We start from the raw sequence: 45,248 nt of genomic DNA on the forward strand, positions 1-45,248 counted from the left end.
CTTTGAGCGCCTCCAAAACGACCTGCGCTTTGAAGGTGGCGGAATAGTGTTTTCGGGTGTTGGGCATGGTGGTGTATCCACCTTAATTGTGCCCGATTTGCTGTCCTAATTTATAGGACCATTATAATCTTCCATCCATCTTCGTCCGATTCCAGGCGCTCCAATACTCGGTCTCGAATGGCAATTATCTGTGGTTCACTGTCATAGACTACTCTGCGGATTGTAGCGCTCGCGCGTGTTCCTGCAACAGGTCCAATCTTCCCAAGAGAGATCATTGCCTTGAGTTTACATCCAAACTGCTCTTCCGTGTCAAAAATATCGATTATGTCGCCGACTATCGCCTGATCCTTCGTTCTAACATGAGCAAAGGCGTCCATGAGCGCGTAGGCGTCTCCCCACGTCTTATGTCCTGGCGCTTTTTTCGTCCAAACAGCCTTGAGGTATTCTTCGTCGCCATCAAAACTTGCAAGACAGAATCGCAGGTGGTTCGAGGCGTGTTCACCCAGTACGTCATCCGACAGAAGCTTCGCCAGCCGTTCGCGTGGAATTGACGCCAACTCATCCCGATGCAGTTTCCAGAGGTGGCCCACGATGACCATGCTGTCATAACTTTTGCCCAGGGGATATTCGTATTGACTGTGTTCCAGTATTCGAACAAGCTCCTCTGTCGTGGCGCTTGACCATTCTGTCAGTATACGAGCCCTTGTTCTCCACCGTTCCGCTTCCGTTTGTTCGCGCTCTAAAACCTCGCGCGTGACACTGGAGGAAATGAATAAGCGCGTCTTCAGGGGCTGATTGAATCTGGACAGATTCTCCAGGTGTTCAAAGCCCTACTGACCTGATTTGTCGGGATCCTCTGCGATAACATCCAGCACTTCGCCAGTGGAGCTATCAAAAATGATCCAGCATTTTTCGGTTTGTCGAACAAGATCGAGGGCTTCGTCGGTGGTCATAAGAGCGCTTTTCGTTTGTCCGGGAAATCTGTGGCAGGTTATTAAGGTCAGAGGAGAACGAACTTGCTACATATCTACTTTGAAAGCGGCGCAAAGGCCTACGTATGGTTAAGGAATGCATGATTTTTACGCCCCCCAGCAGTCGGGCGATACCAATAAATCCAGCGTTTCCGCCTGAACGTCGTGTGTCTGCGCGGTCGTGGTGTAGAAGATGGCTTCGCGCAGCAGGCGCTGGGGGGGCTGGGTGAGTAAGTGGGCGCTGCCGCCGGTGGCGGTGACGGCGGCGTGGGCGGCGCGGACGGCCAACACGATGGCGCTGGCGCGGACGTGCAGGGCGCGTTCCTTGTATTCGGGGAGGCCGGCGCAGGCGCCGGTCCAGGCGAGGGCGTCGGCGCGGCAGCGGTCGACTTCTTCGTCGAAGGCGTCGGCGACTTCCGTGAGGCGGGGATTGGAACGCTTTGCGGCGAGGCTGCGTAAATAATGGATGGAGCCGCGCGCGCAGCCCAGCGGCAGGTAGACGTGGCCGGTGATGCTGCAGTGGTCGCTGTGGCGCAGGGCTTCGGTCGGTCGAAGGCTGAGCAGGGCGCGCTCGGGAATGAATAGGTCCGTCATTTTGACTTCGACGGTGTCGGAGGCGTTCATTACAGCGAGCGGGATACGCGGCCCGGGTGTCAGTGAATCGCCGTTGCCTTCTTTGGGGACATAGACGAAGAGGTGTTTGTCGCCCATCACGGCGCCGAGGGTGAAGCCGTCGAGCAGCGACCAGCCGGTGACCCAGGGGGCGACGCCGTTGACGAGATAACCGCCGCTCACGCGCTCGGCGGTGACGGTGGGGGGGGCGGGGCGGCGCAGGTGGGCGAAGGCGACGCCACAGAACTTCTCGCCGGCGGCGAACTGCGTGAGCATCTCGCGACGGAACTGTTCATCGGGCGCTCCGCCGAAGAAGCCGCCCGCGTGAAGCTGCTGCTGGACGAACGCGGTGACGCCGCAGGCGCTCGCGATCAGTTCGGCGTATTCGCGGCGCGTTGTTTCATCGGCGCCGAGGCCGCCGTACTCCGTCGAAATACTGAGACCAAAATAACCCGCCTCGGCAAGCAGTTTCACATTATCGCCGACCTGGCCATGAATGTCACCTTGATCGGCGCCCTGCGCGCGGGGGCGAAAGAGATCGTCGGCCAGTTCTTGGGCTCGTGTCAATAAAGCGTCTTCCATACGTGAGGGAAGTATACCCTTTATCCTCTGGGCGGAGATTTACGGCGCCAGAGTTTTCGAAGACATAAACGCGCCAGGCTCTTTGTATTTCTGCGACGAGCAGGGAGCCGGGTATACTTTCGCCATGGCTAGAATTTTGCTTCATACGCTCGGTTCGTCCGGCGACTTTAACCCCTTTATCGCTCTCGCGCTCGCCCTTCGTGACCGAGGACATCAGCCGAAGTTCGCTGTCAACCCTGGGAACGCGGCGAAGATCCGAGCGCTTGGCCTGGACGCCGTGGACGCGGGGCCGGACATGGACACACAGTCCGATCTTATGCGGCGTATGCTCAAGGCGTCGCTGACTGAGCCGATCGATATTCTTTTTCGGGAGATGCTGGTGCCGGCGATCGTCCCCGCCACCGAAGGCTTGATTGAGCTGTGCGCCGATGCCGATGTCTTCGTATCGCATCCCATTCAACTGGCCTCGCCCGCCGTGGCTTATAAGACGGGGATTCCGTGGATAACGGCGACGCCGGTCACTAATTGCTATCCTACCGAGGTGGGACCGATCCCGTCGATCGCATGGCGCAACCCGCCGGCGCTGGTGGGCAAGCTGGCGTGGAAGACCGCGCACGATCTGATGGCGCCGATCGATCAGCTGGCGAATGCGCAGTATGAGCGCCTGGGGGTTCCGCCGCGTAAAGACGTGGTGCTGGGCGGATGCTACTCGCCGCTGCTGACGCTGTGTCTCTGGTCGGAGAGCTTCTTTCCGCGCCCTTCTGACTGGCCGGATTTCTTGAAAATGGGCGGTTATGCCCGCTGGGATGGATCGGCTCCAGCCGACGCGCCGGCGCTGCGCATTCCCGAAGGGGACGCGCCGCTCGTGGTGTTTACTCTGGGATCGTCCGTGATCAATCACGCGAACGGGTTTTGGGAAACCGCGCTGGAGGCGGTTGGCGCGATGAACTGCCGCGCCGTTCTGCTGGGCGCGCCGAACGATTTTGAAATCCCCTTGGCTCTGCGCTCGCGCGTATTCGCGCTGCGGTATGCGCCATATCACGATCTGTTCCCGCATGCGAGCGCCATCGTTCATCAGGGCGGGGTAGGGACGACCCAGGCGGCGTGCTACTATGGCGTGCCGGCGCTTGTCGTTCCGCGTGGATTCGACCAGTTTGAGAACGCGGCGCATGTGCAGCGCAACGGCTGGGGACTGCGGCTGCTGCCGTCGAACCTGTCGCCGCAACTGCTGCGCCGACGGCTCCAGCGGCTTCTCGATTCCAAGGATATCGTGGAGCGAGTGGAGGCGCTGGGGAAGAGCATGCGGGCGGAGCCGGGGGCGGAGCGGAGCGCGGAAATCCTGGAAAGCGTCCTCGGCGACATCGCTGAGGCGGCCTCGGAGCCGGAGCGCGCCTTGACATCGGCTACCCCTTAAGATATAATGGAGCGTTCATTTTACGAGGAATTTCGGAAGAGTTTTCTTCGCGGAGGAAGAGTTTGAAACTGCAGAAGGTCTGGTTGCCGCTGGTCATCGTGTTGTTGATCGCGGCGTCCATTTGGGTCATGGTGGGAACGAAGTACGACGCGAAGCAGCATGCGCGCGTCGCGGCGTTCCCGGTCAAGTACGGTCTGGATATCCGGGGCGGGATCCGCACGATCCTGCGCGCCGACCTCTCGAAAGCACCCAACGGACAATTCGACCAGGAAATGGTGCGCCGCATCATCGAGCGGCGTATCAACAACGCCGGCGTCGGAGAAGCGACTGTTCAATCCAAGGGCAAGGATCAGTTCGTTATTGAGATTCCTGACGTCAAAAACAAAGACGCCGTTCTCAAGCAGCTTGGCACCACCGCGTCCATGCAGTTTTACTACTTCAAAACCGTAAACTGCGAGCGAACCGCGAAGTCCGGCGAGCGGCGCCCGGTGACCATGTCCGAAAAGGATGGACTTTACACCTTCACGGATCTGCGCAATCAGAGCCAGCCGACGTTCCGCGACGGCGCTCACATCCGCGCGGATTACAGCAATCTGCTCGCCGAAGGCACGACAACTCGTCCTGATACGACACTGACAACGGTGACGGCGCCGCTGGCCACGCAGGATGTGCAGCTCTATTTGACGCCAGATCAGCAGAAGCGGGTCACTGCGCTGAACCAGGAGTTGAAGGCTTGGGCGAGCTTCCTGGCTGATTGTCCAAAGATTTTGGACGGCGCGAACGTACTGCCGAATTCCCAGGCGCGCCTGAGTGGAAACACTGGCGTCGAGCCGGCGGTTACGCAGGAGTTCGACGCGACGGGCACCAAGGCGTTCGGAGATTTTACGCGTGAGCATACCGGCGAGATGATGGGCATCATCCTCGACGACGGCGTGCTTTCCGCTCCGAATATCAACGTTTATATCCCCGACGGGCGCGCTGAAATCAGCGGCGGCTTCAAGAGCCTGGGCGAAGCCAAGGCGTTAGCCGACATGCTGAACGCGGGCGCTCTGCCGGTTCCGCTGCAGCAGGTGCAGACGACGTCGATCGAAGCCAGTTTAGGCCACGGCGCGGTCGAAAAGGACATTCACGCCGGCCTGATCGGTCTCGTTCTGGTCGTCTTGTGCATGCTGTTCTGGTATCGCCTCCCGGGCCTTGTCGCCTGTATCGCGCTGCTGATCTACTCTCTGTTCACACTGGCGATTTTCCGAGGCGGCTTGCAGTGGCTGGGTGTACCGGCGGTCACACTGACCCTGGCGGGTATCGCGGGCTTCATTCTCTCAGTCGGTATGGCGGTTGACGCCAATATCCTGATCTTCGAGCGAATGAAGGAAGAATTGCGCAATGGACGCGGTCTGCGCGGCGCCATAGACTCCGGATTCCAGCGCGCGTTCCCCGCGATCCGCGACTCGAATATCTGTACGATCATCACGTCCGTCGTTCTCTTCTCCATGGGTACGCCCAGCGTTCGCGGCTTTGCGCTGACACTGCTGATCGGCGTCATCGTCTCGCTCTTCTCGGCGATCACAGTCACCCGCACCTTGCTTTATGCGCTGGTGGACGCCGGTTTCGGCAAGAACACAAAGCTGTTCGGTGTGGACAAAAACGCCGTGGCGAGCACCAAGCCTGGATACAACATCGTCGGCCGACGCAAGCTGTTCTACGCGATCAGCGCCGCGATTATTATTCCTGGGCTGTTCTTCTGGCTGGCGGTTCACCCGTCGGGCCTGAAGAGGAGCATCGAGTTCAAGGGCGGATCTCAGATTGAGGTCGCATTTGACAAACCCGCGACGCAGCAGGAGGTGGTCCGCGCCCTGCAAACGGCCGGCATGCAGGAGCCGCTCGTCCAGATGGCTGAAGGCGGGCGCCAGGCGATTATCACCACGGAAGAGATTACCAACGATCCGATCGCTGCGAATAACTTCGACCCGAAGACCAACCACGACCTTGTCGAGGTGAAGATCACAAATGCGCTCAGCACGATCCGGCAGACAACGCGGCTTTCCTTCGACCGTGTGCAGCCCCTGATCTCCAATGAGCTCACCAGTAAGGCGATCCAGGCAGTGGCGTTCGCGTCCCTGCTGATCGTGCTTTACCTTGCCTTCGCCTTCGCGACGGGCGGCTTCGCGGCTGGTCTGCGCATGGGCGTCTCGGCGATTGCAGCGCTCCTGCACGACGTCGTCCTGCTGATTGGCGTGTTCGCGATCCTTGGCCACTTCCTGAATTGGAAGATCGATAGCCTCTTCGTTACGGCGCTGCTGACGGTCATTGGTTTCTCGGTCCATGACACGGTCGTTATCTTTGACCGCGTTCGCGAGAACCTGCGCAAGCGTCAGCGCGGCGAACCGTTCGAGAATCTGGTCAACGACTCGATCTTGCAGACATTCCACCGCTCGGTGCGCACGTCGCTGACGGTTCTGATGACTTTGGGCGCTCTGATCGTATTCGGCGGCGAAACGACGATGCTGCTGAACGTGGCGCTGTTTATCGGTATCTTGAGCGGAACCTATTCGTCCATCTTCAACGCCGCGAGCATTCTCGTGGACTGGGAGAACTGGCTGGCGAAAAAGGGCAGCGGGATTACCAATGCCCCGGTTGCCGCGCTTGCCGGCGCGGGCGCTCCTGCTCCGAGCGGCCCATCAAGACCGACTGTGAGCGCTCCCAAGCCGTCTTCCAGCACAGTCGCCGAGGATGAGGATGAAGCCGGGCGGCTCCGACCGAAGAAGAAGCGTCCAATACGGCGTTTCTAAGACGACCAGGGGCGAGGGCAACCTCGCCCCTTCTTTTTAATCCGCCCACTCCCTGAGCGGCTGCGAACGGCTTCGTAAATGAACAGCAGCAAACGCTGTCTGGATGAGCGGAGCGTGATTGGACCGAATGCCTGAAACCCTGAGAAAAATCTGGACCCAAACGGACACGGATGCGCGCGCGGAAGCCGAATTGGTGCGCGAACTGTGTGTCCACCCCCTGACAGCCCGTTTGCTGGTCAATCGCGGTCTGAGTGATCCCGCGAAAGCCGACGCCTTTCTCCGCCCCGACCTTTCACAATTGCACGATCCTTTCGGCCTTCCCGACATGGACAAAGCGGCGCACCGGATCGCCGAAGCGATCGCCAATGAAGAAACGATCTTCATCCACGGCGACTACGACGTGGACGGCGTCACCAGCACCGCGCTGTACGTGCGCACGCTGACGGCGCTGGGCGGCAAGATCGTTTACCGGGTTCCGCACCGCAAGCTCGATGGCTACGACCTTAAGAACCGCGCCATCGACCATGCAAAGGAACAGGGCGCCACCCTTGTTATTACCTCGGACTGCGGCATCCAGGCCCGCGAAGCCGTCACCTATGCGAACAGCCTGGGCATGACAGTGATCGTCACCGATCACCACGAACCCGGCGAAACGCTGCCGCCTGCCTACGCTGTGGTCAATCCGCATCGGCACGATTCGACCTATCCGTTTCCATATCTGGCCGGTGTCGGCGTCGCTTTCAAGACGATGCAGGCCGTGGTGCGCCTGGTGCGCCCGGAGCACGAAACGGCGTACATTCAGAAGTTTCTCGATCTGGTCGCCTGCGGCACCGTTGCGGACGTGATGCCGCTGCAAGGCGAGAACCGAGTGTTCGCATCGTTTGGCCTGAAGGCCCTGGCGCGGACACGCAAGGTCGGCCTGCGTGCACTGCTGGAAGGCGCGCGGATCGACACCAGCAAGCCGCTCTCTGCCGAGGCCGTCGGTTTCGGAATCGGACCGCGCATCAACGCTGTCGGCCGTCTCGACGACGCCGCGATCGCCCTGGACTTGATGCTGACGGGCGATCCTGAAGAAGCGCTGCGCCTCGTCGAAACATTGAATAATTTCAATGCCGAACGCCAGATCGCCCAAAAGCGTATTCTGGCCGAGGCGATTGCACAGGTTGCGGACCGCGACATGGACCTGACGCATGTGCTGGTGGTGGCGTCGCCCGGCTGGAATGCCGGCGTTGTCGGGATCGTCGCCGGGAAGCTGGTTGAGATGTTCCAGCGGCCCGCCATCGTCATTGGGATCGACGAGACCGAGACCAATGGCAAAGGCTCCGCGCGCTCCATTCCCGGCTTCGATATGTTCAAAGGCATTCAAATCTGCCGGGGCCTGCTGGAGTCCTGCGGCGGTCACGAAATGGCGGCGGGTCTGTCGCTCAAGATGTCACAGTTTGATGCGTTTGTCGAAATGATCAACGCCCATGCGGCCTCCGTGCTGACGGCTGACGACTTCATTCCGCGCGTCTCGCACGATGGCGTGATCGATCCTGGGAAGATCACCCTGTCTCTGCTGGATGAATGGGAGCAGTTCGCTCCGTTCGGTGATAAGAACCCCGAGCCGCGATTCGCCTCCACCGCCGTGCGCGTCTGCGAAAGCCGCCGGATCGGCAAGGACCTCAGCCACTTGAAGATGCGCGTGCGCACTGATGAGATGGACCCGATGGACTGCGTAGGGTGGGGGCATGGCGGCTGGTCGGACGAAGTTGGTCCTGGCGAAGCGCTCGACCTGCTTTACTCGCCCCAAGTCAACGAATGGAATGGCCGCCGCAGCGTGCAATTGCTGATCAAGGACATTCGGCGGACTGAGGAATAAATCGGCGGACGGCTGACACTCTGTCGACTTGAAGGGTTAGTTTCAGCTGTCGCTCTTATTCTATGTAAGCAGAGGTAATCCATCATAGCCGGGCGCCGAACCAAGCCGCCTTGCAAAACGACCTCGTTTATGTTAAAGTGTAGCCATTACCCCGCAATCATACAAGGAGAAGCTATGTCCAAACTCACCCATGGACACGGCGGGCGACGCGCCAAGGCCCTGCCGATCATCATGATGCTCGCCTCTTTGGCCGCTGTCGCTCCGGCGCACGCAAAGGCTCCCGCGTTTCGCTGGGAGAAGATCCATCTCAAGAACGTTCGACCTTCGCAGCTGTTTACGTCCCTTGGACTGGACCATACCGTTCGCTACGGCCATACGCGCGGCAATGGCAAGCAGGGAACGGATCCAAATTTTCCGGCCGGTATGACGGATATCGTTCCGCTAGACGCTGACAAAACGCTCATTATTCGCGGCACGCCCGAAGGCTGCGCGCATTTCCGTCAGGTTGTCCGATCCGCCGACGTTCCTCCTCCGCGCTGGCAAATCCAGGCGGAGCTGCTGCGCATTCAAAACGGGCGGGAGGAATCCGTCGCCCGCCAATCTCTTGATTCCGTAACGCCCGACACCCTCCAGAAGCTGACATTTACGGTCGATGGTCAGGATCGCGCTTACCAGCTTCGTCTGCGCCCCGAGGCAAACGGCGCCATCGGCGTCTCCTACCAGTACAGTATGCAGCTTCCCCCGGCCCCGATCGCGCATGAGTCCGCCGAAGGCCGCGCGCCGGCGACGGAAGTGTTCGCGCCCGCGCAGATCTGGAGCCCCGCAGCACGCATCGTTACGATCCTGGGCGCAGTTCAGCAGATCGACGATCTGGCCGCGCAGCGGCAGGCTCCGGCCCCGACTGTCGATGGGCAGCCGGCGAATATGTTACAGGTTCTCGGCGAAGATTACCGGCTCCGTCTGACGATCGTACTCGCATCGGAAGCGCCCGCGCAAAATGTCGCTGTTCCCATACCCACCCCCGAGCGGTAGAGGCTTTTCATGCATCGCTCACTTTTGTCGTTTCTGATGGCTCCCGAAGGCGGCGGCGCGCTGACGCTTACGGTCAGTAAGCAGGATGGCGACGAGGTCCTGGAAGGGACGCTGACGGACGCCGCAGGCCGGGTTTATCCCATCGAGGATGGAATCCCGCGTCTGCTGCCGACGGAGCTCTTGGAGGCGCAGCGGTCCGAGATCGCCGCGCGCGACGCCCAGGTCGTTGATTACGATCGAATGACCTTTTTGAACCTCTTCGGTAAGATCGAAATCCCGCTGACGCTCAAACTTCTCTCTTCCCGCCCAGACGACCGCCTGCTCGAAGGCGGATGCGGCACGGGACGCATGTCGCAGATTCTGGGACGCGGCGTCAAAGAGATGGTGGCGATCGATTTTTCGTTTGAATCGCTGCGTGTCAACCGTAAAAAGCTGATCGAAGCTGGCGTTACCAATGTCCATCTCGTCCAGGCGGATCTTTGCCATCTGCCGTTCGCAAGCGGCGCGTTTACGCGCGCCGTGTCCTGCCAGGTTCTGGAGCATGTTCCGGGGGAGGAGGCGCGACGCGGCGCCGTCTCCGAGCTATCCCGGGTTTTGAAACCAAACGCCACACTCGTGCTGTCGGCTTACAAGCATTCGCTTTTCACGCGGCTCTTCGGTCAGAAAGAAGGCGCGCATGATGGAGGGATCCCATTCTTCCGTTTCACGATGCGTGAGATGAAGGAACTGCTGGGAACCTGCTTTCGGGTCGAATCCATCACGGGTATTCTGGTTTATCTTTACATTAGCCGGTGTAAGAAGCATTAACAAATCGCCTGACAGCGTCACAAGCAAGAGGAGTTCTATTGGGAAACGCGTATACCCCTGGATTGAAGGTCAGCCCTTACACGATCGTTCGCCGCACGCGGCGCCTGCCGCTGAAGGGGGATGTGCTGGTTGAAGCCGGCTCCGATGTCGCCCCGGATACGGTCGTCGCCCGCGCGGCGCTGCCTGGCCTGATGCAGAGCGTCAAAGTCGCGGCGCAGCTGGGCATCGATGCGGACGAGCTTCCGGGGACGCTGGTCGTCAAGGAAGGAGACGCCGTCGAAAAAGGGCAGATCCTCGCCGCCACGAAGTCGTTTTTTGGGATCTTCAAAACTGAGGTCAAGTCGCCGCTAGCCGGGAAGGTCGAGACGATTTCCTCGGTTTCCGGCAACGTCGGTATCCGTCAGCCCTCCTCTCCCGTCGATCTCACGGCGTACATTTCCGGCAAGGTCTCTGAAGTCATTGCGGGTGAGGGTGTGATCGTGGAGACGGCTGGGGCTCTGATCCAGGGTATCTTCGGCGTCGGCGGCGAGCGCGTCGGCCAGGTCAAAGTCGTGTCGGCCACACCGGAAAGTAATCTCACCGAAGCCGACATCACGCCGGACCTCGCGGGCAAGATCATCATCGGCGGCGCGAATATTTCCGGCGCGGCTCTGCGCAAGGCATCGGATGTCGGCGTCAAGGGGATCATTGTCGGCGGCATTATCGACAAGGATCTGATCGAGTTTCTAGGCTACGATATTGGCGTTGCGATCACCGGCCACGAGAACATCAATATCACGCTCGTGATCACCGAGGGCTTCGGCACGATCGCCATGGCGCGCCGCACCTACGAATTGCTGTCGTCGCTGGAAGGCAAGGAAGGCAGCATCAACGGCGCCACCCAGATTCGCGCCGGCGTCATTCGCCCCGAGATCATCGTCCCGCTCCCTGTCGACGCCGTGAAAGCCAAGGCGAATGAAGAGCAGGAAGCCGGAAACCTCAGCATCGGAACTCCTATTCGCCTGATCCGCGAACCCTACTTCGGCGCCTTGGCCACCGTGAACGCCCTGCCACCGCAGCTTACCAAGCTGGAGTCCGGAACCGTCGTCCGCGTCCTCGAAGCTAAGCTCGCTGACGGCAGCGTCGTCACCGTCCCCCGAGCCAACGTCGAGATCATGGAGCAGTAGACGGCAGCATTGCGCCTAATCCCAATAAGCGCCCAGCGTCTCCAATTGATCTCGGTATTCGATATTCGCGATCCACTCTTCCGGCCACGCCGTGAGCCCCCAGTGGGCTCCGGCGAAGGCTCCGGTAAGGCATGCAATCGAATCCGAGTCGCCACTGGAGACGGCGGCGCGCTGAATGGCGGCGATGGGATTGTCCGGGAACAACAAAAAGCAGAGCAGTCCGGTCGCGAACGCTTCTTCCGCGACCCAGCCTGCGCCGGTCAGCGTGCAGGGATCGACTTCCCGGTTGGGATTCTTTAGTGCGGCGTCCAGGTCGTCCATCCGCCATAGACACTCTTCCCAGCCCTGTGCGATAAATGCGGCCGGCGATTTCATCATGGGCTGCAGCCACAGGTCTCCGAGCCATTCCTCGTGATAGACTTCCCGCTGGCTGTGCGCATAATCGCGGAGCCGCCGCGTCAGACCTTTCAGATCTCCTCCACCCAGCAAATCCGCGACGGCCGCCGCCGTAAGATCGGCCGCCGCCAGCCCTGTGGCGTGCCCATGCGTTAACGCTGCCTGAAACTGCGCGATCGCCGCTCGCGTCGTTGGGTCTGTATCCAGCAACCCGACCGGCGCGACGCGCATATTGGCGCCACAGCCCTTGGAGGATTCGATCGTTGCTTTACGCCAATCCCAGCCCTTCTCCAGACCGTCGCACGCACGCAGGCATGTCATGCCCGGTGCGCGGTCGTTGTCCGGACTGCGAAACCATCTCAAGAACGTCTTGCGCAGTTCTTTTTCCAGAGTTGCCGGCGACAAATCTGTCCCAGCGCGGTGCAAGGCTTCACCCACGGCGATTGTCATCTGGGTGTCGTCCGTGACGCGAATGGGGCGCTCTGTAAGACTGGTCGGTCCGTTCGGAGGATATTTAACCAGAATCTCCTCAACATTCATGAACTCGGTATCCGCGCCGAGCGCATCGCCAAAGGCCAGGCCATAGAGACATCCAGAAGCATTTCTTGGCATAGTGTTTCCTTTACACTTTAATGCGTTCAGTATACCACACCTCTCTGTCTTAAGCTTTCGTTGCTTTGGGTAAAAGAGACCATCACGGAAGGGAAACGAGATCATGAGCGATACACTGACACAAGAAGAAAAAATTACGAAGATTCGGGAATTCATCAAGGACATCGATTTTGGGATGCTGACAACGATCGCCGCCGACGGCTCGCTGCACAGCCGACCTATGTCCGCGAACAAGAATGTGGAGTTCGACGGGGATCTCTGGTTCTTCACCAATGCGTCGACCTTGAAGGTGGATGAGGCGCTCTCGCATCATCAGGTCAACGTCAGCTTCACGCAGCCCAAGGACCAACGATATGTTTCAGTGGCGGGAACGGCGGAGCTGGTGCGCGACAAAGAGAAGATCAAGGAATTATGGGAGCCGGAGCTGAAGGCGTGGTTCCCGAACGGTGTGGACGAGCCGGACATCGCGCTGCTCAAGGTCAACGCGAAGTCGGCTGAGTTCTGGGAAGGCCCATCAAGCTTCGTTGCGTACGCCGTGGGAATGGTCAAGGCGCTCGCGACGGGCGAGCAATATCAGGGCGGACAAAATGGGCGTGTTGATTTCTAGTACGGAGAAATAATCTTAGAAGAGACGAAGAGTAGCCGGCGACTGAAGTCGCGCCTAGAAGTGCTCTATGTGCCCCTCCGGGCACTCCTGAAAATACACGCAATCGCCAGGTTTCTGGAGTCCACGCAGGTGGACATCGTGCACTTCTAGGCGCGACTTCAGTCGCCGGCTATCCGAACAATTTTGCTCCGGCCTCTACCCCCGCCCATGCTCCCACTCCGCCGATCGTGGCGACTGTTGGGCGCGCCATTCGTCGGAAAGCGCCACGACACCGAGCTGGCGGCTGATTTGCCGCGCCGCCAGCCCTACGATGCCGGTGTAGGTGGGGTAGGCGAGCTCTAACTCAGCAATTTGCTCCACGCGGGTTTCGGACGCCATCGCTGCTGCGACCAACTGTACGATCTCGACGGCCTGCTCGCCGACAACATGGGCGCCGAGCACGTGTCTAGTCTCTCGATCCACGATCAGTTTGAAGAACCCTTCGGTGTGACCGTCGACGACGGCTCGGTCCAACTCCGCGTAGGGGACGAAGGCGACGGCGCAGTCGTACTCTTCGCGGGCGCGCGCTTCAGTAACGCCGACGCTCGCATATTCAGGATCGGTGAAGCTGCCGTGCGGAACGACCGCGTGCGGCGGCCGCTGGTGTCGGCCAAGGACGGCGTTCTCCGCCGCGGCGCGCGCCTCGTCACCGGCGCTCTGCACCAGCATCATCCGACCGGTAATGTCGCCGGCGGCGTAGATATTTGGAGCCGTCGTGCGCAGCGACTCGTCGACGCGAATATACCCACGGTCCGTTTCAATCCCCGCTGCGGCTAAGTTCAGAGTCTCGATGTTTCCCGGCCAGCCGGCGGCGACCACCACGGCCTCCACATCCAGCGTTCGTTCCTTATCTGATACCGAATAGTTAAGGCGCAGTCCCGTTTCGTCTTTGACGAGGCTTTCGACCTTGGCGCTTGTTACGATCTCGATGCCGCGGTCAGTGAACGCACGCGTCATAGCGGCAGACGTATGTATGTCTTCTCCCGCGACGACACGGTCGGCAAAATCGAGCAAGGTGACTTTGGAGCCGAAGGTGGAGAAGATCGAGGCGAGCTGGCAGCCGGTGGCGGCTGCGCCCACAATCGCCATGGACTTCGGCAGCGCGCGCAGGGACCAAAGATCGCTATGCGTCAGCGCATGCTCGCCTCCGGGAACCGGGAGCCGGCGCGCATGGCCTCCGACGCACAGAATAAACGCTTTTCCCTGAAACATGACGCCGCTGGGCAGCGACACGGTTTCGGAGTCCATAAACTTCGCCTCGCCTGCACTGTCATGAACGGTCACGCCTGCGGATTCCAGATGCGCGACGATCTGCTTTTTGTCGTGAATCCGGCCGATCATTTCTTGCACGCGGTCCATAATCCGCGCGATATCGACCGTTGGACGCGCTCCGCTTAGCCCGTAGGCGTCGAACTGCTCGGCGTCGCGTACGAGGCGCGCGGTCTTGGCGAGGACGCGCGTGGGGATACATCCATCATTGGTGCACACGCCGCCCATATCGCCCCGTTCCAGCAGCAATACGGACGCGCCCAACTCACGCGCCCGCAAGGCCGCCGTTGTTCCGGCCGGCCCGCCACCAAGCACGATCACGTCGTAAATCACCATCTGCATCTTCCGATCTAGGGATTGTTTGGAGCCAGGCGGTTATTTCAAATTCGGCAGACGCCAATCGATTTCTGCCCGGCCGTTTGCGCGCAGCGTATCGTTGATCTTCGAAAAGGGTTTGCTTCCGAAGAATCCGCTGCGAGCCGAGAGCGGCGAGGGGTGTGCGGATTGGATAATCGTGTGCTTATTCGTATCGATCAGTGGGACTTTCTTCTGGGCGTAGGCTCCCCAAAGAACGAACACCACTGGCGTTTCTTTCGCGCTGACCGTCTGAATCACAGTGTCCGTGAATGTTTCCCAGCCCTTGTTCTTGTGCGAGTTTGCTTCGTGGGCTCGAACCGTCAGGACGGCGTTCACCAGCAAAACGCCCTGCTCGGCCCAGGGAACGAGATAGCCATTGTCAGGAATGGGGATATCCAGTTCGGACTTTAATTCCTTGAAAATGTTGACCAGGGATGGTGGCGGTTTAATGCCGGGACGGACGGAGAAGCAAAGCCCATGCGCCTGTCCGTCGTCGTGGTAAGGGTCTTGGCCTAAGATCATCACCTTGACGTCGTCAAGCGGCGTCAGCTTGAGAGCGGAGAAGACTTCGGGTTCTGGTGGAAATACGGAGTGCTCGGCGCGCTGGGCGTCCACGAATTCCGTGAGCTTGTGGAAGTACGGTTTTTCAAATTCTCCGGCTAAACTTTCGCGCCAGGATTCCGGCAGTGTGAGATCCATGGTGTGAGGGTTTCCTCTTCTGGTTGGAATTTTACTTTAAGTGTGAGGGCAGGGGAACGGTCGGGAACATCTCGCTTATCTGCTTGAACTGCTGCAGAACCTGTGTGGTGATCCGGCCCTCCACCCATGGGTTCTTTTTGCTTTCTTTGTGCTCGTCCTCGCGCTCCAGCCAATGCGCTTGATAGATATGCAGGCCCTTGGACTGAGCGTGATGGACCGTGCCCAGCGAGACCTTATTCAGCGCATCGGAAAGCTCGTTGAATGTGAATGCGGACATCAGAGCATTCCTGTTTTCACGCCGGAACAGCACGGGCAGGCCGGGCATCAGCGTGGCCGAGAACTCCTCGGCGGTGTGCATCGTCTTTGGACGAGCGAAATCGAACAGCCAGACCGCGCAGCCGCAGCGAATGCGTATCTGGGAAATTTGCTGAAGACAGCGCAGCATCTCTTCCGTATTCAAAATTTGGTTCAGGCTAAAAACGCCCGTGATCATGTCGATGCGGGACGGGATCCGTTCGCTGAAGGTTCCAAAGTCGCAGTGGTTGATGCTGACGCGGTCGGTCAGCACGCGCTCCTCCACGATCTGCTGACCGAGCTCCACCAGCCGCTCGGAGGGGTCGATCCCGATGATCTGAATGTCGGGACGGCGCTGGGCCAGGTAGGTCAGAAAGCCGCCGGAGCCGCAGCCAAGATCCAGCAGCAGGCCTCCCTCAGGGATGAGCCGGCTTGTGGCCAGTGCGTTGAAGTGATAGGCGGCTTGATACGCGCGGTCCGAAGCATCGGAGACTTGCTTGAGATCGGCGGCGGCGGGAGCGAGAGCATCGACGCTGGTTCGCGGACGGCGCTCCATCGCCGAGCGGGACATCGTATCACGCATCGCGAGGGAAAGGATATCCTTGGAGAGCATGTGCGGTGTAACCTTCTTCAGTGAAAAATTTCGAGGAAATTAATGATCCATTATACCCGGATGAGGGAATGCTTACTCGGCAGAGGCGATGGAAACTTGAATTACGGGAACTATTGAGATACGAAACTGCCTTAGATAACTGCGAGATCACTCAACGAACTGGAGATGCTTTATGCCCTACATTACGGTCGGACAAGAAAACTCGGGCGACATCGAGCTCTATTACGAAGATCACGGAGCGGGGAAGCCCATCGTACTGATCCATGGCTGGCCTCTCAGCGGAGCCTCATGGGAGAAGCAAGTTCCCGCGCTGATCGACGCCGGATACCGGGTCATCACCTATGACCGGCGCGGTTTTGGCCGATCGAGCCAGCCGTTCTCCGGATATGACTACGATACGTTCGCCGCCGATCTTCAAACGATTTTGACGACGCTGGATCTGCGCGAAGTGGGGCTGTTCGGATTTTCCATGGGCGGCGGGGAAGTCGCCCGCTATCTGGGCAAATACGGCTCCGAGCGCATCTCCAAAGCTGGCTTCTTCGCCGCCATCCCTCCCTTCCTCCTGAAGGGTGATGACAACCCCGAAGGCGTGGACGGCGCGGTATTCGAAGGCATCCAACAGGCGATCTCTGCAGATCGCCCGGCCTTCCTGGCGCAGTTCCTATCTAATTTCTTCAATGTGGATATTCTGAAGGGGACACGGATCAGCGATGAGGCTGTGCAGTTAAGCTGGAATATTGCGGCTCAGGCGTCTCCCAAGGGCACGCTGGACTGTGTCTCCGCCTGGCTCACCGATTTCCGCGCGGACCTCGCTAAGATCGACATTCCTGTTCTGGTGATCCACGGCGGCGCCGACCGTATCCTGCCGCTCGCCGCGACCGGCGCGCGTACGCACGCACTGATTGCGGGCAGCGATCTGCTGATTCTGGAAGACGCTCCGCATGGTCTGAACTGGACACACGCGGCGGAAGTCAACGCCAAGCTGCTCTCATTCCTGGCTCACTCCTGACAGTCGCCGCAGTCCCCGCTTCCTAAGAGAATCGGGGACTGCTTGTCGCTCCAAAAAGAATTATTTGTAACTGCTCTATATATGTTGACAATTTGAAAGATATGTTGTATTATAAATCCAGTCATCTATAAATTGGTTCTGGCTTCGGCTTCAAGGATGATTCCGCAGCCTCCCAAGAAATTGACGAGCAAAGACGCTCCATTCGACCCGTCTCAATGAAGAGAAGCGTATTGTCAGGCGCGTTGAGAACGAAAATTCTTGGACCGTATTTGCAGTACTCTCTGCAGACGGCCGCTGTTATCCATCAGGAGAAAACGTCATGCTTGTCGGTCTTAATAAAAAGGGCTTTACCCTCATTGAACTTCTCGTAGTGATAGCAATAATTGCGATTCTCGCAGCGATCCTATTTCCGGTCTTTGCTCAGGCTCGTGAAAAGGCGCGGCAATCTACCTGCGCCAGCAACCTCAAGCAAATGGGATTGGCGAATCTTCAGTATTCTCAGGATTACGATGAGATGAGCATCGTTGGCTACGGCGACGACGGCTCAAAGGACGAGGACTACTGGTACTACACGATCATGCCTTATGTCTCCTCGGCCAAGGGAAATATCGCCACAATCAACTTTTGTCCGTCGTCTCCTCATTCTGCGAAAACTGCGTATTCGATGAATGCCCGCGTCGGCGGCGATTCCACGGACATTGGAGATCCGTTCTCTTTCAATTTCGATTATTCGAAGCCGTCTTCGCTGGCGATGCAGACGCATCCGGCTGAGACGATCGTTTTCGCCGAAGCCAATCAGATCCCGGCCTATGGTGACCAGGCTACCACGCTCTACCGCGTCAACCCCGGCTCGGTGAACGGCGGTCCATGGAACGCCTATGAAGCGCCGACCAAAGATAAAGATTGGGATTCCATCGACAACGATACCAATGCCGCAGGAACATCGCCGGGTCAGGTCCGGTACCGACACACGAAGATGGCGAACTTTGCTTTCTGCGATGGACATGTGAAGGCCATGCGCCGTGGGAACGTCACCATCTGGAACTGGCAGATCGGCGGCGACGCTCCCGACACCCTGACCGGTTCGCCCGCGCAGTATCGAACCGTTCGTTAGTCGTCCACCGGGCTCGTTCCTATAACAATGGAGCGGGCCTGCACCACTCCAAAGGCGCATACTCTTTCATGAAACGCAATGTACTGACCTGTCTCACCATGGCGGCCTTCGCCGCGCTTCCTATTGTCGTCCACGCTGCTCCGTCGCGCGCCCTCTGGGTCTGGAACACTGCGGCGATCCGGCAGGATGCGAAGAAACAATCGGCGTTCTTCCAATTCCTGGCCGCGCCTCGAGGCGTGGCCGCTCATCAAATCAAGACGATCTATTTCGATGGAATGCAGCCTGCTGACTTCCAGAATGCCGACACGGTTGCGCATCTGCGATCGTTTATCGCCGCCGCGCACCGCAAGCACATTCGAGTGGATTATCTCTGCGGTGATCCCAGCTGGGCAACTTCGAAGGGACAACCCGAGGGCCTGCGCAATCTCGCGGCGATCCTGAACTACAACAAGACATCGCCCGCCAATACGCGTTACGACGGTTTCCAGTACGACGTGGAGCCGTATACACTGCAAGGGCCGGACGGGTGGCCGTCCGCGACCATCCAGAACGGTTTGGTCGATCTGCTGCAGCGTTCACGCGCCGCCATCAAAGCGTCTGGTCAGCGCGTCATTCTTTCCCAGGCTATCCCGCGCTGGTTTACTGGAGTGCAGTTCGGCGCGCTCGGCCGCCGGATCATCGACACGGTTGATGAGGTCGATGTGATGGACTATGTCACGACCGTCGAGCAGTTGGTCGGCGATCCCGCCGCGATTCTGTCATACGCCAGCAGCAAGCACAAGGGCGTTTGGATCGGCGTCGAAACGAACCCCCTCGGAGACACGCCCCGGACAACGTACTACGGCGTTGGAAACGCCGTCATGGAGAGCCAGCTTGCACAGGCGCTGCTGAAATTCAAAGCGCAGCCGTCATTTCGCGGGTACGCGATCCACGACTACATTCGCTACCAGACTTTGAGGCCGTAACCCATGACGTATTCCAAGCAACGAAAAATTCGCTGTGTCTATCTCGCCTGCTGCTGTCTGCTGGGCCTGGTCGCGGTAACCGCCGGATGCAGCCATCAGTCTCCCGCCGCAAACCCCGCCAAGCCCAGCGATATGAGCCCGGCGGCGCGCGACGCGATGCATCGCGATATGCTGGGGCCGAGCGCGGCGCCGGCGAGCTCCGCCACGCGCTGAGAGTTGAGCCCAAAAGATTTCTTTTTGCATCATTGCGGCAAATTTAGCGGGATTTTGGTAATATAGAGTTGTTGAATATTTATCGCGTACATTGCGATAGAATTTACGCTTCTACAGCATATCCCAAAGACAAAGGCATTCGATACTGCTATGATCAAAAAGACATCGCCGGTGAATCTCAAGAAAACGTCCGTGGTGAAGCATCGCGAAGTTGCGAGTACTCTGCGCCAGGAAATTGAATCCGGTCTATGGAAATCGGACGAGCGGCTTCCAGGAGAACTCGAGCTTGCGCGGCGGTTTGAAGTGGCGCATATGACGATGCGGCAGGCGATCGCCAATCTTGTCGAAGAAGGCGTTTTGCTGCGTGTGCGCGGCAAAGGCACCTATATTGTCCCGAAGGAGCAGCAAGAGGCCGGTCCCCGGACCGTGCATCCCATGGCGCTGCTGTTTCCCTCGGATGCGCAGCGGCTCGATCCGTACTACTTCCCTGAGCTGCTGGAAGGTTTCCAGCAGGCGATGGAGGCGGCGGGGCATCGGGCGGCGATCCATGGCGATGAAATCGCCAGTTCACCGCATCTTCTGGAGCCTGGCTCCGCCGTCGCATGTCTCTTGTTTGAAGACGCCCAGGTTCAGATGATCGAGCGTCTGCGCGACAACGGCCTGCGGGTCCTCTCTATTAACCGTTACTCTGGGCGGCGCTCTATTCCGAGTGTCTACATCGACGATGCGAAGGGTGTGGAGAGCGCCGTGAACCATCTGGTCGGGCTTGGCCATGAGCGTATTGGGTTCGTGCGCGGCCCGGCTACGAACTTTGACGCCATGGATCGTTTGCGCGGCTTTCGAGACGCCGTGAAGCAGCATGGGCTTCGGGGCGCGTCGGAGGCGGGGGAGGGGTTCAATGAAGCGTCGGGATACGCCGCCGCCATTCAACTGCTGACCCAGACGCACCGGCCGACGGCCATTGTCTGCGCCAGCGACCTCGCGGCGCTAGGAGCGATCAAGGCCGCCCGCGACCTTGGCCTTTCCTCGCCGCGTGGACTGTCCATTGTCGGCTTCGGCGATTTTTCCGTTGCCGATTATATGCTGCCCGCGCTGACGACTGTCCGGCAGGCCCGTCTTGCGCTCGGCCGGTCGGCGGCCGAGTCGCTGATCGAGCTCGCGTCCGGTAAAGACATCTCGGACGTGGTGCTTCAGCCTGACTTGATCTTACGCGAATCCACCGCCGAAAACCGTTCGGCGCTGATGGCGGCGCGTTAACATTGATATTATTTGTCCAAGGAACTATTCATGTCGTATCTTGCCTGTGCGCCCGACGATGCGTGTTTCCCACACGTCCATATCATCCCGAAGCCTAGCCGCCTTAGACAGCGCGAAGGCTTCTTCCAATTCACGCACAGCACGGTGATCGTCGCCGCTGCGGAGGCGCGGTCCGAAGCGCTGCTGCTGTCGGAGCGTCTGACGCCCGCCCTGGGATTTGCGCTGCCGGTGGAGCAAACGCCGGCGGGCGCGGCGTCCAGGCTGGAATTTACTCTGGATGCCACTCTGGCGGCGCTGGGCGATGAAGGTTATCGGTTGTCCGTGTCGCCGGCTCGCGTGACGATCGCCGCCGCCTCTTCCGCAGGATTGTTCTATGGATTACAGACGTTATTGCAATTATTGCCCTCATCGATGCTGGGCGCTGAGATCTGTGAAGACCGGGAGTGGGTTGTTCCCTGTATCGAGATTGAGGATTCGCCTCGATTTGTCTGGCGTGGGACAATGCTGGACGTCTCCCGGCATTTCATGCCGACGGAGTTTCTGTGCAAGTTTATCGACACACTGGCGCTGCACAAACTGAACATTCTGCACCTGCATTTGACCGACGATCAGGGCTGGCGCATCGAGATCAAAAAGTATCCGAAGCTAACGAGAGTTGGGGCGTTTCGCGAAGAAACGCTGGTGGGGTTTGCGGAGAAGAGCCCCACGCGCCCGGATTTCGACCCCGAAGAACAAGTCTTCGATGGGACGCCTTACGGCGACTTCTATACGCAGGAGCAGATGCGCGAAGTGGTGGAGTATGCGCGCCGCCGGCATGTGACGATTGTCCCGGAGATTGAAATGCCCGGACACGCGCAGGCCGCCGTCGCGGCGTATCCCGAACTGGGCTGCACAGATATGAGAGTTGATGTCAGCCCGCGCTGGGGGATCCACGCCGAGCTGTTTAATCCTCTGGAAACGACGATTGCCTTTTTGCAGGATGTGCTTTCGGAGGTGATGGACGTTTTCCCATCTCCATTCATTCATGTTGGAGGAGATGAGGCCGTCAAGACACAGTGGCGGGAAAGCACCGTGGCTCAAACCCGTATTCGTGAACTTGGCCTGAGCGATGAAGAGGAATTGCAGTCGTACTATATTCGGCGCATGGATGAGTTTTTGACCTTGAAGGGCCGAAGATTGATTGGGTGGGACGAGATCCTGCAAGGCGGCCTGGCCGAGAATGCGGCCGTGATGTCATGGCGCGGGGAGGTGGGCGGAGTCACCGCCGCCGCCGCGGGGCATGACGTGGTCATGGCGCCCTACAGCCATACCTATCTGGATTACTACCAAACCGAGGATTGGGCTCACGAGCCGCTGGCGTTCAACGATATCGTGACCCTGGAGACGGTGTACGCCTACGAGCCCGTTCCCGCGAAGATCCCAGCGCATTTGGAGCATCATGTCCTGGGGGCGCAAGGGCAGCTCTGGACAGAGTACATGCCGACCCCCGCCCAGGTCGAATACATGGCGTTTCCGCGCCTGACGGCCCTGTCCGAGGTTACCTGGTCTTCCCGTGAGTGCCGGGACTATTCTGATTTCCGAGCGCGTTTGAGCGTTCATGTGAAGCGTCTGGCGGCGCTGGGAGTGGCGTATCGGCCGCTGGATGTCCCGACCGCCGTTCGGCGCGCCGCCGAAGTGGAAGAAGCTGTCACCGTCGCCGGCTGATCTTGAGGAAAGGCTGGAAATGTCGTGAACCTGAGCTGGATCGACTGGGCGATTGTCTTTGCCGCCATTCTCTTTGTGCGCTGGGTCAGCTGGAGCGCCGGGTCGCTGATGCGCGGCGTCGCCGACTTTCTTTCGGCCAATCGTACCGCCGGCCGTTATCTTCTCACCATCAGTGGTGAGATGGCGAACTTCGGCGTGATCTCCCTGGTCGCGGGGTGGCAGGCGTTTACGACGGCGGGATTTCCGACGATCTGGTGGGGAATGATGTCTTCGCCGCTGCCAATCGTCCTCGCCCTGACAGGGTGGGTGTTCTATCGGCTGCGTGAAACGCGCTCGCTGACCGTCGGTCAGTTCTTCGAGGTTCGTTACAGCCGCAAGTTCCGAATTTTCGCGGGTCTGCTGTGCTGGCTTTCGGGAATTTTGAACTTCGGCATCTTTCCTGCCATCGCCGCGCGCTTTCTGATCTACTTCTGCGGGCTTCCCGACACGTTCTCCATGCTGGGACTGCACATCGCCACTTACCCGGCGCTGATGGTCGCCGATCTGGGGCTGGCGCTCTTCTTCGTCAACTCCGGCGGACAAATCTCGATCATGATCACGGAGTGCGCGCAGGGGATCATCGCCGCCGCCGCATACCTTGCGATTGCGGTCGCCGTACTACTGATGGTTCCGTGGGAGCATACCGTCGCCGCTCTGCAAACCGCGCCGGTGAACGCCTCCATGCTCAACCCGTTTCATACCAGTCAGGTTAAGGATTTTAACGTCTGGTATTACTTAATCAGCATCGTCGTTATGGTTTATGGAAGCCAGACGTGGTTAGGCGCCCAGGGCTTTATGACATCGGCGCGCAACCCGCACGAGCAGCGCATGGGCAGCTTGATCACCGTGTGGCGTCAGGCGCCGCTGACGCTAATGACCCTGGTACTGCCGCTAGCGGCGTTCACCATCCTGCATGATTCCCATTACGCGGCTCAGGCGGCGAATGTCAACGATATTCTGCATCACATCGGCAACAAAGCCATTCAGAACGAAATGGTCGTTCCCGTGACGCTGGCGCATCTGCTGCCTGTTGGGATCAAAGGACTTCTTGTGATGGTCGTGGTGTTCCTATCGTTTACCTGCCACGATACATACATGCACTCCTGGGGCAGTATCTTTGTGCAGGACGTCGTGATGCCGTTGCGCAACAAGCCGATGCCGCCGGAAGAGCATGTCCGCTGGCTGCGATGGTCGATCTTCTTTGTCGCGGTCTTCGCCTTTTGTTTTAGCCTGGTCTATGTCGAAACGGACAAGATTTACTTCTTTCAGATCATCACGGGGACGATCTGGATCGGCGGCGCGGGATCGGTCATGATCGGGGGCCTCTACACACGGTTTGGCACGACAGCCGGCGCTTTCGCCGCACTCATCGTCGGCGCGGTTTTCGGCGTCGGCGGGCTGATCCTTCCGGTGATGTGGCAGACGCATCATACGACGCCGTTTCCGATCAACGGACAGTGGCAGGGCCTGATCTCTATCGTGCTCGCGTTTGCATTGTATGTGATTGTGTCGCTTGCGACAGGGGGCGGTCGGCGTCCGTTCAATCTGGAGCGGATGCTTCATCGCGGACCGTATACCGTGGATCCGCACGAACACGAAACCAAGAGCGTCGTTTTGAGCCGATGGCAGGAACTGCTGGGCATGGGCAAGGAGTTCAGCAAGGGCGACCGCAGGCTGGCGATCGCCTACGCCGCCTGGACCCTCGGCTGGTGGCTGGTCTTTGTGGCGGTGTCCGCGATGCACTTCGTCTGGAATGCGATTCCTGAGACGTTCTGGCCGAAGTTCTGGCATACATATTTGCTGATCCTCGTGGCGCAGAGCGTGCCGGCCATTGTCTGGTTTACGATCGGCGGCCTGAAAGACACCCGGGATGTACTGAAACTTCTGAAGACGGTCTCACGCGATCCGCTGGACGATGGCCGTGTGCGATCCGATGAACCCACAGTCGGGTTGGCGTCTTCAATGCTCGATCCAGAGATGCTGCGAGAGCCTCAAAGTATCGCTGCTGCGGGCGCCGCCCGCAGCGAATGAGGTACGGCGTGCTTCAGGCGGGAGAATTCATTGATGGACTCACACGAGATTTCCGCGCACATGGCGGTCTATGCGATCTCTCCAGACGTTCAAGCTGTGCAAACACAGTTTCGAACGGAGCTGCTCAATCGGTGGGGCATTTTGCCTGGAGCGAAGGTTCTAGAGATCGGCTGCGGACAGGGCGACATGACCGCCGTTCTGGCGGCTGCCGTGGGAGATAAGGGCCATGTGACGGCCGTGGATATCGCCGACCCGTCTTATGGCGCTCCGATCACGCTGGGTGATTCGGCGGCCGCGCTGATTCGCTCGCCGCTGGGCCGCCGGATCACGTTTCACTTCGAGTATGACGTTCTTGACCCGGCGCATCTATTCGAAGACAATGCGTTCGACTATGTAGTCATGGCGCACTGCTCATGGTATTTCGCAAATCTGGACCAGATCCGTCAAACGCTTCAGCACATCCGTCCCTGGGCGCGGCGTCTGTGCTTTTCGGAATGGGATATAGAGCCGCAAGGCTTTGACCAGACGGCTCATTTGCTCTCGGTGTTAATTCAAGGGCAGATCGAAGCGCACCGGACCGACAGCGAGGCCAATGTTCGCACTCCTTTCTCAAAAGCCAAACTCAGGAAGATGCTTCAGACTGCCGGCTGGGAAGAGACTTCCGAAAACGCTGTGGATTCCAGCGCGCTTCAGGATGCACGCTGGGAGATTGACAACTGTCTTCACGCTTACGCCGTCGAACTCGACTCTCCGACCCTGCCCGCCAAGGTGCTGAGTTTGCTCGGCAGTCAAGTCGATGTGCTTCGCTCTCTGGCGGCGTCCGGCGCTTACCGCGCACTGCCGTCCTATACCATTGTTGCGAAGTGAAAAGGAGGTGAAAGCGCTAAAAAAGATTCGCGGTCATTTCATTGCAGCAAAGGAGAAATTGCTCATGATCGTCCGATTTTGGAAATGTTCGTCGTATTTCGCCGTGTTATTCATGATGGTTGTCCTCTCAGGCGGCTCTATCCCTCGCGCTTCCGCCGCCACGCGGGCGCTCTGGGTTTGGAACGGGGACAGCATTGTCGCTAGTTCCGCGCAGCAGACACAGTTCTTTAACTTTGTCGCGGCGCCGTATGGGAAGACTGCCAATAAAGTCGGCAAGCTTTATTTCTTTGGCGGGTTGGTCAGTCAATTCAGCAGCAGTACGTGGACGTCGCAGATGCGAAGCTTCCTCAGCACGGCGCACGCAAAGGGGATTAGCGTTTTTTACCTGTGCGGCGATTCTTCTTGGGCGACAGCGGCTCATGAAAACGACGGCCTCGCCTATGTGAGCGCTTTTCTCAGTTTTAACGCCGCAAGCGCGGCGGGTACTCGCTTCGATGGTTTTCAATTCGATGTCGAGCCTTACACATTGCCGGGATGGCCTTCTACGGCCTTGGAAAATGGTCTTTTGGATCTGCTGTACCGCGCTCGAAATCTCATTACGGCGTCGGGTCAGCAAATTCCGCTGTCCGCAGCAATTCCATTCTGGTTGGACCAATCGCAATTCAATTATCTTGACCGTGGGGTAATTGATTTGACGGATGAAGTGGCGATCATGGACTATACGAACAACGCCACGAATCTGACCAGTTTCCCGCAAGCCGAAATGGCCTATGCATCCGCGCACAATAAGCCGGTATGGATCGGCGTGGAGACGACGAACGCCGGAAGCACGGTCTCATTCTACGGTAAAGGCGATGCTTACATGGAGAACATGCTGACCAGCGATTTGACGACATTTCAGTCGCGGCCATCGTTTGCAGGATACGCCATTCACGACTATCTTGGCTGGGTGAATTTGGGGCCGTAGGAAAAACACACGACCGGCGGTTTTAATACCGCCGGTCGTGTCATGATCTGTCATAACGTGGTATCTTATCCGGCGGGCGTCTCCGCGCGCAAGTCGAGCCATGCTAGCTCACCCGGCGTCAGCTTGATGCCCAGCGCCTCCACATTTGCCTGCGCCTCAGCCTTGCCGCCGGCGGCCGCCAAGGTAAAGATCTTGAGCGGCTGGTTCAGGACGTAGGCGAGGGCGATCTGCGCGAGCGTCGCGCCCTTGTCCTTGGCAAGCTGAGCGGCGCGGTCAAGACGGTCGAAGTTTCGCTCGTAGCAGTAACACTCCACGCACAGCTTATCGAAATACGAGGTGAACTCGCTGAGGTTATCGCGCCGGAACCGTCCGGAGAAGAAGCCTCCGGCGAGGCTGGACCAGGTGAACAAGATCTGGTCATTGTCGGCGTACCATTGTCGCGCCTCAGCTCCGTAAGGCCCGCTGATCGTGACGCAGTTTTCCCACGGCTCCTTGACCATCTCCGCAAGGCTGTAGTTCGGATTGCTCACGAGAAAGGGAGTAAGACCATTCGTGACCGCGTATTCATTGGCTTCGGCGATACGGGTATGGGTCCAGTTGGACCCGCCGAAAGCGCCGATCTTACCGGCGCGCGCATGCTCGTTCAAAACTTCGACGATCGGGCCGACCGGGACGCTGGGATCGTCTCGGTGCAGGATATAGATGTCGATATAATCGGTCTGCATGCGCGCGAGCGTATCGTGCAGATCCGCGGTGATGTCATAAGGCGTGACGCGCGGCCGGTCTTGATTGTGGTGTGCGCCCTTGCCGACGACCACGACTTGATCGCGAACGCGGCGTTCGCGCATCCAGCGCCCAAAAAGGCGCTCGTTGTTGCCGCCGCCATACACATGCGCCGTATCGAACGTGTTGTAACCCAGCGCGAAAACATCGTCCAGTAGAGCGAAGCCTTCGTCGATGGCGTCCGGAGACAGCATGATCGTGCCGTGGATAAGCCGGGAGACGCGTTTGTCGACTCCCAGAACCTCGCCATATTCCATCGTCATTTTGATTATCGCTCCATCGGGTAAGTCAGGCCCCACTGGCTGCGCAGGGCGTCCATCGTCTCCATGATGCGCAGGCTCTCATCCTGCGGCATGACACTGCTCTCCGTTTTGCCTGCGCGCACGCATTCCGCCACTTCCACTGCTTGATAATTATAACCATTACCGGTGTAGGGCAGGTCCAGTGTTTCTGTTTCCTGACCGTCGCGCGTGAGCACAAGCTTGGACGGTTTCCACCAGGGAGAGGGGATATGGATTCGGCCAGCGGTTCCTATCAGCGTCGCTTCCTGCGGAGTGTTGGTGCGAACGGCGGATGAGAGGAGGGCGATTCGTCCTTCGGCGCAGCGCAGAAGAATGCCATTCTGTTCATCGATGCCGGTCTCGCCGATTTCCGCAACACCCGTGATCTGTTCCGGCGCTCCAAGCAGCATGGACGCCAGCGACAGACAGTAGCTTCCGACATCGAGCAGCGCGCCGCCGCCCAGCGCCGCATTGAAAAGGCGGCTTTCCGGGTTGACGCCCGCTCGGAAACCGAAGTCCGCCTGGACGATCCGCAGGTCCCCAATGGCCTCGGCGGCGATCAGCTCTCGGACCTTCGCCATGACCGGGAAGAACCGTGTCCACATCGCCTCCATCAGGAAGACATTGTTCGCTCGTGCGGCTTCGATCGTCGCGCGCGCTTGCGCGGCGTTGACAGTGAACGGCTTTTCCGTCAGCACGGCTTTGCCGGACTCAAGACACAGGATGGAGTCCTCGGCGTGCATGGGGTGGGGCGTAGCGATATAAACGGCGTCGACGTCCGGATCGGCGGCGAGTTCCTGGTAACTGCCGTATCGTTTCGCGGCGCCATGTTTTTCTCCAAAGGCGTCGGCTTTGTCCTGCGTGCGGGAAGCGACCGCCGTAAGCTCTGCGTCGGGAACGGATTGTAAGCCCGTTGCGAACTGGTTCGCAATGCTGCCAAGGCCGATGATGCCCCAGCGAAATTTAGTCGTGCTCAAGTATGGCTCCTTTGTCGGTATGGGAACGATCCCATATTCCACGGAAGGCGTTCGAATCCTGCGCCTTGAGTGGAAATATTTAACCACGCTCCAGCAGATTGGCGTAAACTCCTGGCGAACTGTCCGGAATGACAATCGCTCCCACGGTTTTTTTGTAGAATTCGACGGGGCCGGCGCTGCCGATAATGCTATACGCGTATCCGAGATCGGACAATCCCCATAGGCTCGCGATCAGCAGAGCCTTTCCAATTCCCTTGCCGCGATGAGAGACAGCGACACCTGTAGGGCCGAAGAACGCCCGGCGCGTCGAATCAAATGCGGCGAAGCCGACCGTTTTTCCGTTCTCAATGGCGATAAAGCTGGAGATCGGCTGGCGCCCGAACGTCGCGGCAGTCTCATCGGCCCATCCTTGCGAGAAGTTGCTTTTGATAAACTCTAATACAGGAGTAAGTTCGAAGGTATTGGGACGGCGTATCTGGATATTCTGGTCCAGAAGCGCATTCTCACCCTCGGATCGCGCGGGCAGTTTGTAAAGCGGGACAAGCAGATCGGCCATAAGACGCTCCTAGTGTTTCCGTAACGTTGGGAAGGGATGGGAAATCAGAGGGCGTTGAGCGCCTTGAGGATTTCTGTCGCCAGAGCGGCGGCGGCGGTATCTTTGGCGAAGAGATCGGGGTGGAGCGCGCGCGCCAATTGGCGCTTGGCGCGGCGCACGGTCTCTGGCCCAAGGTCGCGTGCGACGGCGTCCAGCGCATGAGAGGAGGTATTGGTCTGTGCGGAGCGCGCCAGCTGCTGCATCAATTCTTCGATCCGCTGCTCGGCGTGCCCAAGACGGCGTTCTGCCTGAAGCGCTCGCTCGCGCATAACCTCCCAGCTCGTTTCGGTTTCGGCAAGCTGACGGCGCAGGTCGCGCGCCTTGGCCTTCATGGTGTGGTGGCGCGATTCCAGCTTCTCATGCACCTCGGCGTCCACCTTGCGCGGCGCGTCCCCGCGCGCGCCGATGAGATCGCGCAGTTCTTTATGCCGGTAAATCGTGGCGCGGGAGATGCCTGTGCGGTCGCAGACATCGGTCACGGAGAAGGCGGCGCCGATCCGCTCAAGGTCGCGCAGCGCCTGCGCCACGCGAGCCGCGCGATCTTTGGGATCGGCGGGCTTCACGCCTGGGGCGCGCATTTGCTTTTTCTTGGAGCGTACAATGTCGTCACGGGAATGGGGCATGGTTCGATCGTCGGTCTCCCAAGGCAATTCGGTCAGTGCGACAATTATACTCCACTCTCTTCCAACATGCAAAAAAAGCCGGAGGGAAATCCCTCCGGCTTTTTGCATGCTCTCTTTGCGTTCTTGACCATCACTGAAATCAGCCAATCGCTGGAAAATTACCAGAGAACTTGGAAGTCTGTCTGGAACAGCGTTTCATCGTATCCCGGCTTATTGGCGTCGTATGTTTGATCGCTTGTCCACGATTCGATGATTCGGTGGTGTGTGTCAGACCAAGTCGGGACGTTAATCGTATATGTTGTTGAAGTTGTTGTAAGATAGGTAGTACTGATTGTCGATTGTGTGCCTGACAGTGTGTCCAAGAGCACTAACTTAATTATCGCATTGTTGGTTCGGTTCGCGTAGAAGTCAGATTTATAGGCCGTAAACTTGACTGTTACCGTTTGGTAGTTCGGATTTTGCGAGGCTGAGGTGGAATCGATAGAGTACCAAGTGCTGCCATAGGGCTGCTGCTGATGAAGTGTCGTATCATGAACACGTATTGTCTGAGCATTAGCTCCAATGGCGCTGAAAGCAATCAATGCTCCAGCGGATACAAAGGCGCTTGAGAGAATTTTCATCAATGGTTCCTCTTTGAGAAGTTTGTCTAACCTAATATTAGTATAACATACTACTTCATTAAGTGATGCTAACAAGAGGAAATATTTTTAAATTCCTAATCACGCCATGAAAAAAGAAGCTGGAGAAATATCTCCAGCTTCTTAGTATCCATTGTGCGTTGTCTCAACACGATTACATCGTTTTGAAGGCGTTCATGATCGCGATCAGTCCAGGTCCAATAAGAACCGTGAAGATGGCCGGGAAGATACAGAAGATCAGCGGGAACAGCATCTTGACCGGGAGCTTGGCGGCTGCTTCGCGAATGCGCTGGGTGCGTGCGATACGAATGCTTTCGCTCTGGACGCGCAGAACGCTGGCGATGCTGACGCCGAGTTGTTCGGACTGATAGATCGCGGCGACGAACGAGGTGACCTCGGGGATCTCCACACGGATCGACATATCCTTGAGCGCGCGAGCGCGAGTTTTTCCGACGCGCATCTCGTCCAGCGCCTTACCGAATTCCTCGGAGATCGGGCCTTTCACCTTTTCCACGACCTTCGCCATGGCGGCGTCGAAACCGAGGCCCGCCTCGACGCTGACGATCAGCAGGTCGATCGTATCCGGCAGAAATTTGCGGATCTTATACTGGCGCGCCCCAATCATCTGCTGCATGACGCTGTCCGGAAGCGTTAGGCCGGCGATGCCTCCAAAGATAATGACGACCAGTCGCATCAAAATATCGTCGGCGACGATCTTCGAGGCGAAGAATCCGGCGGCGAGCATGACCACGAAAGCGATCAGCTTGATGCCCATGAACTCGGTGACGCCGATCTTTCCAGGGTTGCCCGCGCGGATCAGGAGCATTCGTGTGGCGTCGCTTGCGCCGCTGGGGCTGAGCTTCATCGCCACACCCGCTAGCTGGCGCAGAGCGGGACGCACGACGCGTTCCGCAAAGGATGCGTCCAGCTCGGCGTCCGCCAGCGACTTCATGGCGGTTTCATCGTCCATCGTGCGGGCGATGTTGCTGATGCGCATGCTCAGCTGATTGCGGTCCTGGCTAGGGGACGCGAGACCGATGACAAGCGCCATGGTGCAGATAAATATGAGAAGTACGACGGCAATGAGCATAGTTTCGTTCCTTACACGTCGATCGCGACCATCTTTTTGATGATCAACCCGCCGGCGAACTGAAGTACTAGGGTAATAATAATCAATGTCGGTCCCAGCGGGTCGTTAAACATCGGTTTGAAGTAATTCGGATCTCGCAGATTGAGAAAGAGGCCTAAAACGACGGGAAGTAGGAATACGATCCACCCGGACAGCTTGCCTTCGGCGGTCAGCGAGTCGATTTCACCTTTGATTCGCACGCGCTCACGGATCGTTTTGGCGATGGTGTCCAGGATTTCGGCAAGGTTGCCTCCCACCTGGACCTGGATCGAGACGGCGGTGACGGCAAGGTCGAGATCGTAGGAATTGACGCGCTCCACCATGCGACCAAGCGCCTGCTCCATTGGAACGCCGAGCTGCGCTTCGCCGCGAGCCCATGCGAATTCTTCCGAGATCGGAGCTGGCATTTCGGTAATGATCATCTCACACGAACTGGTGAACGAGTATCCCGTTCGAAGGGAGGAAGAGATCAGCGTCAGCGCATCCGGCAACTGCCCATCGAATTCGTTGCGGCGCTTGTTCTGCTTCATCTTGAGCATGACGACCGGGACCGCGTAGCCGATGGCGCCCATGATGAGACACATCCAGATGCGGCTCGTCAGAAAGAGGCCGATCATCGCCATTCCGATTACGGAGGCAATACAGATGCCGACAAATTCCGCCGGACGGAGCTTGACGCCGGCGCGGTGCATCGCCATGCGCAGATCACGGCCAAGACTGCTGCCTTGAAGGTAAGCGGAAACGGTCGGAAGAACATCGCCTCCCGCGGACGAAAACATACTTCGGCTAACCGGGGCTGCGTCTTCCATCGGCTCCAGAACGCCGGCGGCTCCGTAGGTGAAACCGCCGGTAATGTTGCTCAGCCGGTCGCGGACGCGCCGGCTGCGCTGCGCCATGACTTCCGTGATCGCGTAGACGCCGCCGCAGGTCACCAAGAAGATTGCCACGACGATAATATAGGACGACATGTGCAAAACTCCTTAGAGAAATAGGTCTTTCGGGAAATTGATTCCCTGCGCCGTCAATGTTGTCATGAACTTAGGGCGCAGGCCCGTCGGCCGCATCTCACCGATGATCTTGCCGTTCGCGTCCACTCCACGCTGTTCGAAGCGGAAGATATCCTGCAGGACGACGACTTCGCCTTCCATGCCCTGTACTTCCGTGATGTGCGTGATCTTACGGCTTCCGTCGCGCAGTCGTCCCTGCTGAACGATCAACTGGACGGCCGAGGCGATCTGTTCGCGGATCGCCTTGACCGGAAGCGCGGTTCCCGCCATCAGAACCATCGTTTCCAAACGAGCGACGGCGTCGCGCGGCGTATTGGCGTGAGCTGTGGAAAGGGAGCCGTCGTGGCCGGTATTCATCGCCTGAAGCATGTCCAGCGCCTCGCCGGCGCGGCACTCTCCGACGATGATTCGGTCAGGACGCATACGCAGCGAGTTCTTTACCAACTGACGGATGGAGACTTCGCCTTTGCCTTCCAGGTTCGATGGGCGGCTTTCCAGCGTCACGACGTGATCCTGCTGGAGCTGGAGCTCAGCGGCGTCCTCAATGGTGACGATACGCTCGTCGTCGGGGATAAACGACGACAATACGTTCAGGGTCGTCGTCTTGCCGCTGCCGGTTCCTCCGGAAACGATGATGTTCAAGCGTCCATAAACACAGGCGCGCAGGAACTCCACCATCTGCGGCGTAACGGTGCCGAAGCGCACGAGATCGTCGGACTTATAGGGGTCTTTCGCGAACTTTCGAATCGTGAGCGACGGACCCTTGATCGCCAGCGGCGGGATGATGGCGTTGACGCGGGAGCCGTCCGGGAGGCGCGCGTCGACCATCGGCGAGCTTTCATCGATGCGCCGGCCAAGCGGCGCGACGATCCGTTCGATGATGCGCAGAACGTGTGCGTCGTCTTCGAAGGTTTCCACGGCGCGCGTCAGCTTGCCCTTGCGCTCCACATAGATCTGGTGTGCGCTGTTGACCATGACTTCCGTCACAGCCTCGTCCTTCAATAGCGCTTCTAGAGGCCCGAAGCCGATGATCTCGCTGACGACGGAGTCCAGCAGCTGTCGGCGCAGGGTCTGGGGGAGGGTAATCCCTTCCTCCTGGATTACCTGGTTCGTCTGAACACGGATCTGCTCCGTCAAGGCTTCGCGCGATAGGCGGCTGACAGCGGCGATGTCGTCCTCGGAGTCTTTGACGAATCGCTTATGAATCTTTTGCTTGAGCTCAGTCATCTCCGCCGCGTTTGGCACGGCGTTTTCCATATCGGCGGACGTTTGGGTGGGGAGGGCGACGCCCGGGTCCCCGCCGGCTCGGCGCATATTGAACAGCGTGTCGTCCGACGCTTCCGATTCGATCACGGAGGCGAGACGGTCGGCGACGGAGAATGTCGGCAGCGGCTGCTCGACGGGAGTGGTGTCGAGGTTCAGTGCGCGTGACGGCGGCGGCTCATACGGAGGATATTCCGGCTGCTGCGGCTGTTCGTCCCGCTTACGAAAAAATGCCATGTGTTTTAACCCTCGGGCCGGGCGGCTTGCCCGCCAAAGAAGAAGCCGCGCTTACGGCCGCCGGCGAGTTCATCGGCGCTCATCATCATGGTCTTCTCCATGTTGACGATCCCCGCAAGGGAGCGCGCGAATTGGCGGATGCTTTGCGATACCGCAGTGTTGGGCTGAGAAACGATAAAGGGCATTCCCTGGTTGACGGCGGCGGGAACCACCATGCCATCGTTGGGGATCTGGGCGCTGACCGGATAACCAAGCGTCGATTCGATGTCGGATACCGAGAGGCGGTTTTGCTTGGAAACGCGGTTGAGCACCAGACTGATCTTTTCCCGCGCCACGTATTTGCCTTGGATCGTTTGAAGCAGCTGGCGTGTGTCGTTGACGGTGGTGAGATCGAAGAGATTCGCCACGATCAGCGCGGTTGTGGCGTGCGCCAGGACGTAAAGCGTCGTTGTGTGCAGAATCGGCGGCACGTCGATCACGATATACCGATAGTGCTGCTTCAGATGCCCGATGACGTTTTCGATACATGGAACGGTGATCGAGTCAAGCGCCACTGGGGTCTTGGAACTGAACAGCACGTGCAGGCCCGATTCATGCTGAGCGATACAATCGGCGACAAGCTGCTCGTCAACTTCCGAGGGATCGAGCGTGGCGAGCTCGGCGATGGTGCGCTGCGGAGCCATGTTCAGCAGCATACCCACATCGCCAAACTGCACATAAAGATCGATCAGGATCGTTGGCTCGCGAGTTTCCTGCGCGATGGAGATCGCAAGGTTGGTGGCGAGCGTCGTCTTGCCGATCCCGCCTTTGGCGCCCGTGATGGAGATAACCTTGGTTGTCTTTTTGGGGTCGGCCGCCTGAGCGAACGAGGGCGTATGCCGCCGCTGCTCTTCCTGATACACTTCCCGCACCGTCTTGATCAGATCCGTACGGCTGACGGGAAGGCTCAGGTGTTCTTTGGCTCCGCTGCGCATGGCGCGGCGGAGCTGATCGATCGTATTGGTTTCTGACAGAATGATGCATTGTGTCGGAAGGTATCCGACACCCGCCAGATACTCTGCCGTTTGAAAGCCATCCTGCACGGAAAGGTCGGCTGCGAGCAGGGCGACATCTGGTCGATATTGATGGGCAAGCTGTAGTGCTTCTTGCCCATCGCGCGCCAATCCGACAATTTCCATCTCCGCGTCGGATGCGAGGTGCGCCCGCAGAATTTCGCGCGAAGGAGGGTTACTGTCCGCTATCAGTACACGGATCATAACTAGTTACTTTCCATCCGGAGTGGTCGGCTTGTCAGGCATAAAGATCTCTTCTTTCGGCCGCTCGCCGTCGGGCCGCAAGAAGTTTTGAATTTCCGGGTAGTCCTGATCGAACTCATGTCGCCGAACGTGCGGTCGTGTGATTCCCAGATTCTCCAAACTGCCAGGAGCCGGGGGCTGAACGCCCTTGGTCGTTGGCTTGACAATCTGCGCCTCGACCAGAACGAGCAGCTCCGTTTCGTCTTTCTTCGTGGACGTCTGCTTGAAGAATTCTCCGAGGATCGGAATTTTCGACAGCAGCGGGATTTCCTTCACGACGCGAGACAGATTGTTGGAGTAAAGGCCGCCGATGACCAGCGTCTGTCCGTCCTTCATCTGCAGCGTCGATGTTTCTCGGCGCACGCTCAGCGCGGGAATATTGTTTCCATTGGAAATGATTCCGTTGATGTTGTCGATCTGGCTGACTTCAGGCGTCACCGTCAATTGGATCGTATCGTCCGAAACAATGGTGGGAGCCACACTGAGCCGGATACCGAAAGGCCGGTACAGGATCGTAGTGGCGCTGCCGCCGCCAGGCTGGATGACCGGGATCGGCAGTTCGCCGCCGACGAGAATGCTTCCCTCATTGCCATCCAAAACCAGCATGCTCGGCTCGGACAAAACACGAGCCTTGTTTTCCGTGATCAGAGCGCTGAGAGACGCGCCGAGCGGTTGGAGCCGCGCCAGATTGCCGCCTCCCAACAAGTTTCCAGTAGGAGGACCGTCTGGCTGACCGAAGCGGAAGCTCCCAGGGAGAATCTCGAACTGTGTTCGGCCGCCTGCGGTCCCACCGGTGTAATTGACTGATCCCCAATCCAACCCGATGTTTTTGGTGGAATTGCGGTCAATGTCAATGATCCGGGTTCGCACCAGAATTTGCTGCGCTTCGCGCTGCTGGAAGTTGATCAGATTGACGACTTTCAGTTCCGTCGGCAAAGACGCCAGCAGTCTCTCCAGTGGATCCACATACTTTTTCACGGTCGAGTTTGAGGAGCCTTCGATATCACCGGCGAATGTCTGAGTGGCGGCGGAGCCAATCGGGGAGGCGTATTTGCCGGTCAGCGCAATCGTCTTCTCGTCGATGACGCCGACTTCAATACCGGTGTTTGCGAGATTCTCCGACAGAAGCTTTTCGTAGCGCTCGGAGAGTGTCAGAATATGCGTCTGCTCGCCGATGACGACCAGATTTTTGACTTTGGCGGTATAAGCGCTGGCGATCGCCTCGGCCATCGAGGAAGAGGCTTGCGTCGGCGCGGAGCCCTCCAGGAAGATGGTTTCGTTGACGGCGCGCACCGTAATCGTCGGCACACCGATTTCTTCTTCGATTCGTTGTGCGATCGGGATCATGTTCTGTCCCGGCTCAACACTGACCCGTACGATATTCTTGCCGCGCGAGTCGAATACGAAGATCGTGGTTTTGCCCGCCGACTTGGCGTTAATGAGCAAACGCCGGGTGGAAAGCGGAACGATGTCGGCGACAGCCGGATCGCCGACGGCGGTTGTGGTGATGCCGTCGAACTCCAGGACATCGGATTCGCCGGCGTGCAGCGTCTTGACGATCGTCTTGGCCTTCTGCGGCGCCCTCGCGGCGGCGGCGGGGGCGATAGGGGCCGTGACCGGCGAAGGCTGCAGCAGTGGGATGATCGGCGCCGGGGCCAGACTCGAGGACATGCGCTGAGCGCTTGCCTTCGGATCGTAGCAGCCCGCCAGCGACGGCTGCGCGCTCGGAAGCGGCGCAACAACCGGCACGGATACCATGGTTTGTGCGCGGGCGACGCTGCGGCGGCTCCACGAACGATTATGAACGCGCCGCGTCACGGCGCGGGTGTGCGCTGGGCGGTAGTTCGTTTTCGCCACTGGGGTTCCGGCGTTCGCTGTCGGCGACAGTGCGGGCAGAGTCGTCAGTGTGAGGGCGAGAAGTGCGCATGTGTTCCGTTTTTGATTCATTTTTTGCAATTGTATCTCTCGTCGCGGCGATAGGGATTGATCCTATCGCCATCTTATTCGTCATCTTCGGATTGCGAAACACAGTCGGTCGACGCAAAGCTTACGGGCCGACCGAGACCGAACTGGCCGCCGAGCCGCGGATCACGGTAACCGTGCTTGGCATCGGAATGATATTCGTTGTGGCGACCGACGGCCCAGGCAGTGGGGCGACCAGCGGAACCGGCGGGTTGTAAGGAGCCGGCTGCGGGCGCGGAGCGGGGACGCCGCCATAATCCGGGGGAATGGTGGAAACCGCGCTCAGGCGGACGGATGGGATTTCCTGCTTGAGCGTGTCGCCAGCCGCGCGCAGAGTGAGCATCAGCTTGCCCTTGGAGGCGGCCAGCATGAGCGTCTGTGCGTCTTTCGGAGTGACGATCACCGTGGCGTTCGGGATATCCTGGGCCTTCGGCGCGGTTCCGTCCGTTGTGGCCGGATTTGCTCCCGAGTTCAGTACGCCGCCGGATCCCGCGGAGTAGGACTGCATCGCCGTCTGACCGGTGGCGAGCAGGGTGACATCCTGCAGAACAGTTCGGGTCAGAGACTGTCCGTGCCCGGCGTCAAACGTCGAGAGCACATCCACATGGTCTCCAGGCTTGAGGAAGCCGGCGACGCTGCTGACCGGATCGAGCGCAATTGTCATGGCCCGGAACTCGGCGGGGAACGTGTACGATAAGCCGAGACCAGGATCTTTCGCCATCACGGCGCTCGTCATAATCGGCGCGCCCGCAGCGATCGGCACGTTGGCGACTTTTCCAAGAACATCGGCCGGTAGCGCCGACTCTTGTCCGGTCAGCTTCGTCTGCGCCACGTTGTCGATCTTCACCATATCATTGGTGATGATCGTTCGAGCGGGGATATCCTTGCTCGCCACAACGATTGACGACATTACCGGCGCTACCACCGCGACGGGGGCGGGGGCCGTCTCCGTTGGGCGTCGGCTTAAGAGAATAAACGCCAGCAAGGCCGCCGCCGATCCTGCGACCACCGCGATGATCAGCGTTGTGTTGCGCCCCTTGGGTCCCTGCGGGTTGAGCTTTGTGCGCTCAAGGCGAAGTGTTTTGTCGGAAGGAGTGGACATAGTGCTGTAATCCTATCGATAGTGTTCTGTGCGCGATTGTGGGTCGCGGATATGCGTCGTCTAGGCTATTGTCGTCAAAACAGGTGTTTCGACTGTGTAGAACTGGGCAATTCGAGCTTTGGGTGTGCGTAAAAATGTTGTGAGTGTGGTTACAACAATTCTGAACTGCGTCTAAAGCACTTCCCAGCATCGTCTCGTTCTGAATTATAACACGAGAACGAACAATGTGCTCGTTTTCTTATGAGGGATTTTAAAAAGGTTTTACGAGAGCGCCCGTTTTGAGCAGATAAGCAGCAACGGCGACGCCGAGTGCGATCGAGGGAGCATACGCCATATATCCGGCTTTGGATTCGCTCGCCATTGCTTTGAGGCTGTTGAGCGATTTCAGAGTGAGAAGCAATTGAAGTCCGGTGAGCGTGTTTTTCACCGTATGACGCAGCACGCCCTTCTTCCACGCGTACAGGATGCCGAGTACGCCGGAAACCACAAACGTGCAAAGAAGAGCGATCAGCATGAAACCAGGCCCCATCATAGAGCCTACGGCGATAAACAGCTTCATATCGCCGAACTTCATGCCGCCCGTGATGAACAATGACAAACAGGCGATGCCCATGCCGCAAAGGGCGAACGTCAAACCATGCCACCCGTGCAGACATATGTTGATGACGATTCCCAGCCCGATGGCTGGGAATGTCAGCCAATTGTATATCTTCTGCGTTCGAATGTCCGTGAAGACGGCGATGAGCAGAACGATCGTGAGCAGAACCGGAATCAGCATTGCAGAGATCATTGAGTTAGTGCAGCTGCCCCACGTCGCCGACTAGATTAATACTGCCTCCAGGAACGGTGGCGTGTAAAGTCCAGCTGGAGGAGTCCTGACCTCCCGCCCAGTAATGCGCGGTCCAGTTTCCTCCAGAGTAAGTGGGTGACAAGGGGATTGTGTCTGTTTGCACCGTGTTGTTGCATACCCCAGGAACAAAGGAGCCCCAGCTGACTTGGTGGCCAGAATCCCATCCTGTGTAGTCGCCTGTCCCAAGCGTATCGCATGTATAGGTGACTTTTATATTGGACTGACCGGAGGGAGCGATATCTGTATCAAACCGATCCACCGTAATCGTACCTCCCGCAGCATTCGCGGGAACGTAACCCAGCAAAATATCCGCTTTACCGTTCGCATTGAAGTTCAATGGGATACGGCCATGAGCGGCCACCTGTGTGCCATTTTTACCGGCGCTTGCGGTTGCGGGATCACCGCTGTACTTATTGTGCCAAGCCGTTTCCGAAATATTTGAGAGCGTATACTGTTGGCCGCTCACGGTTACTGATTTGAGATCCGCCGCAGCTACCTCAGGACCTGAGCGAATATTAAACCCGTTTTCACTGGATCCATCGATTGATTTTACCTGAACGTGGAAACGACCGCTGCCATATTGGCTGATCGTCGCAGCCGGGTCAAACGTAAATCCAGGCGGCGTTACCCATTGCAAATCCGTAGTGGCGTCTTTCCAGTACACTTGGTCCGCGATGACTTTATCTGTGGAGCCCAATGCATCTGGGGTAAACACAACTTTGAAGTCAGTTTTTGTATAGTCGTCTGTCCTGCCTGATTGCCCATTGCGGATTTCATCGATCGTTCCGCCGGTAATCAGGCCAGTAAGAGGATCCTTAACAATCGCACTCGCGTCTGTGGCGCCGCCTTTGTTAATGCAGTCCGGATCGAAGATGTCGATCTGAAGTTTTTTACCAGGATTTTTGGTGCTAAAATCCGATGGCACAGTAATTGTGAAGTCATAGCCCTTTTGGTTGTTGGTGAAATCGTTATTAGACAGCAACGGTCCACTCGTACCACTGACGTATTTCGGACCCGGAGTCGACGTGCTTTCGTACATGGGACTGTACTGATCGCCGTAGGCTCGCCAAGCATACGGGCCAAAGACTGAATAATTCGTGTCGAGGCCATTGTATCCTGCTTCCGTTACTGGAATAGGGGCGTCTACGTAAGCTTGGTATTCAGCGGTTGCCGTGGCTTCGAGATGCTGTGCGCCATGTCCCAATACACGCGCGAAGAACGGTATTTGGCTGTTTTGCACTCGCACCGAAAACCAGCTGTTGTGCGTGCCAACAGGATATTTGATGTCCGATGCGGATGTCGCATTCGGATTGGAGTGATCTGCCGGCATCGTGAGAGAATAGCCGTTTAAAGACGCGATCTGGTTAGCCTTATCAACAGCCTGCGCTATCGTGCCGCCGTGGGCGAGCATAAAAGCGCCGGCAAGCGACGCATTGTCAGCGGTCTTTTGTAGGTCCGCCTTTCTGGCGTACCACATGCTAATGTCGATCGCAACAGCCCCCATTCCCATTAATGCGGTCATACCGAGCGCCAACCAAACAAAAGCAAATCCGCGCTGTGAATTTCGTGTGCTCACTGTAATAGTTTTCATTTGTTGAGTACTCTCTACCCAGGAGCTTTCTCGGAGATAACGCTTGACTTTTTGATGACCGGCTTTGTGTTGTCGGTAAATGAGGACAAGCCTGGTACTAACTTCGCTGACACTGAAATCTTATTCCCCATGAAATAAGAAATTTGCACTGTTTGAACGTTACCTTGAAGTCGCGCTGATGCGGCATTTGCCGTGACAACCCCAGTGCCAGCATCCATTGTGCCGATAACAACCGTCAAATCAGAATAGTTGATTGATTGGCCAGCACATTCCGCTTTTAAAAACGCTCTGATACTGCCGTTGACAGTAGCTGCCGCGTCTGCGTTGGTCTCCCCGCCATGGATGGCGACGAACCGTGCGGTATCACGTGCTAACTGAGTCAGAGTCATTGTGGTATTGATCACGATCCCGTACTCAATAATCGCAAATGTGAGCCATATCAGCAGGGGGAGGCAAAGCGCCATTTCCACGACGAGAGCGCCTGCGTTGCGTCGTGTCCGTCGCGGCGGGGTTTTGAGAATTACACGCGAAAACCTTCTCATGAACATTCTCTTTCTAACGAGAGATAATTTGGGGACGCCCAACAAAATTGTGAGCGTGCTTCCATTAACCTGACATGCGAGAGAGCCAAGCTATCAAAACCGCCGTGTTCCCTTGCGGGTTTCGGCGGCTTGGAAAGCCTGGCTAATTGCCAAAGGCGTTGGCGACACTGTTATTGTTGTCGCCCATTTTGTTCGTAACGGCTCCGCCAAACGTTCGGATGGCGCCAAGAGCGACCATCGCGATGAATATCAGAAGAAACACATACTCAACCACGACCGCCCCATCTTCATTGCTCGCGAGGCGAAGAATAAACGATTTGAGGGTAGTCATCACAATTCTCCTAGATTTACTCGACCGGCAGCAAGAACACTTTCAGTAATCGACGCACGCGCCTTTAATTGCTGGAAGTGACGTTGCCGGCGACCTTATTCAGCTTATTGCCCGCAGAGGACCCGAGGAACTTCATGGCGCCGATGGCGATAACGCCGATCAGAGCGACGAGCAGGACGTACTCGACCATGGTCGCGCCGTCTTCTTCGCGAACAAACTTATAAACATTGTTTTTGATGGATTGCATGGTTATAGCTTCACAATCGATAAAATAAGAAGATAGCGCACGCGCCGTAAGAACTGGCGTCGATGCATTGGTCAATACAGGCTTTAAATCTTCAGCCTCTCTTTCCAAGGAAGGAGAGGCTGAAAGCATAACGCTAATTTTGAGATTAGTTGCTGGAGGTGACGTTGCCGGCGACCGTGTTCAGCTTGGCGCCCGCGGAGGATCCGAGGAACTTCATGGCGCCGATGGCGATAACGCCGATCAGAGCGACGAGCAGGACGTACTCGACCATGGTCGCGCCATCTTCTTCGCGGATGAACTTGCTGGTGACGGTTTTCAGGGTGCTGATCATTTGAACGAAACTCCTTAGCCCTTAGGCTGTTTGTCTAATCCCATAAAGGGATATTGTGGTGAACTCCAGAAGCCTAAAAGTACCGGTCTTCTGGCCTTTGCCATCTGTGAAGTACCAGATGGCGAAAATGTGAGAATGGCGAACGAGCGTATGAGCATCCAGGCAATAGGAGGAAGTCGGCTTACAGTCTGTGTGTCTGCTCTCTTCGTTACTATTCCCTTGCCGAGTTCATTATACAGCTTATTTGCTTAATACGCACATGATTTTAAATATTTTTTAAATATTTTTTCTTTCTGACTAAGCAGGCATAATATTCTGCCGGAATCAGGAAAAAACAGACCAAAACGACCCCTTCCAGAAGCTTCAAAGCGTCTGTTCCGGAGAAAATAGCGTAAAAGCTGGAGAGCGCCAGCGCAATAAGTCCCAGAAAGATGCTGATTCCGATGCGCCCGGGAACTCTCAGTCCACATGCAAGAACAACTAACCAGGGCCAGAGCACATACCATGGGAACCAAATTCCCATGGAATAGTAAATAAACGCCGAGGAGAAGACGGCCCAGGCTAGAACCCAGACGCCGCGCAGCCGGCTAAAAGCAACCGCCAGCGTAAGAGCCGCATACAGGATCAGGATCGTCTGGTGGTCGTGCAGCGCGGTCAACAGCAGCGAGGAGTGGGGAAGCGCATCCGTCGCCGGCGCGGCCCCGGCGGCTTTCGGGATCGCATGGCTGCGGTTGGCCAGCGCTCCGAGCGTCGCGAGCCCATGCCAAAACGGCGCATAACACAAAACCGTCGGCGCAATCGCTCCAGCGCACGCCGCCCCCACGGCGCGCCATCGTCCAAGCTTTTCACTCTTCCACAAATCGATCAGCAGCCAGGGGAGAAGTCCGAGGGTGATGAATTTGACGCCGATGGAAATCCCAAGCGCCAGTCCGCCCAGCGCGGGGCGGCGCTCCTGCAGCCACGCCGCAGCCAGCAGCGCAAAGGCGATCATCAAAAGATCGTTATGCCCGGACCCAACGCCCTCAATCAGCGCCAGTGGGTTCAGGCCGATCGTAAGGATGGCGGTGGCGGCGCGCTTTGGGTCAAGACGCCGAGCAATCCTGCCCGCACTGAGAGCGGCGACCAGGAGCGCGCCTAACTCGATGAGTTTCATCCCCATCAAGGCGCCCCAGAGATGCGATGCGCCGGTGATTTTGGTCACTGCGATCGCCAGCATAGTCCAAACCGGTCCGTACACCGTGGGAATGTTCCAGGCGACCCGGTGTCCGGTTGGATCCTGTAGCGATCGCGGCAAAAAGCGCGCAATGGGATCCCCCGCATCAATCAGCGCCTGTGGGGAGTGAAAATAAGGGTTGAGGCCGTGTTCGGGCAGCCTTGCGTAGGCAACGTACGAGTAAATGTCGGACGACAGTGAGGGCGGGATCAGCACTGCGGCGACTGCGCCCGCAGCTGCGACGATCGCAAGCGCCTTGCCCGTGGTCATGGCGGGCAGACGGCGTGCGAAGATCAATCCCAGGGCGTAAGTTACGTACAGAGACACCAGCAGAACGCGAAACGCAAGGCGGAAATTATGATCCGAAAGCGGGGTGGGTACGCGCCCCAGCAGCGCCATGGCAAATTGATCCACGCCCTTCTTGTTGACGTTCCAGAGAGACTGAAACGAATGCGGAAGCAGATATTGGAGCGCAGCGAACGCCGCCAACTCCAGAAAAAACAGAGCGAGCAGCAGATGGGCGAGATAGGGACGGCGAATTGGCTTGGTCGCTTCAGTCAAGGCTGGGATTCCTATCGCAGTGAGGCATAATCGCCGGCGCCGGCGATCTGGCGCATCTGGGCCGTCGCCGGGCAGTCGCGTCGGCAGCGAGCGATGAGAGCGTCGTATTTTGGGACACGCTTGACAAATATCAGAGCATTGACCTTCGCCGTTTTATTTTTCCCACTGTTCTTAAGCTCCGGACGGTCCGCATAGACCAGCGCCCAGTCCGGGGCAGTCAAGTAAACCCGCGTTTGATTTTGCGACGCGGTCGTCACAATCACATCGACTCCCCTTCTGTCGAATATTGCGCGCCAATCGTAGGGCATTTGATAGATTTTGCCGGCTTCATCGAGGGTTTGACCAAAGTAAACATCGGCGCGACCATCGATATAGACGGGATATTGCGGAAGGCGCCAGATCATATAACCACCAATATCATAAATGTTGTAGAGTTTTATGGAGACGGGAAACTCTTCAGCCTCCATAAATCGGCAGGCGGCGGCTGGGAACGATTGAAGCTTGAAGCTGGCGGTCGCGATGCGCGGCGCCAAAGGAGCGCCGGAGCGTCCGTCGCTTCGAAGGACTGTTGCGGCGCGCATGCCCGATGACGCGCAGATCGCGACCGCGACCGCAGCAACCGAAATGGCTGAGGGATAACGGCCGAAGAGCGATGTCTCCATGCTGCCGAACCTGGACAAATGCCGTGAGAAACTCGAATAAATATCCCCTGCGAACAGCATGATGCACGAAATCGCAAACAAAGGAACATTGCGGCTTGCCGCTAGAGATTCGTGGACCATCAAAGTCAATATCAGCAAGGGAGCCCACTCGCGTTTGCGGCGCGTGAACGCGATTCCGTAAACCAGCAGTGCAAGAAAAGCTTCCAGCACTTTACCGTCCGCATCGTGAAAATTTGGCGACGCCCACTCGCTGACAATGTTGATCATGGTGGTGTTTCCGAGCGTCGCCCCCATGTTTTCGTACATTCGCCAGCCGTAGGGCGTAGCGAGCGTGGTCGCGGCGCATGCAATTCCCAGAAGAGCAGTGTTTTTGGCGCGAGTCAAGAGAGCCGCACGTGCTTCCGCCGAAGCGCGCGCCTCCAGGACGTCGCCCAACGCAAAGACAAACACGATCCCCACGCCGACAATGACGCCTGCGTGAACGTTCGACCAGAGTAGGTATGTCACAGGAAGCAGCCAGGCGTATCGCCAGGATGCCGGCGAGCGCCGGAGCGCCATCATGGCTGTGATCGTGAGGGCAAGAAACAAGTATGTCCATAGGTGCGGGCGAGGCTGAAAGAAGCCACAGGAAACGATCGCCGCTGCGACCGCCAGAAGAAAGGCCGTGATCGGACTTCCCTCGGTTTCACGCAGGACGTGGACATACACCAGCACGAATGTCAGCGCGACCAGCGCCGCCTCT

General features: G+C 58.1%; 42 protein-coding genes. 16 read left to right on the plus strand and 26 right to left on the minus strand.

Going from position 1 to position 45,248, the window contains the following annotated elements:
* Nucleotides 1-110: 110 nt before the first annotated feature.
* The 3 genes from ABIZ35_RS06285 to ABIZ35_RS06295 all read right to left on the minus strand — a co-directional run bounded on the left by ABIZ35_RS06285 (nucleotide 111) and on the right by ABIZ35_RS06295 (nucleotide 2,150).
* Nucleotides 111-599 (minus strand): hypothetical protein, encoded by a 489-nt coding sequence (locus tag ABIZ35_RS06285; RefSeq protein WP_348219025.1) that lies wholly within the window; start codon nucleotides 597-599, stop codon nucleotides 111-113.
* 231 nt (nucleotides 600-830) lie between these two features.
* Entirely contained in the window at nucleotides 831-953 is a 123-nt protein-coding gene (locus ABIZ35_RS06290; protein ID WP_348219026.1) for a hypothetical protein, read from the minus strand.
* A gap of 126 nt (nucleotides 954-1,079) precedes the next feature.
* Complete coding sequence (locus tag ABIZ35_RS06295) at nucleotides 1,080-2,150, minus strand: acyl-CoA dehydrogenase family protein (protein ID WP_348219027.1); 1,071 nt, start codon at nucleotides 2,148-2,150, stop codon at nucleotides 1,080-1,082.
* A gap of 139 nt (nucleotides 2,151-2,289) precedes the next feature.
* Here ABIZ35_RS06295 and ABIZ35_RS06300 point away from each other — a divergent pair, with 139 nt between their 5' ends.
* The 6 genes from ABIZ35_RS06300 (at nucleotide 2,290) to ABIZ35_RS06325 (ending at nucleotide 11,234) form a co-directional block, all read left to right on the plus strand.
* The gene (locus ABIZ35_RS06300) at nucleotides 2,290-3,579 is read left to right on the plus strand and encodes a glycosyltransferase (RefSeq protein WP_348219028.1); all 1,290 of its coding nucleotides are present in this window, start codon (nucleotides 2,290-2,292) and stop codon (nucleotides 3,577-3,579) included.
* 62 nt (nucleotides 3,580-3,641) lie between these two features.
* Complete coding sequence (secD, locus tag ABIZ35_RS06305; RefSeq protein WP_348219029.1) at nucleotides 3,642-6,368, plus strand: protein translocase subunit SecD; 2,727 nt, start codon at nucleotides 3,642-3,644, stop codon at nucleotides 6,366-6,368.
* A 127-nt stretch (nucleotides 6,369-6,495) separates the two neighbouring features.
* A complete protein-coding gene (recJ, locus tag ABIZ35_RS06310; protein ID WP_348219030.1) occupies nucleotides 6,496-8,229 on the plus strand; it encodes a single-stranded-DNA-specific exonuclease RecJ in 1,734 nt (577 codons plus the stop codon).
* A gap of 174 nt (nucleotides 8,230-8,403) precedes the next feature.
* Entirely contained in the window at nucleotides 8,404-9,261 is an 858-nt protein-coding gene (locus tag ABIZ35_RS06315; RefSeq protein WP_348219031.1) for a hypothetical protein, read from the plus strand.
* Nucleotides 9,262-9,270: 9 nt separating this feature from the next.
* Entirely contained in the window at nucleotides 9,271-10,068 is a 798-nt protein-coding gene (locus ABIZ35_RS06320) for a methyltransferase domain-containing protein (RefSeq protein ID WP_348219032.1), read from the plus strand.
* A gap of 38 nt (nucleotides 10,069-10,106) precedes the next feature.
* Nucleotides 10,107-11,234: a hypothetical protein gene (locus ABIZ35_RS06325; protein ID WP_348219033.1), complete on the plus strand. Its 1,128-nt coding sequence runs from the start codon at nucleotides 10,107-10,109 to the stop codon at nucleotides 11,232-11,234.
* 15 nt (nucleotides 11,235-11,249) lie between these two features.
* On the opposite strand, the gene ABIZ35_RS06330 is transcribed toward ABIZ35_RS06325, so the two are convergent.
* Entirely contained in the window at nucleotides 11,250-12,242 is a 993-nt protein-coding gene (locus tag ABIZ35_RS06330; RefSeq protein ID WP_348219034.1) for an ADP-ribosylglycohydrolase family protein, read from the minus strand.
* A gap of 103 nt (nucleotides 12,243-12,345) precedes the next feature.
* On the opposite strand from ABIZ35_RS06330, the gene ABIZ35_RS06335 reads away from it, so the two are divergent.
* Nucleotides 12,346-12,849 (plus strand): pyridoxamine 5'-phosphate oxidase family protein, encoded by a 504-nt coding sequence (locus ABIZ35_RS06335; protein ID WP_348219035.1) that lies wholly within the window; start codon nucleotides 12,346-12,348, stop codon nucleotides 12,847-12,849.
* 195 nt (nucleotides 12,850-13,044) lie between these two features.
* On the opposite strand, the gene ABIZ35_RS06340 is transcribed toward ABIZ35_RS06335, so the two are convergent.
* Genes ABIZ35_RS06340 through ABIZ35_RS06350 form a run of 3 tightly spaced genes read right to left on the minus strand, consistent with a single transcriptional unit; the run spans nucleotide 13,045 to nucleotide 16,120 of the window.
* On the minus strand, nucleotides 13,045-14,499 hold the full coding sequence (locus ABIZ35_RS06340; RefSeq protein ID WP_348219036.1) for an NAD(P)/FAD-dependent oxidoreductase: 1,455 nt from the start codon (nucleotides 14,497-14,499) through the stop codon (nucleotides 13,045-13,047).
* Between the two features lie 33 nt (nucleotides 14,500-14,532).
* A complete protein-coding gene (ung, locus tag ABIZ35_RS06345) occupies nucleotides 14,533-15,213 on the minus strand; it encodes a uracil-DNA glycosylase (RefSeq protein ID WP_348219037.1) in 681 nt (226 codons plus the stop codon).
* 31 nt (nucleotides 15,214-15,244) lie between these two features.
* Nucleotides 15,245-16,120 (minus strand): class I SAM-dependent methyltransferase, encoded by an 876-nt coding sequence (locus ABIZ35_RS06350; protein WP_348219038.1) that lies wholly within the window; start codon nucleotides 16,118-16,120, stop codon nucleotides 15,245-15,247.
* A 172-nt stretch (nucleotides 16,121-16,292) separates the two neighbouring features.
* On the opposite strand from ABIZ35_RS06350, the gene ABIZ35_RS06355 reads away from it, so the two are divergent.
* The 9 genes from ABIZ35_RS06355 to ABIZ35_RS06395 all read left to right on the plus strand — a co-directional run bounded on the left by ABIZ35_RS06355 (nucleotide 16,293) and on the right by ABIZ35_RS06395 (nucleotide 26,286).
* On the plus strand, nucleotides 16,293-17,129 hold the full coding sequence (locus ABIZ35_RS06355; RefSeq protein WP_348219039.1) for an alpha/beta hydrolase: 837 nt from the start codon (nucleotides 16,293-16,295) through the stop codon (nucleotides 17,127-17,129).
* A 319-nt stretch (nucleotides 17,130-17,448) separates the two neighbouring features.
* The gene (locus ABIZ35_RS06360; RefSeq protein ID WP_348219040.1) at nucleotides 17,449-18,243 is read left to right on the plus strand and encodes a DUF1559 domain-containing protein; all 795 of its coding nucleotides are present in this window, start codon (nucleotides 17,449-17,451) and stop codon (nucleotides 18,241-18,243) included.
* A 68-nt stretch (nucleotides 18,244-18,311) separates the two neighbouring features.
* On the plus strand, nucleotides 18,312-19,208 hold the full coding sequence (locus tag ABIZ35_RS06365; RefSeq protein WP_348219041.1) for a hypothetical protein: 897 nt from the start codon (nucleotides 18,312-18,314) through the stop codon (nucleotides 19,206-19,208).
* A 3-nt stretch (nucleotides 19,209-19,211) separates the two neighbouring features.
* The gene (locus ABIZ35_RS06370) at nucleotides 19,212-19,421 is read left to right on the plus strand and encodes a hypothetical protein (protein ID WP_348219042.1); all 210 of its coding nucleotides are present in this window, start codon (nucleotides 19,212-19,214) and stop codon (nucleotides 19,419-19,421) included.
* Nucleotides 19,422-19,571: 150 nt separating this feature from the next.
* On the plus strand, nucleotides 19,572-20,678 hold the full coding sequence (locus tag ABIZ35_RS06375) for a GntR family transcriptional regulator (protein WP_348219043.1): 1,107 nt from the start codon (nucleotides 19,572-19,574) through the stop codon (nucleotides 20,676-20,678).
* A gap of 30 nt (nucleotides 20,679-20,708) precedes the next feature.
* Entirely contained in the window at nucleotides 20,709-22,382 is a 1,674-nt protein-coding gene (locus tag ABIZ35_RS06380; protein WP_348219044.1) for a beta-N-acetylhexosaminidase, read from the plus strand.
* A gap of 24 nt (nucleotides 22,383-22,406) precedes the next feature.
* Nucleotides 22,407-24,452 (plus strand): sodium:solute symporter, encoded by a 2,046-nt coding sequence (locus tag ABIZ35_RS06385; protein WP_348219045.1) that lies wholly within the window; start codon nucleotides 22,407-22,409, stop codon nucleotides 24,450-24,452.
* Nucleotides 24,453-24,485: 33 nt separating this feature from the next.
* Nucleotides 24,486-25,319: a class I SAM-dependent methyltransferase gene (locus ABIZ35_RS06390; RefSeq protein WP_348219046.1), complete on the plus strand. Its 834-nt coding sequence runs from the start codon at nucleotides 24,486-24,488 to the stop codon at nucleotides 25,317-25,319.
* Between the two features lie 64 nt (nucleotides 25,320-25,383).
* The gene (locus ABIZ35_RS06395) at nucleotides 25,384-26,286 is read left to right on the plus strand and encodes a hypothetical protein (protein WP_348219047.1); all 903 of its coding nucleotides are present in this window, start codon (nucleotides 25,384-25,386) and stop codon (nucleotides 26,284-26,286) included.
* A 65-nt stretch (nucleotides 26,287-26,351) separates the two neighbouring features.
* Here the strand turns inward: ABIZ35_RS06395 and ABIZ35_RS06400 are convergent, their stop codons facing one another.
* The 19 genes from ABIZ35_RS06400 to ABIZ35_RS06490 all read right to left on the minus strand — a co-directional run.
* Nucleotides 26,352-27,332 carry an aldo/keto reductase gene (locus ABIZ35_RS06400; RefSeq protein WP_348219048.1) on the minus strand — a complete coding sequence of 327 codons (981 nt, stop codon included), beginning with the start codon at nucleotides 27,330-27,332 and terminating at the stop codon, nucleotides 26,352-26,354.
* A 5-nt stretch (nucleotides 27,333-27,337) separates the two neighbouring features.
* Nucleotides 27,338-28,327, minus strand: a complete 990-nt coding sequence (locus ABIZ35_RS06405; RefSeq protein ID WP_348219049.1) for a Gfo/Idh/MocA family oxidoreductase — start codon at nucleotides 28,325-28,327, stop codon at nucleotides 27,338-27,340.
* Nucleotides 28,328-28,406: 79 nt separating this feature from the next.
* Nucleotides 28,407-28,883 carry a GNAT family N-acetyltransferase gene (locus ABIZ35_RS06410; protein ID WP_348219050.1) on the minus strand — a complete coding sequence of 159 codons (477 nt, stop codon included), beginning with the start codon at nucleotides 28,881-28,883 and terminating at the stop codon, nucleotides 28,407-28,409.
* A 44-nt stretch (nucleotides 28,884-28,927) separates the two neighbouring features.
* Complete coding sequence (locus ABIZ35_RS06415) at nucleotides 28,928-29,545, minus strand: hypothetical protein (protein WP_348219051.1); 618 nt, start codon at nucleotides 29,543-29,545, stop codon at nucleotides 28,928-28,930.
* Nucleotides 29,546-29,703: 158 nt separating this feature from the next.
* On the minus strand, nucleotides 29,704-30,165 hold the full coding sequence (locus ABIZ35_RS06420) for a hypothetical protein (protein ID WP_348219052.1): 462 nt from the start codon (nucleotides 30,163-30,165) through the stop codon (nucleotides 29,704-29,706).
* A 172-nt stretch (nucleotides 30,166-30,337) separates the two neighbouring features.
* The gene (locus ABIZ35_RS06425; protein ID WP_348219053.1) at nucleotides 30,338-31,273 is read right to left on the minus strand and encodes a type II secretion system F family protein; all 936 of its coding nucleotides are present in this window, start codon (nucleotides 31,271-31,273) and stop codon (nucleotides 30,338-30,340) included.
* A gap of 11 nt (nucleotides 31,274-31,284) precedes the next feature.
* The gene (locus ABIZ35_RS06430) at nucleotides 31,285-32,280 is read right to left on the minus strand and encodes a type II secretion system F family protein (RefSeq protein WP_348219054.1); all 996 of its coding nucleotides are present in this window, start codon (nucleotides 32,278-32,280) and stop codon (nucleotides 31,285-31,287) included.
* A 12-nt stretch (nucleotides 32,281-32,292) separates the two neighbouring features.
* Nucleotides 32,293-33,576, minus strand: coding sequence for a CpaF family protein (locus ABIZ35_RS06435; protein WP_348219066.1), 1,284 nt, complete (start codon nucleotides 33,574-33,576; stop codon nucleotides 32,293-32,295).
* 248 nt (nucleotides 33,577-33,824) lie between these two features.
* Nucleotides 33,825-35,075 (minus strand): AAA family ATPase, encoded by a 1,251-nt coding sequence (locus tag ABIZ35_RS06440; protein ID WP_348219055.1) that lies wholly within the window; start codon nucleotides 35,073-35,075, stop codon nucleotides 33,825-33,827.
* Nucleotides 35,076-35,081: 6 nt separating this feature from the next.
* The gene (locus tag ABIZ35_RS06445) at nucleotides 35,082-37,061 is read right to left on the minus strand and encodes a pilus assembly protein N-terminal domain-containing protein (protein WP_348219056.1); all 1,980 of its coding nucleotides are present in this window, start codon (nucleotides 37,059-37,061) and stop codon (nucleotides 35,082-35,084) included.
* Nucleotides 37,062-37,161: 100 nt separating this feature from the next.
* Nucleotides 37,162-38,178 (minus strand): Flp pilus assembly protein CpaB, encoded by a 1,017-nt coding sequence (cpaB, locus tag ABIZ35_RS06450; RefSeq protein WP_348219057.1) that lies wholly within the window; start codon nucleotides 38,176-38,178, stop codon nucleotides 37,162-37,164.
* Nucleotides 38,179-38,428: 250 nt separating this feature from the next.
* Nucleotides 38,429-38,956, minus strand: coding sequence for an A24 family peptidase (locus tag ABIZ35_RS06455; protein ID WP_348219058.1), 528 nt, complete (start codon nucleotides 38,954-38,956; stop codon nucleotides 38,429-38,431).
* 16 nt (nucleotides 38,957-38,972) lie between these two features.
* Nucleotides 38,973-40,619, minus strand: a complete 1,647-nt coding sequence (locus ABIZ35_RS06460) for a Tad domain-containing protein (protein WP_348219059.1) — start codon at nucleotides 40,617-40,619, stop codon at nucleotides 38,973-38,975.
* A gap of 14 nt (nucleotides 40,620-40,633) precedes the next feature.
* Entirely contained in the window at nucleotides 40,634-41,089 is a 456-nt protein-coding gene (locus ABIZ35_RS06465) for a TadE/TadG family type IV pilus assembly protein (protein ID WP_348219060.1), read from the minus strand.
* Nucleotides 41,090-41,303: 214 nt separating this feature from the next.
* Nucleotides 41,304-41,492, minus strand: coding sequence for a hypothetical protein (locus tag ABIZ35_RS06470; protein WP_348219061.1), 189 nt, complete (start codon nucleotides 41,490-41,492; stop codon nucleotides 41,304-41,306).
* Nucleotides 41,493-41,556: 64 nt separating this feature from the next.
* Complete coding sequence (locus tag ABIZ35_RS06475) at nucleotides 41,557-41,739, minus strand: Flp family type IVb pilin (protein WP_348219062.1); 183 nt, start codon at nucleotides 41,737-41,739, stop codon at nucleotides 41,557-41,559.
* 145 nt (nucleotides 41,740-41,884) lie between these two features.
* Complete coding sequence (locus ABIZ35_RS06480) at nucleotides 41,885-42,070, minus strand: Flp family type IVb pilin (protein ID WP_348219063.1); 186 nt, start codon at nucleotides 42,068-42,070, stop codon at nucleotides 41,885-41,887.
* 265 nt (nucleotides 42,071-42,335) lie between these two features.
* Nucleotides 42,336-43,844, minus strand: a complete 1,509-nt coding sequence (gene mptB, locus ABIZ35_RS06485) for a polyprenol phosphomannose-dependent alpha 1,6 mannosyltransferase MptB (protein ID WP_348219064.1) — start codon at nucleotides 43,842-43,844, stop codon at nucleotides 42,336-42,338.
* Nucleotides 43,845-43,855: 11 nt separating this feature from the next.
* Nucleotides 43,856-45,248: hypothetical protein (locus tag ABIZ35_RS06490; RefSeq protein WP_348219065.1), on the minus strand; the 1,393-nt coding region annotated here is incomplete at its 5' end.

The sequence above is a fragment of the Capsulimonas sp. genome, assembly GCF_039929585.1.
Classification (GTDB): Bacteria; Armatimonadota; Armatimonadia; order Armatimonadales; family Capsulimonadaceae; genus Capsulimonas.

Bases quoted from the DNA above. Each gene is read 5' to 3' on its own strand.
- ABIZ35_RS06285 (WP_348219025.1), bottom strand. From the start codon at position 599: ATGGTCATCGTGGGCCACCTCTGGAAACTGCATCGGGATGAGTTGGCG.
- ABIZ35_RS06290 (WP_348219026.1), bottom strand. From the start codon at position 953: ATGACCACCGACGAAGCCCTCGATCTTGTTCGACAAACCGAAAAATGC.
- ABIZ35_RS06300 (WP_348219028.1), top strand. From the start codon at position 2,290: ATGGCTAGAATTTTGCTTCATACGCTCGGTTCGTCCGGCGACTTTAAC.
- recJ (WP_348219030.1), top strand. From the start codon at position 6,496: ATGCCTGAAACCCTGAGAAAAATCTGGACCCAAACGGACACGGATGCG.
- ABIZ35_RS06315 (WP_348219031.1), top strand. From the start codon at position 8,404: ATGTCCAAACTCACCCATGGACACGGCGGGCGACGCGCCAAGGCCCTG.
- ABIZ35_RS06320 (WP_348219032.1), top strand. From the start codon at position 9,271: ATGCATCGCTCACTTTTGTCGTTTCTGATGGCTCCCGAAGGCGGCGGC.
- ABIZ35_RS06330 (WP_348219034.1), bottom strand. From the start codon at position 12,242: ATGCCAAGAAATGCTTCTGGATGTCTCTATGGCCTGGCCTTTGGCGAT.
- ABIZ35_RS06335 (WP_348219035.1), top strand. From the start codon at position 12,346: ATGAGCGATACACTGACACAAGAAGAAAAAATTACGAAGATTCGGGAA.
- ABIZ35_RS06340 (WP_348219036.1), bottom strand. From the start codon at position 14,499: ATGCAGATGGTGATTTACGACGTGATCGTGCTTGGTGGCGGGCCGGCC.
- ung (WP_348219037.1), bottom strand. From the start codon at position 15,213: ATGGATCTCACACTGCCGGAATCCTGGCGCGAAAGTTTAGCCGGAGAA.
- ABIZ35_RS06350 (WP_348219038.1), bottom strand. From the start codon at position 16,120: ATGCTCTCCAAGGATATCCTTTCCCTCGCGATGCGTGATACGATGTCC.
- ABIZ35_RS06355 (WP_348219039.1), top strand. From the start codon at position 16,293: ATGCCCTACATTACGGTCGGACAAGAAAACTCGGGCGACATCGAGCTC.
- ABIZ35_RS06360 (WP_348219040.1), top strand. From the start codon at position 17,449: ATGCTTGTCGGTCTTAATAAAAAGGGCTTTACCCTCATTGAACTTCTC.
- ABIZ35_RS06365 (WP_348219041.1), top strand. From the start codon at position 18,312: ATGAAACGCAATGTACTGACCTGTCTCACCATGGCGGCCTTCGCCGCG.
- ABIZ35_RS06370 (WP_348219042.1), top strand. From the start codon at position 19,212: ATGACGTATTCCAAGCAACGAAAAATTCGCTGTGTCTATCTCGCCTGC.
- ABIZ35_RS06375 (WP_348219043.1), top strand. From the start codon at position 19,572: ATGATCAAAAAGACATCGCCGGTGAATCTCAAGAAAACGTCCGTGGTG.
- ABIZ35_RS06380 (WP_348219044.1), top strand. From the start codon at position 20,709: ATGTCGTATCTTGCCTGTGCGCCCGACGATGCGTGTTTCCCACACGTC.
- ABIZ35_RS06390 (WP_348219046.1), top strand. From the start codon at position 24,486: ATGGACTCACACGAGATTTCCGCGCACATGGCGGTCTATGCGATCTCT.
- ABIZ35_RS06395 (WP_348219047.1), top strand. From the start codon at position 25,384: ATGATCGTCCGATTTTGGAAATGTTCGTCGTATTTCGCCGTGTTATTC.
- ABIZ35_RS06400 (WP_348219048.1), bottom strand. From the start codon at position 27,332: ATGACGATGGAATATGGCGAGGTTCTGGGAGTCGACAAACGCGTCTCC.
- ABIZ35_RS06410 (WP_348219050.1), bottom strand. From the start codon at position 28,883: ATGGCCGATCTGCTTGTCCCGCTTTACAAACTGCCCGCGCGATCCGAG.
- ABIZ35_RS06415 (WP_348219051.1), bottom strand. From the start codon at position 29,545: ATGCCCCATTCCCGTGACGACATTGTACGCTCCAAGAAAAAGCAAATG.
- ABIZ35_RS06420 (WP_348219052.1), bottom strand. From the start codon at position 30,165: ATGAAAATTCTCTCAAGCGCCTTTGTATCCGCTGGAGCATTGATTGCT.
- ABIZ35_RS06425 (WP_348219053.1), bottom strand. From the start codon at position 31,273: ATGCTCATTGCCGTCGTACTTCTCATATTTATCTGCACCATGGCGCTT.
- ABIZ35_RS06430 (WP_348219054.1), bottom strand. From the start codon at position 32,280: ATGTCGTCCTATATTATCGTCGTGGCAATCTTCTTGGTGACCTGCGGC.
- ABIZ35_RS06435 (WP_348219066.1), bottom strand. From the start codon at position 33,576: ATGGAAAACGCCGTGCCAAACGCGGCGGAGATGACTGAGCTCAAGCAA.
- ABIZ35_RS06440 (WP_348219055.1), bottom strand. From the start codon at position 35,075: ATGATCCGTGTACTGATAGCGGACAGTAACCCTCCTTCGCGCGAAATT.
- ABIZ35_RS06445 (WP_348219056.1), bottom strand. From the start codon at position 37,061: ATGAATCAAAAACGGAACACATGCGCACTTCTCGCCCTCACACTGACG.
- cpaB (WP_348219057.1), bottom strand. From the start codon at position 38,178: ATGTCCACTCCTTCCGACAAAACACTTCGCCTTGAGCGCACAAAGCTC.
- ABIZ35_RS06455 (WP_348219058.1), bottom strand. From the start codon at position 38,956: ATGCTGATTCCGGTTCTGCTCACGATCGTTCTGCTCATCGCCGTCTTC.
- ABIZ35_RS06460 (WP_348219059.1), bottom strand. From the start codon at position 40,619: ATGAAAACTATTACAGTGAGCACACGAAATTCACAGCGCGGATTTGCT.
- ABIZ35_RS06470 (WP_348219061.1), bottom strand. From the start codon at position 41,492: ATGACTACCCTCAAATCGTTTATTCTTCGCCTCGCGAGCAATGAAGAT.
- ABIZ35_RS06475 (WP_348219062.1), bottom strand. From the start codon at position 41,739: ATGCAATCCATCAAAAACAATGTTTATAAGTTTGTTCGCGAAGAAGAC.
- ABIZ35_RS06480 (WP_348219063.1), bottom strand. From the start codon at position 42,070: ATGATCAGCACCCTGAAAACCGTCACCAGCAAGTTCATCCGCGAAGAA.